The sequence below is a fragment of the Pseudomonas sp. L-22-4S-12 genome, assembly GCF_009799935.1.
Classification (GTDB): Bacteria; Pseudomonadota; Gammaproteobacteria; order Pseudomonadales; family Pseudomonadaceae; genus Aquipseudomonas.
The window spans coordinates 1338731-1396401 of sequence record NZ_WELL01000001.1 but is presented as its reverse complement, the minus strand read 5'-3'; the positions used below and the strand labels follow the sequence as shown (position 1 = coordinate 1396401).

The 57671-nt window shown below is 68.2% G+C and carries 47 protein-coding genes and 1 pseudogene (1 of these 48 cut by a window edge); 33 read left to right on the top strand and 15 right to left on the bottom strand.

Annotated elements, in window-relative coordinates; translation table 11 throughout:
- Together F3I16_RS06315 and F3I16_RS06310 are read left to right on the top strand one after the other, a co-directional pair.
- Positions 1-3339: the 3' portion of an EAL domain-containing protein gene (locus F3I16_RS06315; RefSeq protein ID WP_160492843.1), read on the top strand. It extends 555 nt beyond the left edge of the window; only the last 3339 of its 3894 coding nucleotides appear in the window; its start codon lies off the left edge, out of view; it ends in the stop codon at positions 3337-3339.
- Between the two features lie 66 nt (positions 3340-3405).
- Positions 3406-3612, top strand: coding sequence for a hypothetical protein (locus tag F3I16_RS06310; protein ID WP_160492842.1), 207 nt, complete (start codon positions 3406-3408; stop codon positions 3610-3612).
- 92 nt (positions 3613-3704) lie between these two features.
- Here the strand turns inward: F3I16_RS06310 and F3I16_RS06305 are convergent, their stop codons facing one another.
- The 4 genes from F3I16_RS06305 to F3I16_RS06290 all read right to left on the bottom strand — a co-directional run bounded on the left by F3I16_RS06305 (position 3705) and on the right by F3I16_RS06290 (position 9576).
- On the bottom strand, positions 3705-4892 hold the full coding sequence (locus F3I16_RS06305) for a Bcr/CflA family multidrug efflux MFS transporter (RefSeq protein ID WP_160492841.1): 1188 nt from the start codon (positions 4890-4892) through the stop codon (positions 3705-3707).
- A gap of 65 nt (positions 4893-4957) precedes the next feature.
- Positions 4958-8098, bottom strand: coding sequence for a multidrug efflux RND transporter permease subunit (locus F3I16_RS06300; RefSeq protein WP_160492840.1), 3141 nt, complete (start codon positions 8096-8098; stop codon positions 4958-4960).
- Positions 8099-8110: 12 nt separating this feature from the next.
- On the bottom strand, positions 8111-9259 hold the full coding sequence (locus F3I16_RS06295) for an efflux RND transporter periplasmic adaptor subunit (RefSeq protein WP_160492839.1): 1149 nt from the start codon (positions 9257-9259) through the stop codon (positions 8111-8113).
- A gap of 116 nt (positions 9260-9375) precedes the next feature.
- Entirely contained in the window at positions 9376-9576 is a 201-nt protein-coding gene (locus tag F3I16_RS06290; RefSeq protein ID WP_160492838.1) for a heavy-metal-associated domain-containing protein, read from the bottom strand.
- Between the two features lie 120 nt (positions 9577-9696).
- On the opposite strand from F3I16_RS06290, the gene F3I16_RS06285 reads away from it, so the two are divergent.
- The 3 genes from F3I16_RS06285 (at position 9697) to cueR (ending at position 12938) form a co-directional block, all read left to right on the top strand.
- Positions 9697-10074 (top strand): hypothetical protein, encoded by a 378-nt coding sequence (locus F3I16_RS06285; protein WP_160492837.1) that lies wholly within the window; start codon positions 9697-9699, stop codon positions 10072-10074.
- A 66-nt stretch (positions 10075-10140) separates the two neighbouring features.
- Entirely contained in the window at positions 10141-12537 is a 2397-nt protein-coding gene (locus F3I16_RS06280; protein WP_160492836.1) for a heavy metal translocating P-type ATPase, read from the top strand.
- Positions 12534-12938, top strand: coding sequence for a Cu(I)-responsive transcriptional regulator (gene cueR, locus F3I16_RS06275; protein WP_160492835.1), 405 nt, complete (start codon positions 12534-12536; stop codon positions 12936-12938). Before F3I16_RS06280 ends, cueR begins: the two co-directional genes overlap by 4 nt.
- Before the next feature lie 234 nt (positions 12939-13172).
- On the opposite strand, the gene bfr is transcribed toward cueR, so the two are convergent.
- From bfr to F3I16_RS06255, 4 genes are all read right to left on the bottom strand, one after another.
- A complete protein-coding gene (bfr, locus tag F3I16_RS06270) occupies positions 13173-13637 on the bottom strand; it encodes a bacterioferritin (RefSeq protein ID WP_160492834.1) in 465 nt (154 codons plus the stop codon).
- A gap of 140 nt (positions 13638-13777) precedes the next feature.
- Positions 13778-14677, bottom strand: a complete 900-nt coding sequence (locus F3I16_RS06265; protein ID WP_160492833.1) for an EamA family transporter — start codon at positions 14675-14677, stop codon at positions 13778-13780.
- A gap of 336 nt (positions 14678-15013) precedes the next feature.
- Positions 15014-15898, bottom strand: a complete 885-nt coding sequence (locus tag F3I16_RS06260) for a PA4780 family RIO1-like protein kinase (protein ID WP_160492832.1) — start codon at positions 15896-15898, stop codon at positions 15014-15016.
- A 77-nt stretch (positions 15899-15975) separates the two neighbouring features.
- Positions 15976-16863, bottom strand: a complete 888-nt coding sequence (locus F3I16_RS06255) for a LysR family transcriptional regulator (RefSeq protein ID WP_160492831.1) — start codon at positions 16861-16863, stop codon at positions 15976-15978.
- Positions 16864-16963: 100 nt separating this feature from the next.
- Between F3I16_RS06255 and F3I16_RS06250 the strand changes: the two genes are divergently transcribed.
- Entirely contained in the window at positions 16964-17605 is a 642-nt protein-coding gene (locus F3I16_RS06250) for an NAD(P)-dependent oxidoreductase (protein ID WP_160492830.1), read from the top strand.
- 39 nt (positions 17606-17644) lie between these two features.
- Here the strand turns inward: F3I16_RS06250 and F3I16_RS06245 are convergent, their stop codons facing one another.
- A complete protein-coding gene (locus F3I16_RS06245; RefSeq protein WP_160492829.1) occupies positions 17645-18829 on the bottom strand; it encodes a two-component system response regulator in 1185 nt (394 codons plus the stop codon).
- A gap of 14 nt (positions 18830-18843) precedes the next feature.
- Entirely contained in the window at positions 18844-22344 is a 3501-nt protein-coding gene (locus F3I16_RS06240; RefSeq protein WP_160492828.1) for a response regulator, read from the bottom strand.
- Positions 22345-22465: 121 nt separating this feature from the next.
- On the opposite strand from F3I16_RS06240, the gene ada reads away from it, so the two are divergent.
- The 10 genes from ada (at position 22466) to F3I16_RS06190 (ending at position 29532) form a co-directional block, all read left to right on the top strand.
- Positions 22466-23503 carry a bifunctional DNA-binding transcriptional regulator/O6-methylguanine-DNA methyltransferase Ada gene (gene ada / locus F3I16_RS06235; RefSeq protein WP_160492827.1) on the top strand — a complete coding sequence of 346 codons (1038 nt, stop codon included), beginning with the start codon at positions 22466-22468 and terminating at the stop codon, positions 23501-23503.
- 138 nt (positions 23504-23641) lie between these two features.
- Positions 23642-23947, top strand: coding sequence for a nucleotide pyrophosphohydrolase (locus tag F3I16_RS06230; protein WP_160492826.1), 306 nt, complete (start codon positions 23642-23644; stop codon positions 23945-23947).
- Positions 23944-24693: a methyltransferase domain-containing protein gene (locus F3I16_RS06225; protein WP_160492825.1), complete on the top strand. Its 750-nt coding sequence runs from the start codon at positions 23944-23946 to the stop codon at positions 24691-24693. The genes F3I16_RS06230 and F3I16_RS06225 overlap by 4 nt, the downstream gene beginning before the upstream one ends.
- Before the next feature lie 13 nt (positions 24694-24706).
- The gene (locus tag F3I16_RS06220; RefSeq protein WP_160492824.1) at positions 24707-25300 is read left to right on the top strand and encodes a DUF4136 domain-containing protein; all 594 of its coding nucleotides are present in this window, start codon (positions 24707-24709) and stop codon (positions 25298-25300) included.
- A 63-nt stretch (positions 25301-25363) separates the two neighbouring features.
- A complete protein-coding gene (locus F3I16_RS06215; protein WP_160492823.1) occupies positions 25364-25921 on the top strand; it encodes a DUF4136 domain-containing protein in 558 nt (185 codons plus the stop codon).
- Entirely contained in the window at positions 25918-26409 is a 492-nt protein-coding gene (locus F3I16_RS06210) for a GNAT family N-acetyltransferase (RefSeq protein WP_160492822.1), read from the top strand. The genes F3I16_RS06215 and F3I16_RS06210 overlap by 4 nt, the downstream gene beginning before the upstream one ends.
- Positions 26410-26541: 132 nt before the next feature.
- Positions 26542-26985 carry a DMT family transporter gene (locus F3I16_RS06205; RefSeq protein WP_160492821.1) on the top strand — a complete coding sequence of 148 codons (444 nt, stop codon included), beginning with the start codon at positions 26542-26544 and terminating at the stop codon, positions 26983-26985.
- An 83-nt stretch (positions 26986-27068) separates the two neighbouring features.
- On the top strand, positions 27069-27917 hold the full coding sequence (locus F3I16_RS06200; RefSeq protein ID WP_160492820.1) for a universal stress protein: 849 nt from the start codon (positions 27069-27071) through the stop codon (positions 27915-27917).
- A gap of 84 nt (positions 27918-28001) precedes the next feature.
- Positions 28002-29150: a GGDEF domain-containing protein gene (locus F3I16_RS06195; RefSeq protein WP_160492819.1), complete on the top strand. Its 1149-nt coding sequence runs from the start codon at positions 28002-28004 to the stop codon at positions 29148-29150.
- Between the two features lie 88 nt (positions 29151-29238).
- Positions 29239-29532, top strand: coding sequence for a hypothetical protein (locus F3I16_RS06190; RefSeq protein ID WP_160492818.1), 294 nt, complete (start codon positions 29239-29241; stop codon positions 29530-29532).
- Between the two features lie 279 nt (positions 29533-29811).
- On the opposite strand, the gene F3I16_RS06185 is transcribed toward F3I16_RS06190, so the two are convergent.
- The gene (locus tag F3I16_RS06185) at positions 29812-30276 is read right to left on the bottom strand and encodes an aminoacyl-tRNA deacylase (protein ID WP_160081949.1); all 465 of its coding nucleotides are present in this window, start codon (positions 30274-30276) and stop codon (positions 29812-29814) included.
- A 170-nt stretch (positions 30277-30446) separates the two neighbouring features.
- On the opposite strand from F3I16_RS06185, the gene F3I16_RS06180 reads away from it, so the two are divergent.
- Both F3I16_RS06180 and F3I16_RS06175 read left to right on the top strand, forming a co-directional pair.
- The gene (locus F3I16_RS06180) at positions 30447-31805 is read left to right on the top strand and encodes an MATE family efflux transporter (protein WP_160492817.1); all 1359 of its coding nucleotides are present in this window, start codon (positions 30447-30449) and stop codon (positions 31803-31805) included.
- Between the two features lie 163 nt (positions 31806-31968).
- On the top strand, positions 31969-32427 hold the full coding sequence (locus F3I16_RS06175) for a DUF2214 family protein (RefSeq protein ID WP_160492816.1): 459 nt from the start codon (positions 31969-31971) through the stop codon (positions 32425-32427).
- Positions 32428-32695: 268 nt separating this feature from the next.
- Here the strand turns inward: F3I16_RS06175 and speA are convergent, their stop codons facing one another.
- From speA to F3I16_RS06155, 4 genes are all read right to left on the bottom strand, one after another.
- A complete protein-coding gene (gene speA / locus F3I16_RS06170) occupies positions 32696-34609 on the bottom strand; it encodes an arginine decarboxylase (protein ID WP_160492815.1) in 1914 nt (637 codons plus the stop codon).
- Positions 34610-34730: 121 nt separating this feature from the next.
- Positions 34731-35102: a translation initiation factor Sui1 gene (locus F3I16_RS06165; RefSeq protein WP_160492814.1), complete on the bottom strand. Its 372-nt coding sequence runs from the start codon at positions 35100-35102 to the stop codon at positions 34731-34733.
- Positions 35103-35355: 253 nt separating this feature from the next.
- On the bottom strand, positions 35356-35892 hold the full coding sequence (locus tag F3I16_RS06160) for an NUDIX hydrolase (protein ID WP_160492813.1): 537 nt from the start codon (positions 35890-35892) through the stop codon (positions 35356-35358).
- Positions 35893-35965: 73 nt separating this feature from the next.
- Entirely contained in the window at positions 35966-37033 is a 1068-nt protein-coding gene (locus tag F3I16_RS06155; protein WP_160489119.1) for a DUF2333 family protein, read from the bottom strand.
- Positions 37034-37289: 256 nt separating this feature from the next.
- On the opposite strand from F3I16_RS06155, the gene F3I16_RS06150 reads away from it, so the two are divergent.
- The 15 genes and pseudogenes from F3I16_RS06150 to urtA all read left to right on the top strand — a co-directional run bounded on the left by F3I16_RS06150 (position 37290) and on the right by urtA (position 57550).
- Entirely contained in the window at positions 37290-38906 is a 1617-nt protein-coding gene (locus F3I16_RS06150; RefSeq protein WP_160492812.1) for a PleD family two-component system response regulator, read from the top strand.
- 1543 nt (positions 38907-40449) lie between these two features.
- A pseudogene (locus tag F3I16_RS21330) lies at positions 40450-40968 on the top strand (methyl-accepting chemotaxis protein); the annotation flags it as partial.
- A 126-nt stretch (positions 40969-41094) separates the two neighbouring features.
- Positions 41095-42879 carry a protein-disulfide reductase DsbD gene (gene dsbD, locus F3I16_RS06140; protein ID WP_160492810.1) on the top strand — a complete coding sequence of 595 codons (1785 nt, stop codon included), beginning with the start codon at positions 41095-41097 and terminating at the stop codon, positions 42877-42879.
- 119 nt (positions 42880-42998) lie between these two features.
- Positions 42999-43442, top strand: a complete 444-nt coding sequence (gene aroQ, locus F3I16_RS06135; RefSeq protein ID WP_160492809.1) for a type II 3-dehydroquinate dehydratase — start codon at positions 42999-43001, stop codon at positions 43440-43442.
- 27 nt (positions 43443-43469) lie between these two features.
- Positions 43470-43931 carry an acetyl-CoA carboxylase biotin carboxyl carrier protein gene (gene accB, locus F3I16_RS06130; protein ID WP_160492808.1) on the top strand — a complete coding sequence of 154 codons (462 nt, stop codon included), beginning with the start codon at positions 43470-43472 and terminating at the stop codon, positions 43929-43931.
- Positions 43932-43948: 17 nt separating this feature from the next.
- Complete coding sequence (accC, locus tag F3I16_RS06125; protein ID WP_160492807.1) at positions 43949-45304, top strand: acetyl-CoA carboxylase biotin carboxylase subunit; 1356 nt, start codon at positions 43949-43951, stop codon at positions 45302-45304.
- Positions 45305-45449: 145 nt separating this feature from the next.
- Complete coding sequence (prmA, locus tag F3I16_RS06120; protein WP_160492806.1) at positions 45450-46328, top strand: 50S ribosomal protein L11 methyltransferase; 879 nt, start codon at positions 45450-45452, stop codon at positions 46326-46328.
- Between the two features lie 54 nt (positions 46329-46382).
- The gene (locus tag F3I16_RS06115; RefSeq protein ID WP_160492805.1) at positions 46383-47663 is read left to right on the top strand and encodes a DUF3426 domain-containing protein; all 1281 of its coding nucleotides are present in this window, start codon (positions 46383-46385) and stop codon (positions 47661-47663) included.
- A gap of 214 nt (positions 47664-47877) precedes the next feature.
- On the top strand, positions 47878-48876 hold the full coding sequence (gene dusB, locus F3I16_RS06110) for a tRNA dihydrouridine synthase DusB (protein ID WP_160492804.1): 999 nt from the start codon (positions 47878-47880) through the stop codon (positions 48874-48876).
- Positions 48873-49208, top strand: a complete 336-nt coding sequence (gene fis / locus F3I16_RS06105) for a DNA-binding transcriptional regulator Fis (RefSeq protein ID WP_160081974.1) — start codon at positions 48873-48875, stop codon at positions 49206-49208. Before dusB ends, fis begins: the two co-directional genes overlap by 4 nt.
- A 78-nt stretch (positions 49209-49286) precedes the next feature.
- Positions 49287-50894: a bifunctional phosphoribosylaminoimidazolecarboxamide formyltransferase/IMP cyclohydrolase gene (purH, locus tag F3I16_RS06100; protein WP_160492803.1), complete on the top strand. Its 1608-nt coding sequence runs from the start codon at positions 49287-49289 to the stop codon at positions 50892-50894.
- Positions 50895-51071: 177 nt separating this feature from the next.
- Positions 51072-52364 (top strand): phosphoribosylamine--glycine ligase, encoded by a 1293-nt coding sequence (gene purD / locus F3I16_RS06095; protein ID WP_160492802.1) that lies wholly within the window; start codon positions 51072-51074, stop codon positions 52362-52364.
- A gap of 105 nt (positions 52365-52469) precedes the next feature.
- Positions 52470-55268 (top strand): hybrid sensor histidine kinase/response regulator, encoded by a 2799-nt coding sequence (locus F3I16_RS06090; RefSeq protein ID WP_160492801.1) that lies wholly within the window; start codon positions 52470-52472, stop codon positions 55266-55268.
- A 70-nt stretch (positions 55269-55338) separates the two neighbouring features.
- Complete coding sequence (locus F3I16_RS06085) at positions 55339-55935, top strand: MarC family protein (RefSeq protein WP_160492800.1); 597 nt, start codon at positions 55339-55341, stop codon at positions 55933-55935.
- A 346-nt stretch (positions 55936-56281) separates the two neighbouring features.
- Positions 56282-57550, top strand: a complete 1269-nt coding sequence (urtA, locus tag F3I16_RS06080) for an urea ABC transporter substrate-binding protein (RefSeq protein WP_160492799.1) — start codon at positions 56282-56284, stop codon at positions 57548-57550.
- Positions 57551-57671: the final 121 nt, after the last annotated feature.

Sequence of the window (57671 nt, the reverse complement as noted above, 5' to 3'; positions counted from 1 at the left end):
CAGAACATCAGCTCGCAGAAGCGCGACGAGCAGGCCCTGCGCGAAAGCGAACAGCGCTTTCGCCAGCTGTTCGAGCAGACTCCGCGCATCGCCGTGCAGGGCTACGACCGCCAGCGCCGGGTGATCTTCTGGAACCAGGCCAGCACCCAGCTGTATGGCTACGAGGTGGCCGACGCCATGGGCCGCTGCCTGGAAGAGCTGATCGTGCCGCCGCCGATGCGCGCCCAGGTGGTCAACGACATCAACGCCTGGATGATCGGCGGGCCGGCCATTGCGGCCAGCGAACTGACCCTGCAGCACCGCGACGGCAGCCCGGTGCACGTGTACTCCAGCCATCTGCTGCTGCGCAACGCGCGCAACCAGCTGGAGCTGTACTGCGTCGATATCGACCTGGGGCTGCAGAAGAAGGCCCACGACCAGCTGGAAGCCAGCGAGGCACGCTACCGCGAACTGGTGGAGCAGCTGCACGAGGCGATCTTCCTCACCGACAGCCGCGGCCGCCTGACCTTCCTCAACCCGTCCTGGCAGAGCATCACCGGACACAGCATTGGCGAGAGCCTGGGCCGCCCGCTGCTCGACTTCATCGCCGCCGAACAGCGCGAAGCGCTCGGCCAGCGGATAGCCGCCATCCTCGCGCGCCAGGACAGCGGCTGGCTGGGGGAAACCCGCCTGCTCGAAGCCGACGGCCGCACGCGCTGGATCTCCCTGCGCCTGGCCGCCGGCGAGCAGCACGGCCTGGGCCTGCACGGCAGCCTCAGCGACATCCAGGAGCGGCGCCAGACCCAGGCCCTGCAGGAGGCGCGCAATGCCGTGCTGGACCGCATGCTGGCGCAGCGGCCGCTGCGCGAAACCCTCAACGACATGGTGTTGCGGCTGGAGTCGATCAACCCGGAAATGCAGGTCTCGATCATGCAGCTGGACAAGGGCCGCCTGCGCGTCCTGGCCGCGCCCAGCCTGCCGGGCAGCTACGCCAGCGCCCTCGACAACCTGCCCGCGCAAAGCGGCCTGGGCAGTTGCAGCCACGCCGCCGCCAGCGGCGAGCTGAGCATAGTCGAGGACATCGCCAACCACCCGAACTGGGCCAGCTTCCGCGACCAGGCAGCCCTGGCCGGCGTGCGCGCGTGCTGGTCGCTGCCGTTCAAGAACGATATCGGCGAGGTGCTCGGCGTGTTCGGCATCTACTACCGACGCGTGGCCCGCCCGGCCCTCGAGGATATCGCCCTGGTCACCGAGTTCACCCGCCTCGCCGGCCTGGCCGTGCGCCAGCACCAGCGCGATGCCGAGCGCCTGCAGAGCGAGCTGCGCTTTCGCGCCACCTTCGAGCAGGCCGCAGTCGGCATCGCCCACCTGGCGCCCGACGGCCACTGGCTGCGAGTCAACCAGCGCCTGTGCCAGATGCTCGGCTACAGCCGCGACGACCTGCTCGAGCTGACCTTCCAGGACATCACCCACCCGGACGACCTGGGCAGCGACCTGCAGCAGGTCGAGCGCCTACTCACCGGCGACATCGCCCGCTACAGCCTGGAGAAACGCTACATGCGCCGCGACGGCAGCCTGCTGTGGGCCAATCTGAGCGCCACCCTGGTACGCCATACCAATGGCGCGCCGCACTACTTTATCTCGGTGGTCGAGGACATCGGCCTGCGCAAGCAGCAGGAGCTGGCCCTGCAACAGGCGGCGACGGTCTTCGAAAGCACCCAGGAGGCGGTGGTCATAGTCGATGCCAACCGGCGCATCCTCACCAGCAACCCGGCCTTCACCGGCATCACCGGGCTCAGCCCACAGCAGGCCATCGGCCGCCGCCTGCCGCTGCTGCCCGGCAACAGCGTCGAGCGCACGCGCTACCGCACCCTGTGGCGCAAGGTGCAGGACAGCGGCCACTGGCAGGGCGAGCTGAGCAGCCGCCGCGAGGACGGCTCGCCCTTCCCCTTCTGGCTGACCGTCAGCCGGGTGCGCGGCAGCGACCCGCAACAGCCGCAGTACGTGCTGACCTTCACCGACCTCAGCCAGTACCGCGACAGCCAGGAGCGCCTGGCCCACCTGGTGCACTTCGACACCCTTACCGACCTGCCCAACCGCCTGTTCGCCAACGAGCGCCTCAACCATGCCCTCGAACACGCCCAGCGGCACGACGAACGGGTGGCCGTGCTGTTCTTCGACCTCGACCATTTCAAGACCATCAACGAAGGCCTCGGCCACAAGATCGGCGATGAGCTGCTGATCGCCGTGGCGCGCCGCCTGCAGCAGCGCCTGCGCAACGAAGACACCCTGGCGCGCCTGAGCAGCGACGAGTTCCTCGTCGTTCTGGAAAACCTGCAGCGCCCGGAGGAGGCCGCCAGCATCGCCCGCACCCTGCTCGCCCTGCTCGAACGGCCGCTGCAGATGAGCAACGGCCGCGAGGTCTACCTGGGCGCCAGCATCGGCATCAGCCTGTACCCGGACGACGGCCTGGCCAGCGACGAGCTGCTGCGCAATGCCGAAGCCGCCCTGCACCAGGCCAAGCAGGAAGGCCGCAACACCTACCGCTTCTACACCCAGGGCCTGACCCACCAGGCACACAGCCGCCTGGCCCTGGAAGCACAGCTGCGCCAGGCGCTCAAGCACAACGAATTCAGCCTGCACTACCAGCCGCTGCTGGATGCAGCCAGCGGCCGCACCATCGGCGTGGAGGCCCTGCTGCGCTGGAACAGCGAGCAGGGTCTGGTCTCGCCGGCGCGTTTCATCCCCCTGGCCGAGGACACCGGGCTGATCGTGCCGATCGGCACCTGGGTGCTGCGCGAGGCCTGCCGGCAGATGCAGTTCTGGCGCCAGCAGGGCCTGGACCTGCAAACCCTGGCGGTCAACCTGTCGCCGCGCCAGTTCCGCCAGGCCGACCTGCTCCAGCAGGTGCGCGAGGCCCTGCACGACAGTGGCCTGCCGCCCGCCTGCCTGGAACTGGAGATCACCGAGGGGGCGCTGATGGACAACGTCGAGCAGGCGCGGGAAACCCTGATCGCCCTCAAGTCCCTCGGCCTCAAGCTGGCGGTCGACGACTTCGGCACCGGCTACTCGTCGCTGGCCTACCTGCGGCGCTTCCCGCTGGACAAGCTGAAGGTCGACCAGAGCTTCATGCAGGGAGTGCCCGAGGATCAGGCCAACCTGGAGATAGTCGCCACCATCGTCGGCCTGGCGCGCAACCTCAAGCTGCGCGTGCTGGCCGAGGGCGTGGAGACCCCGGCGCAGCTGCAGGCCTTGCGCCAGCTGGGCTGCGAACAGTGCCAGGGCTACCTGTTCAGCCGCCCGCTGAGTGCCATTCAGCTGGTCAACTGGCTGCGCGGCGACCATCAGTCGGCCGGTTGACCCAGGTCATAAAACAGCCGCGGCAAGGGACTAGACTGCACTTTCTCTATTTTGTGGAGGCGTGCAATGAATGTCTTAATTCGCCAGGTCATGACCCCGAGCGGTAATCGCTGGCAGGTTTGCATGGATCAACACGGCGTCACCTTCCGCAGCGAGGCCGAGGCGCGCCACTTCATCGTCACCCTGCAGGCCCGCCTGCAAGCGCCCCACCCCCTGCCCTGGCGCAACAACCATCCGACCCAGACGAGCAAGGTCGTACAGACCGTAGGCTGAGCCCCGGCATCACCACAACCCACGGTTTTTTTACCGCATACCGCCTGCGCAGCGAGGCCCTTCGGGGTTCACGCTGCGTTGCCGAGCGCCGCTCAGAACTCCAGGGACAGGCGCCGCGCATGGCGCGCCGTCAACACCGCCAGCAGCACGGTCAAGCCTCCACACAAGGCGATGACTATCGCCATCGGCCGCGCCGTGCCGTCATGCAGCACGCCGACCAGGCCCACCGCTGCCGCGGCCACGGTGAATTGCAGCGAGCCGATCAGCGCCGAGGCGCTGCCGGCATGGCTGCCCTGCCCGGCCATGGCGCAGGCCGTGGCATTGGGCAGGATGCACGACAGGCTGGCGATGCAGATGAACAACGGAATCAGCAGCGGCCACAGCGCCTGTGGCTGGGCCAGCGCCACACCCAGCAGCGCGATGCCCGCCAGCAGGTAGACCCACACCGTACGCTGCAGCCAGTGGCCGGGGCCGTGATGGCGCAGCAGCCAGCCATTGAACTGGGCGGTGACGATGAAGCCGGCGGCATTCAGGCCGAACAGCCAGCCGTAGTCCTGCGGCGACAGGCCGTAGAGGTCGATGAAGACGAAGGGCGAGCCGGCGATATAGGCGAACATCCCGGCCATGGCCACGCCGCCGGTCAGGCCGTGGCCGATCAGCTGCCAGTCGCCCAGCAGGCGCACGTAGCGCATCAACGCCCCGCTCAGCGGCGCGTGCGGGGCCTCGGCCTTGAGGGTTTCCGGCAGCCAGAGCAGCACGGCCAGCAGGCACAGCGCACCGAACAGCATCAGGCCGTAGAAGATCGACTGCCAGCCGAACCACTCCAGCAGCACGCCGCCGCCCAGGGGCGCGAGGATCGGCGCCACCCCCATGACCAGCATCAGCTTGGAGAAGATCCGCGCCGAGGCCAGCGGATCGCACAGGTCGCGCACCACTGCCCGGGAAATCGCCATCCCGGCGCAGCCGCCGAGTGCCTGGACAAAGCGCGCGATGATCAGCCCCTCCAGGCTCTGCGTCAGGGCGCAGCCCAGCGAGGCCAGGGTGAACAGCAAAACGCCCGCCAGCAGCGGACGCCGCCGGCCATAACGATCCGCCAGGGGCCCGTAGATCAGCTGGCCGATGGCAATGCCGGCGAAGTAGGACGCCAGCGACAGCTGGATATGCTCGACATCGGTGGCGAAGGCCCGGGCCAGGGCCGGGAAGCTCGGCAGGTAGAAGTCGATGGCCATCGGCCCGAAGGCGCTCAGTGCACCGAGGATCAGCAGAATCGGCAAATTCACGTCATGCGCTCTCATCAGACAGCAACGCCACCCGAAGGTGGCGTTGCTGGCAAGTCCTGATCGACTCAGTGCGGGCTGTCGCCGGTCGCCGGTTTCTTGCCCAGTTTATCCAGCTTGGCGCTGAAGCTTTCGACCCACAGGTAGAACATCGGGATCAGGAAGATCGCCAGCAGGGTCGCGGCGAGCATGCCGCCGATCACCCCGGTGCCGATCGAGTGGCGGCTGGCCGAGCCGGCGCCACTGCTGATGGCCAGCGGCACGCAACCGAGGATGAAGGCCAGCGAGGTCATCACGATCGGCCGGAAGCGCAGCTTGGCCGCCTCCAGCGCCGACTCGAAGATGCCCTTGCCCTGCTCGCGCAGCATCACGGCGAACTCGATGATCAGGATGGCGTTCTTCGCCGCCAGGCCGATCAGGGTGATCAGGCCGACCTGGAAGTACAGGTCGTTCTGAATCCCGCGCAGCCACACGGCCAGGATCGCGCCGAACACCGCGAACGGCACCGCGGTGACCACCGCCAGCGGCAGGCTCCAGCGTTCGTACTGGGCGGCCAGGATCAGGAACACCATGATCAGGCCGAAGACGAAGGCGATAGAGCCCGTGCCCTGGCTGGCCAGTTCCTGGTAGGCCGAGCCGATCCAGCCCACGGTGTAGTCGCTGCCCAGCACCTCGGCAGCCACCTCCTGGATCGCCGCAATCGCCTGCCCGGAGCTGTAGCCTGGCGCCGGTCCACCGAGAATCTTCGCCGCCGGGTAGACGTTGAAGCGGGTGAAGGTTTCCGGACCGAGGATGCGCTCGACCTTGATCAGCGAGGACAGCGGAATCAGGTCGCCGCTGTTGGAGCGCACATAGACCTGCGACAGGTCCTGCGGCTTGCGGCGGAACTCGGCCTCGGACTGCAGGCTGACCTTCCAGGTGCGGCCGAACAGGTTGAAGTCGTTGACGTAGTAGCTGCCGAACGTCGACTGCATGGCCGTGTACACATCGTTGACCGCCACGCCCAGGGCGCGGGTCTTGGTACGGTCGAGGTCGACGAAGTACTGCGGCACGTTGGCGGCGAAGGTGGTCTGCATGCCGGCCAGCTCGGGACGCTTGGCCGCGGCGGCGAGGAACTCCTGAACCTTGGCCGCCATCTGCTGGGCCGTGGCACCGGCGCGGTTCTGGATGAAGGCCTCGAAACCACCGGTGGTACTCATGCCGGTAATGGGCGGCGGGTTGAAGGAGGCCATCATGCCGTCCTTCTCCTGCATGCCCATGGCCATGAAGGTCCGGGTCAGGTTGCGCGCATCCAGCTCCGGCGTGGTGCGTTCCTTCCAGTCCTTGAGCGGCACGAAGGTCACCGCGGCGTTGGTGCGGTTACTGTTGGAGAGGATGTCCATGCCGGCGAAGGTGACCACGTCGCGGGTCGCCGGGTGCGCCATCAGCTTCTTGTCGAAATCGCTGGTCAGCGCATCGGTACGCGACAGCGAGGCCGCCGGTGGCAGGAAGTAGGCATTGAGCACATAGCCCTGGTCTTCGTCCGGCACCAGCGAGGTCGGCACGCGGGAGAACAGGCCGATGGTCAGGGCGATCATGCCGCCGAACAGCAGCAGGCCGATCAGCGAGCGCTTGAGGAAGAAGCTCACCCCGGCGCCATAGGCCTCGGTCATCCTGTCGAAGGCACGGTTGAACACGCGGAACGGCGCAATCGGCTCCTTGTGCTCGTCCTTCAGCAGCAGCGCGCAAAGCGCCGGCGACAGGGTTAGGGCGACGATCCCGGAGATCACCACCGACACCGCGATGGTGATCGCGAACTGCTTGTACATCTCGCCGCTGAGGCCGCCGAGGAAGCCGACCGGGACGAACACGGCACACAACACCAGGACGATGGCGATGATCGGTCCGGTCACCTCCTCCATGGCCTTGATCGCCGCCTCGCGCGCCGAAAGTTTTTCGGTGCGCATCACCCGTTCGACGTTCTCGATCACCACGATGGCGTCGTCCACCACGATGCCGATGGCCAGCACCAGGCCGAACAGGGTCAGCAGGTTGATCGAGAAGCCCAGCAGGTACATGCCGGCAAAGGTGCCGACCAGCGACACCGGAATGGCCAGCACCGGGATCAGGGTGGCGCGCCAGTTCTGCAGGAAGATGAACACCACCAGCACCACCAGGGCCAGGGCCTCGAAGAAGGTGTGGATCACCTCCTCGATGGAGACCTCGACGAACACCGTGGTGTCGTAGGGAATCTTGTATTCGATGCCATCGGGGAAACGCTCGGCCAGCCGCGCCATGGTGTCGCGCACGGCCTGGGCGGTATCCAGGGCGTTGGCACCCGGCTGCGGGTAGATGCCGAAGGACGCGTTGCGCTGGCCGTTGAGCGAAGTCACCAGCGAGTAGTCCTGCGCCCCCAGCTCGACCCGGGCGACATCGCCGAGGGTCAGGCTGGCGCCGCTTTCGTCGCTGCGCAGGATGATCTGCTCGAATTCCTTGGCATCGACCAGGCGTCCCTGGGTGGTCACCGTGTAGGTGAACGCCTGGGCCTCGTTGAGCGGTTCCTGGCCGAAGCTGCCGGCGGCGAACTGCGAGTTCTGCTCGCGGATGGCGTTGACCACGTCGGTCGGCGTCAGGCCGTACTGCGCCAGCTTGTCCGGGCGCAGCCAGACGCGCATGGAATAGTCCTTGGCACCGAACTGGGTGACGTCACCCACGCCGGGCAGGCGCTTGATCTCGTCGATGACGTTGATCAGCGCGTAGTTGCTGATCTCCAGCGGCGTCTTCGAGCCGTCCGGGGAGAACATCGTCACCATCTGCAGGATATCCGACGACTTCTTCATCACCGTCACGCCCTGCCGGCGCACTTCCTCCGGCAGCTTGGCCAGCGCCGCCTGCACCCGGTTGTTGACGTCGATGGTGGCCTGGTCCGGGTCGCGACCGACCTGGAAGTACACCGAGAGGTTCATGCTGCCGCTGCCGGCCGAAGTCGACAGCTGGTAGATCATGCCCTCGACGCCGTTGATCTGCTGCTCCAGCGGCGCCGCCACGGTTTCGGCGATGACCTGGGCGCTGGCGCCCGGGTAGTTGGTGGTGACCTGCACCTGTGGCGGCAGGATCTCTGGGTACTGTGCCACCGGCAGGCTTTGCATGGCGGCCAGGCCGGCCAGGGTGATGACGATGGACACCACCGCGGCGAAGATCGGCCGATCAATGAAGAAACGTGAGATCACGGCAAGGCTCCCTTACGGCTGCTGAGTCGGCAGCGCATCCACGACCTGCACCGGCTGTTTGGGCCGTACGCGAATCAGACCGTCGACGATGACCCGCTCGCCTTCCTTGAGGCCCGAGCGAATCACCCAGCGACCCTGGTTGATCATCTCGGTATCCACCGGGCGCAACTGGGCCAGGCCCTGCTCGTCCACCACATACACGAAGTTGCCGGCCGGACTCTGGGCCAGGGCTTTTTCCGGCACGGTGATGGAGTTGGGCCGGATCATCCCAGAGATGCGGATACGTACGAACTGCCCCGGCAGCAGGGCCTGTTCGGCGTTGGGCACGATGGCGCGGGCACTGACGGTACCGGTGCCCTTGTCCACCAGGCTGTCGGTGAAGTCGACCTTGCCCTTCTGCGCATACAAGGTGCCATCGCCGAAGATGATCTCGGCGGTCAGCTGATTGCCTTCCGGCAGGCGCACCTCACCACTCTGCACCGCCTCGCGCAGACGTGCTGCCTCGCGGTCGGCATAGGCATAGTTGACGTAGATCGGATCGAGCTGGGTGATCTGGGTCAGCAGGCTGGAGTTGGGATCGTTGGCGACGATCAGACTGCCTTCGGATACCGCTTCCTTGCTGGTGATGCCGGAGATCGGCGCTTCCACCGTGGTGTAGTCGAGGTCGATCTGCTTGGACTGCACCTCGGCCTTGGCCGCCTCGATATTGGCCTTGCTCTGCTCGAAGTTGGAGATGGCGTTATCCAGCTCGCTTTCGCTGGCAAAGCCCTTCGCCTGCAGTTCGCGAATACGCCGCAGGTCGCGTTCGGTCTGCCGGTAGCGTGCCTGCTCCTGGGCCAGGGCGCCCTTGGCACGAGCCAGGGCGGCCTGATAGGTGCGCGGATCGATGCTGAACAGCACCTGCCCCTGCTTGACCTGGGAACCTTCCTGATAGTTGCGATGCTGCAGAATGCCACTGACCTGGGCACGCACCTGCACCTCGCGATAACCGGCGGTACGCCCCGGATACTCCAGATAGAAGGCCAGGTCTTCCAGCTTGGCTTGTTCGACCAGTACCTGCGCCGGTGGTGGCGTGGCAGCGGCCTGATTGGCTTGGATAGAAGAGCAGGTGAAGGCGGCCAGAACGGCCAAGACGAAGGGCAAACCACGATCCAGCGGCATACAAGAGGTCTCCTGCCAGCAGTCGGTACCGCTCTGAGAACTCGGCGCCGAATATTTTCAATTCATTAGCTGCTGGCACTTTAGCTGCAAACACCTCGACACCGCCACCGCGCCGCTCAGATTGGGCAATCCACCGCATACCCCTCCGCTGCGATCAGCGCGGCAATTTCCTGCACACTCAATACGCTGTCGACCCGTACCTGCGCCGTGGCCAGATCGACCTCCACCACGGCAGCGGCATCCTCCGCGCGCAGCGCCTGGGTGATGGCCCGCACGCAATGCGCGCAGCTCATGCCTTGAACCTGGAATACCTGCATGTCGTACCTCCTTTATCAAATGAAGCCCTAGCCTGCAGCTTGCCACCGTGGCAAGGTCAAGCACTGGCAGTCCAGGCCGATACCGACTGACTGAACCCCCTAGATTTCGCGGAGCCTTCCATGCGCCTGCCTCCCGCCCTCGTGCTGTGTTGCGCCAGCCTGTTCAGTTCCTGGCTTGGCGCCGCGGAGCCGACGCCGAGCCCCGCCTACTACGGCGTGCTGATCGTGGCCCGCGACCGCCTGGAAATCGCCACTCCCTGCGATGTCGGCGTCTACCTGCAGGACCGCCTGGCCGCCCGTTTGTATCAGGGCCAGTCGGCGTCCTTCAACCTGCCGCCCGGCGAAGTCGGTATCCGCCTGGGTTACATGGGCGGGCTGGGCTGCGAACCGAGCTTCGAGCAGATCCGCAGCACCCGCGTGCAGATCCAGGCCGGCGTCGTCCAGCAATACCGCATCACCCTGGATGCCGGCAGCCTGACCCTGCTGCCGGCGCAGTAATCCACCGCTTGACCTTGCCATGGGGTTAAGGTTGATCCTTGCGGCACTCGCCTTCAGGAGATCGCCATGACCAGCACCGCCCCCCTGACCCGCTTCGACCTGCCGATCGCCGGCATGACCTGCGCCAGCTGCGCCGGGCGCATCGAGCGGGCCCTCGGCAAACTGCCGGCCGTGCGCCAGGCCAGCGTCAACCTGGCCAGCGAGCGCGCCCAGGTCGAGGCGCCGGCGGGCAGCCTGCCCGGCCTGATCGAAGCGGTGCAGCAGGCCGGCTACTCGGTGCCGCTGCAGAGCATCGAGCTGAGCCTGGGCGGCATGACCTGCGCCAGCTGCGCCGCCCGCATCGAGCGGGCCCTGGGCAAGGTCGCCGGAGTGCGCGCGGTCAGCGTCAACCTGGCCAGCGAACGGGCGCGGGTCGAACTGCTGCAGGGCACCGCCGTGGCCAGCCTGATCGCCGCCGTGGAGGCCGCCGGTTACTCGGCGCACCCACTCGACAGCCAGCCGCCGGCCGACCCGCAGGCCGCCCTGCGCCGCGAACGCCTGGCCGTGCTGCTGGCCCTGCTGCTGGCCGCCCCGCTGGTGGTGCCGATGCTGGCCGAGTGGGCCGGCCTGCACTGGATGCTGCCGGCCTGGGTGCAGTTCGCCCTGGCCACGCCGGTGCAGTTCATCCTCGGCGCGCGCTTCTATGTCGCCGCCTGGAAGGCCGTGCGCGCCGGCAGCGGCAACATGGATCTGCTGGTGGCCCTGGGCACCAGCGCCGGCTACGGCCTGAGCCTGTACCTGTGGGCCACGGCGCAGCACCACGTGCCGCACCTGTATTTCGAGGCTTCGGCGGTGGTCATCGCCCTGGTCCTGCTCGGCAAGTACCTGGAAAGCCGCGCCAAGCGCCAGACCAGCGCGGCCATCCGCGCCCTCGAAGCCCTGCGCCCGGAACGCGCGGTACGCCTGCGCGACGGGCGCGAGGAAGAAGTGGCGATCAGCGAACTGCGCCTGGCCGACCTGGTGGTGGTCAGGCCCGGCGAGCGCCTCCCGGTCGATGGCGAGGTCACCGACGGCCACAGCCAGGCCGACGAGGCGCTGATCAGCGGCGAGAGCCTGCCGGTGAGCAAGGCGCCCGGCGACCGGGTCACCGGCGGCGCGATCAACGGCGAGGGCCGCCTCGTGGTACGCACCACCGCCCTGGGCGGGGAAACCGTGCTGGCGCGCATCATCCGCCTGGTCGAGGACGCCCAGGCGGCCAAGGCGCCGATCCAGAAACTGGTGGACCGGGTCAGCGCGGTGTTCGTCCCGGCCGTGCTGCTGATCGCCGCGCTGACCCTGGCCGGCTGGCTGCTGGCCGGTGCCGACCTGGAGCAGGCGCTGATCAACGCCGTGGCGGTGCTGGTGATCGCCTGCCCCTGCGCCCTCGGCCTGGCCACCCCGGCGGCGATCATGGCCGGCACCGGCGTGGCGGCGCGCCACGGCATCCTGATCAAGGACGCCGAGGCCCTGGAACTGGCGCACAAGGTCAGCGTGGTGGCCTTCGACAAGACCGGCACCCTCACCTCCGGGCAGCCGCATATCGTCCACCTGGCCGCCGTGGCGGGTGACGAGGACGAACTGCTGCGCCTGGCCGGCGCCCTGCAGCAGGGCAGCGAACACCCTCTGGCGCACGCCGTGCTGCAGGCCGCCAGCGCCCGCCGGCTGCAATTGCCGAGCGTGAGCGCCAGCCAGGCCCTGAGCGGCCGCGGCACCCAGGGCCGGGTGGAGGATCGCCTGCTGGCCCTGGGCAACCAGCGCCTACGCGACGAACTGCAGCTGACGGCCGTCGGGTTGCAGGAACAGGCCAGCGCCTGGGAGGCCGAAGGCCGCACCCTGTCCTGGCTGCTGGAATGCGCGCCGCTGCCGCGCGTGCTCGGCCTGCTGGCCTTCGGCGACAGCCTCAAGCCGGGGGCCGGCGAGGCGATCGCCGCCCTGCGCGGCCGCGGCATCGAGAGCCACCTGATCAGCGGCGACAATGCCGGCAGCGCCACTGCCGTGGGCCGCGCCCTGGGCATCGACCAGGTGCATGCCCAGGTACTGCCGGCGGACAAGGCCGCGCATATCGCCGCGCTCAGGCAGGACGGCGCGGTGGTGGCGATGGTCGGCGACGGCATCAACGACGCCCCGGCCCTGGCCGCCGCCGATGTCGGCATTGCCATGGGCGGCGGCACCGACGTGGCCATGCACGCGGCCGGCATCACCCTGATGCGCGGCGACCCGCGCCTGGTGCCGGCGGCGCTGGAAATCAGCCGGCGCACCTGGCGCAAGATCCAGCAGAACCTGTTCTGGGCCTTCATCTACAACCTGGTGGGCATTCCGCTGGCGGCCGCCGGCTTGCTCAACCCGATGGTCGCCGGTGCGGCCATGGCCCTGTCCAGCGTCAGCGTGGTGAGCAACGCCCTGCTGCTGAAGCGCTGGCGGCCGAGCCAGGAGCAGCAGCCATGAACATCGGCCAGGCCGCCCGGCAATCCGGGCTCAGCGCCAAGATGATCCGCTACTACGAGTCGATCGGCCTGCTCCGGCCGGCCGGGCGCAGCGACAGCGGCTACCGCCTGTACGGCGAGCAGGACCTGCATGTGCTGGCCTTCATCAAGCGCTCGCGCGACCTGGGCTTCTCCCTGGAGGAAGTCGGCAAGCTGCTCACCCTGTGGCAGGACCGCGGGCGCGCCAGCGCCGACGTGAAGGCCCTGGCGTTGAGCCATATCGACACGCTGAACCGCAAGATCGCCGAGCTGAGCGCCCTGCGCGACACCCTCGGCGAGCTGGCGCAGCACTGCCAGGGCGACCACCGTCCCGATTGCCCGATTCTCAGGGACCTGGAATCGGGCTGCTGCCAGAAGGGATAAGCAGACGAGTCAGAACCTGTTCAAAGTCTCGCGAGCTAGAGCCAGGCAAGGCGAGGTCGGGCGAAGAAGCGCAGTTTACGAGCTGTAAATGAACATGACTCGTTTCACTCGCCCTTCGGGTCGCGCTGAAGCGCGTTAGCCGCAAGCGGCTTTCTGAGCCCGATTGACCAGCCTGCGGCTGTTACTGCGTTGCAACGCAGCATGGCCGACGCGCAGCAGACTTTTAACAGGTTCTCAGGCCTGGGATTGCAGATAGTTCTGCAGGCCGACCCGGTCGATCAGGCCGAGCTGCTGCTCCAGCCAGTAGGCGTGGTCTTCCTCGGTGTCCTTGAGCTGCAGGGCGAGGATGTCGCGGCTGACATAATCCTGGTGCAGCTCGCACAGGGTGATGCCCTTGCTCAGCGCCTCGCGCACCTCGTATTCCAGCCGGAGGTCGGCGCGCAGCATGTCCGGCACGCTGGCGCCGGGCTGGATGGCCTTGGGCGTCATGTCCGGGGTCGCTTCGAGGAACAGGATGCGTTTGAGCAGGGCATCGGCGTGCTCGGTCTCCTCCTCCATCTCGTGGTTGAGCCGTTCGTAGAGCTTGTCGAAGCCCCAGTCCTGGTACATCCGCGAATGCAGGAAATACTGGTCGCGGGCCGCGAGCTCACCGCGCAGCAGGTCTTTCAGGTATTCGATGACTTCAGCCTGGCCTTGCATGGGAGGTGTCCTTGAAAACATGACGAATCAGAAGGACAAGCTTCGACCCCCTTGGCCCAATGGTCAAGAACCCGCCGGCAGCGAGAGAGGCTCCGCGCCTGCCCGGCGGGACGCGCCAATGGCTGGGCTGGCGCGACGATTCAGGACTTGGCCGGGTCGCCGGGCACCCGCGCCCCGCGCCCGAACAACCCGGCCGGCAGCACGGTGATGGCCAGCCCGCCGAACACCAGGGCACAGGCCAGCCAGCCCAGGGCGGTCAGGGCCTCGCCCAGCAGCAGCCAGCCGGCCAGCAATCCGGACACCGGCACCGCCAGGGCGAACGGGGTGACCTGGCTGGCCGGGTAGCGACGCAGCAGGAAACTCCAGATGGCGAAGCCCACCGTGGTGGCGAGGAAGGCGATGTACAGCAGCGCGCCGATTCCCGCCCAGCTGGCCTGGCTCAGCGCCGTGGCGATCGCCTGCGGGCCTTCGAACAGATAAGACAGCCCCAGCAGCGGCAACGGCGGCACCAGGCTGACCCAGCAGATCAGGCGCAGCATGTCGGTCGCCCCGGAACGCTTGGTGGCGATATTGGCGCAGGCCCAGGCCAGCGCCGCGGCGACCACCAGGGCGAAGGCCAGCAGGCTGTCGCCCAGCGGCCGCTGCGCGCCGATCAGCAGCAGACCGCCGGCCGCCAGCAGCAGGCCGCACAGGGCGCGGCGGCCGGGGCGCTCGCCGAGCAGCACGGCGGCGATCAGCACGGTGAAGAACACCTGGCTCTGCAGCACCAGCGACGACAGCCCGGCCGGCATGCCCAGGTGCATGCCGACGAACAGCAGGCCGAACTTGATCACCCCCAGCAGCAGGCCGATCTGCACGATGCGCCACAGCGGCGCCGGCAGCGGGCCGCGCAGGAACAGCAGTGGCAGCGCCGCCAGGGCGAAACGCAGGGCGCAGAACAGCAGCGGCGGGAAGTCCGCCAGGCCGACCTTGATCACCACGAAGTTGAGACCCCAGATCAGGGTGACCAGCAGGGCCAGGCAGATATGCGAGGGGGTCATGGCGGGGCTCCGAAGAAACTCCCAGCACACTAGCAGCTGATCGCCCCGCTTTCCCGGTACAGTTGCCGAGCAACAGCGCGCCATGCCATGCCGCAACAACCGTAGGACGGCACCGTTGCCGAGAGGACCCACGCTTCCCGTAGGTTGGGTTGAGGAGCAACGCGACGAAGCCCAACGCTCTTGCCCCGGCCTGTTGGGCTTCGCTGCGCTCAACGCCAACCTACCCAGTCATACGCGCCGCAAAGCGGGGCAAACCACGTTTGCCGCCCACGCAACACCGAGCAGGAACATAGACAAAAACGCCCGCTATGCAGCAGGCGTTCCCATGAACAGCAATCAGCCGGCCCAGGGCGGCGGCGGCTCGCCCTGCGGCGCATCCTCGGCGTTGCGCAGGGCTTCCAGGCGTGCCTGTTCGGCCAGGGCGGCCTTGATCTCGCGCATCACCGCCTCGACGTCGGCCTCCTCCTCCGGCTCGTCGAACTCGCCGGTCAGCGGGCTTTCCGGGGTCAGCTTGCCGGCCTCGAACAGCGCCCACATCTCCTTGGCGTACTTGGTGTAGCGCAACTCGGGGGCGAACTGGCCGAAATATTCGGCCATGTTGCGCACATCGCGTTCGAGCATGGCGAAGGCATGGTTGTTCGCCGCGGCATCCACCGCCTGCGGCAGGTCGATGATCACCGGGCCGTCCGGACCGAGCAGCACGTTGAATTCGGAGAGGTCGCCATGGACCAGGCCGGCGCACAGCATCTTGACGATCTCACGAATCATGAAGCCGTGGAATTCGCGGGCATCTTCGGGCAACAGGTCGACATCGTTCAGACGCGGCGCGGCATCGCCGTAACCGTCGTCGACCATTTCCATGAGCAGCACGCCGTCCTGGTAGTCGTAGGGCTTGGGCACCCGCACGCCGGCGGCAGCCAGGCGGAACAGGGCGGCCACTTCGGCGTTCTGCCAGGCCTCTTCCTGCTCCTTGCGGCCATGCTTGCTGCCCTTGGCCATGGCCCGGGCGTCGCGGCTGTTGCGGGTCTTGCGGCCTTCCTGGTATTCGGCGGCCTGGCGGAAGCCGCGCTTGTTGGCTTCCTTGTAGACCTTGGCGCAGCGCAGCTCGCTGCCGCAGCGCACGACATAGACGGCGGCTTCCTTGCCGCTCATCAGCGGACGGATCACCTCGTCGATCAAACCATCTTCAAGCACGGGTTCCAGGCGTTTCGGGGTCTTCATTGCGCGGGCTTAGGGTCCTGTCGAAAAGGCGGCGTGAAAGCCTGTCGTTATACGGCAATCCGGCGTTCTCGCCCAGATTAGCGGGCCAACAGGCTACGGCGCAGGGCCTCGATGGCATAGCGTACCTTGGCCGGCTGGGCGTCGCGGCGCGGGGTGACCAGATGAATGCCCAGCGGCGCCGCCTGCCAGGCCGGCAGCAGCGCCAGCAGCTCGCCCCGGGCCAGCAGCTCGCGGATCTCCGGCTCCGGCTGCAGGGACACGCCCATGCCGGCCAGGGTGAACTGGCGCACCGAGAGGATGTTGTTGCACGCCACCCGGCTCTCGATACGCAGGCGCTGCACCGCGCCGCCCGGGCCGTGCAGGGTCACCTGCTGCCAGCGCTCGGTATTCAGGCTGAGCCAGTCCAGGCCGGACAATTGCTCCGGCCCCTCGATCGGACCGCAGCGCGCCAGGTAGGCCGGAGCGGCGCACAGCAGCATGCGCCAGTCGGCCACGTGGCGGGCCACCAGGCTGGAGTCCTCCTGCTGGCCGACGCGGATGGCCAGGTCGATGCGCTGCTCGATCAGGTCGATCAGCTCGTCGTGGAAGAACAGCCGCAGGCTCAGCTTGGGATGGGCGCGCAGCAGCGGCGCCAGCGCCTCGCTGAGCAGCTGGCCGGGCAGGCCCACCGGCGCGGCGATGCGCAGCTCGCCCACCGGTGCATCGCGCAACTCGGCCAGGCGCTGCTCGGCCTGCTGGGCCAGGGCCAGCACCTGGGCGCAGCTCTCGTAGAAGCTGGCGCCGGCCTCGCTCAGGGTCAGCTTGCGCGTGGTGCGGTGCAGCAGGCTGACCTGGGTGAGTTCCTCCAGCTTGCGGATCTGCTGGCTGACGGCCGAAGGCGTCATGCCCAGGGCCTCGGCGGCGCCGACCATGGAGCCCTTGTCGACCACCGTGGCGAACAGCGCCATGCGCTTGAGCTGCTCCATTATTAAGCCCTGCTTAATTGTCTAAGCCGATTAAGGCGCTTTTTCTCGGCTTTATCCAGCGGTGATTATGCATCCACACCCACTCACCGAGGATACCCCCATGAAACTCGCCCTGATCGGCGCCACCGGCTATGTCGGCGCGGCCCTGCTCGAAGAAGCCCTCAGCCGCGGCCACCAGGTCACCGCCCTGGTCCGCAACCCGCAGAAGCTGCCGCAGCACCCGCTGCTCACCGCCGTGCAGGCCGACGTGCATGACGTGGCCACGCTGAGCAACCAGCTGCGCGGCCACGATGCCGTGCTCAGCGCCTTCAACCCCGGCTGGGGCAGCGCCGATATCCGCCAGCAGTTCATCGCCGGCAGCCAGGCCATCGTCGCCGCGACCAAGGCCGCCGGTGTCGCGCGCCTGCTGGTGGTCGGCGGTGCCGGCAGCCTGTATGTGGCGCCGGACCTGCAGCTGATCGACACGCCGAATTTTCCCGCCGAATACAAGGAAGGCGCCGAGGGCGCGCGCCAGCTGCTCAACCAGTTGCGCGAAGAACAGCAGCTGCAGTGGACCTTCCTCTCCCCCGCCGCCCTGCTGCAACCGGGGCCGCGCACCGGGCATTTCCGCCTCGGCGGCGAGCAGCTGCTGATGAACGGCGACGCCCCCGCGCAGATCTCGGTGGCCGACCTGGCAGTGGCCCTGCTCGATGAAACCGAGCAGCCGCAGTACATCCGCCAGCGCTTCACCGTGGCGTATTGAGACGAGCAGGGGCGCGGGCAGCCAGGCGCCCCCGCCCGCTCAGTCGGCCGGCAGGGTCATCTCGATGTTTTCCCCCAGCGACTCCTCCAGGCGCTGCAGCTCGCAGTGGATCGACGCCGCATCGTCGGCCAGGCGCGTGGCGATGCCGGCGAAGGCGTCGGCCGCCTCGATGAAGGCCAGCACCACCGAGGGATCGAAGCGCGTGCCGCTGGCCGCGCTGATCTGCCTGAGCGCCTCGGCGTGGCTCACCGGCTGCCGGTAGGGATGGCGGCTGGTCAGTTCCTCGTAGCAGCCGACCACGGCCATCAGCCGCGCGGCCAGGGGAATCTGCTCGCCGCGCAGGCCCTGCGGGTAGCCGCTGCCATCCCAGTGCTCGTGCTGGCTGTAGACGATGTCGCGGGCATCGCGCAGGAAGTCGGTGCCGCTGTCCAGCTTCGACTCCGCCGCCAGCAGGGCATCGCGCCCGGCCTCGGCGTGGCGGTGCAGCAGTTGCAGGTCGGCGCCCTGCAGCGACACCGGACTGAGCAGGATGCGATCCGGCAGGATCAGCTTGCCGATGCCATGCAGCAGCGCCGCCTTGCCCAGCCGGGCGACGCGCTCGCCGCCGAGCTCGGCGGCCAGGATCGGCTGCTGGCGGGCCAGCGCCGCGGCCAGGGTGCCCATGTAGGGCTCGATCCGCGCCAGGTGCCTGCCGCACGGGTTGTCGCGCATCGCCGCCAGGCTGGCCATGGCCTCGATGGTCACGTCCTGCAGGCGCTGCATGTCGCGGGTGCGGCGGCGCACCTCCAGTTCCAGGTACTCGCTCTTGTCGCGCAGGAAGTCGTTGCTGGCCTTGAGCTGCAGCTGCGCCTGCACGCGGGCGAGGACGATGGGCGGGCTGATCGGCTTGGTGATGTAGTCCACCGCGCCGAGGTCGAAGCCCTGCTGCTCGTCGGCCGACTCGCTCCTGGCGGTGAGGAACACCACCGGGATGTCCGCCGTGGCCGGGTCGGCCTTGAGCCGCCGGCAGACTTCATAGCCGTCCATCTCCGGCATCATGATGTCGAGCAGGATCAGATCCGGCGGCGGGCTGCCGGCGGCGATGCGCAGGGCCTTGGCGCCGCTGCTGGCGACCTTGACCCGGTAGCGGCCGAGCAGCAGCTCGCTCATCAGTTGCAGATTCTCCGGCGTATCGTCCACCACCAGCACCAGAGGCTGGTCCGGCCGATCGAGCATGTCGTCCATTTGCCGCTCCCCCATCAAAGCATCAATTGCCGCTGCCGGGCGCCATCGCGCAACAGGGCCAGGGCCCGTTCGAAATCGAAACCGCGCACCGCCGTGGCCAGGGCCCCATAGTCTTCATTAAAGGCGCTGCGCAGCAGTTCGGCATGCTCGTCGAAGACTTTCCCGGCGCGCGGGTCGTCCTCGTCGAACAGCCGCTGCAACTGGCGGCACAGTTGCAGCAGTTGCCCCGGCTCGACCGCCACCGCGGCCGCCGGCGCTGCCGGCTGCTGGGCCAGGATGGCCGCGACCAGCTCCGCCAGGCTGCCTTCCAGCTCGCTCAGCAGCCCTTCCAGTTCGGCCTGCCGGCCCTCCCCGAGCGCGCATTCCAGCGCCGCGGCCTGGGCCGCCAGGGTGGTGGCGCCGAGGTTGCCGGCCAGGCCCTTGAGGCTGTGCGCCAGGCGCTCGGCATCGGCGCTGGCGCCGGTGGCCAGGGCGGCGCGCAGCTGGGCGGGGAAATCGCCCTGGCTGGCGGCGAACCGGCCGAGCAGGCGCAGGTACGCCGCCGGCTGGCCCAGCACCCGGCGCAGGCCGCTGGCCACATCCACCCCGGGCAGTTGCAGGTCGATGGCCGGCGCCGCCGGCTCAGGCGGCGACTGCGCCGCCGCGGCCCCCTCGGGCAGCCAGCGGCGCAGGGTCGCCCACAGCTGGTCGGGGTCGATCGGCTTGCCCAGGTGGTCGTTCATCCCGGCCGCCAGGCAGCGCTCGCGGTCGGCGGGCATGGCGTTGGCGGTCATCGCCACGATCGGCAACGCGGCGAAGCGCGCCTCGCCGCGGATCGCCGCGGTGCAGGCCAGGCCGTCCAGCACCGGCATCTGCATGTCCATCAGCACCAGGGCGTAGTGGCCGTCGGCGGCGCCGCGCAGCAGGTCGAGGGCGATGCCGCCGTGTTCGGCCTGGTCGATCGCCAGGCCGCTCTCCTGCAGCAGGCCGCAGGCCACTTCGCGGTTCAGCTCGTTGTCCTCCACCAGCAGCACGCGCTGGCCGGCGAAGTTCGGCACCCGCGCGCCGGCCGGCAGCCGCCCGCCGCCGGCGGTGGGCGCCTCGCCGCCGAGGCTGCGGATCACCGCATCGAACAGCAGCGAGGGATTCAGCGGCTTGAGCAGTACATCCTCGATGCCGGCCCGCTGCGCGCCCAGCAGCACTTCCTCGCGCCCGTGGGCGGTGACCATGAGCAGGTGCGGCGCCGGCTGCAGGCCCAGTTCGAGCAGGCGGCGGGCGGTTTCCAGGCCGTCCATGGCGGGCATCTGCCAGTCCAGCAGCACCAGCTCGAACGGCTGGCCCTGCTGCGCCGCCAGCGCCACCTGGCGCAACGCGGCGCGGCCGCCGTCCACCGCCTCGACGCGAAAGTTCATGCTCTCCAGCAGTTCGCGCAACACCTGGCGGGCGCTGGCGTTGTCGTCCACCACCAGCACCCGCCGGCCGCGCAGGTCGGCCTGGGCCAGCAGGCGCTGGCCCTGCTGGCGGGCGATGCCCAGCGGCAGCCGGCACCAGAACAGGCTGCCGCGCCCCGCCTGGCTCTGCACCCCGACGCGGCCGCCCATGGCCTCGGCCAGGCTCTTGCAGATGGCCAGCCCCAGTCCGGTGCCGCCGTACTTGCGGGTGGTCGAGCTGTCGGCCTGCTGGAAGGACTCGAACAGCCGGCCCATCTGCTCCTCCGTCAGGCCGATGCCGGTGTCGCGCACCGCCAGGTACAGGTCGAGGTGCTCGCTGCCCAGGCGCTCGGCGCGCAGGATCACCTCGATCTCGCCGCGTTCGGTGAACTTCACCGCGTTGTTGGCGAAGTTGATCAGGATCTGCCCCAGGCGCAGCGGGTCGCCGACCAGCTGCTGCGGCAGCTCCGGATCGAGGTTGAACACCAGCTCCAGGCCCTTGCCCGCCACCTTGTCGCCGAGCAGGTTGGCCAGGTTCTCCAGCACCTGCTGCAGGTCGAAGTCGATGCACTCGATGTTCAGCTTGCCGGCCTCGATCTTGGAGAAGTCGAGGATGTCGTTGATGATCCCCAGCAGGTGCTGGCCGGCCTGCTGGATCTTGCCCAGGTAGTCGCGCTGGCGCGGGTTGAGATCGGTCTTCAGGGCCAGGTGCGACATGCCGATGATGGCGTTCATCGGCGTGCGGATCTCGTGGCTCATGTTGGCCAGGAAGTCCGATTTCAGCCGCGCCGCCTCCTCGGCCAGCTCCTTGGCCTTGGCCAGTTCGGCCTCGGTCTGCTTGCGCACGGTGATGTCGCGGCTGACCCCGACCAGCCCCAGCAGCAGGCCGCGCTCATCGGCGAACGGCGTGCGCAGGGTGTTGAACACCGCGCGCCGGCCATCCGGGTAGAGCGCCCAGCCTTCGCTCTCGTAGGGGCCGGTCCAGTTCAGCGCGGTGAGGTCGTGCTCGGTACGCATCGCCGCCCACTCGGGTTCGAGCAGCGCCTCGTCGCGCTGGCCGACGACCGCCTCGCGGCTGTGGCCGAACAGCTCGGCGCAGGCCTGGTTGATGCCCAGGTAGCGACCCTCGGCGTCCTTGAACCAGATCGGGTCGGGAATCGCGTTGATCAGCGCCAGCAGGGTGCTGCGCTGGCGCTGCGCCTCGGCCTCGGCGCGCTGGCGCTCGGCGATCTGCACGGCCAGGCGGCGGTTCCACAGCAGGACGAAGCCGACCAGCGCCAGCAGGCCGAGCAGGTAGGGCCAGCCGACCTGCAGCAGGCGCCGCCAGTTGAATGCCGTGAGCGGCGGCAGCCAGCGCTCCTTGATCGCCTCGCGCTCGGCCTGGCTGACCTGTGCCAGGGCCTGGTCCAGCAGGCCGACCAGTTGCGGCCAGTCGGGGCGCACGGCGAAGCGCAACTCGCTGGTGGACAGCCCGGTCTCGCCGCGCAGCTCCAGGTTGGTCAGGTTCAGCTCGCGGATCAGGTAGCTGGCGACGATCATGTCGCCGACATAGGCATCAGCGCGCCCGGACGACACCGCGCGCAGGGCCGCCTCGCTGTCCGCCACCTCCAGCAGGCGCACGTCCGCCACCTGGTCGCGCAGCGCCTGCTGCAGCACGTAGCCACGCTCGATGGCCACCCGCCGCCCGGCCAGGTCGCCGATACGCTGCACCGCCACCTCGGCGCGGGTGAAGATCAGGCTGCTGCTGGTCAGGTAGGGCTCGCTGAAGGCCAGGTAGGCCGAACGCTCGGGGGTCTTGGCCACCGACGGCAGCAGGTCGACCCGGCCGGCGCGCAGGGCCTTGAGCGCAGCGTCCCAGTCGTCCAGCAGCACCGGCTCGAAACGCAGGCCCAGGCGCTGGCCAAGCAGCGCCAGGTAGTCGCCGCTGAGGCCGGTATGCCGGCCCTGCTTGTCCAGTACATCGAAGGGCGCCCAGCCCGCGCGCTCGATGCCGACGCGGATGCGCGGGTGCTCGCGGACCCAGGCCTGCTGCTCTGCGCTCAGCGGCGGCGCGGCCGGTGCGCTCAAGGGCAGCAGACATAACAACAGCAACCACAGACGCAGCATGGGGCCCCTCCTTGCGCATAACGGACTCGCTCAGCTTAGCCAGTGCTTTGAAAGTCAGATGTGCATTGGCAGCACCGGCCGGCGAGCCGACAATCAGCCCATGCCCATTGAGGACAGCGCCATGCCCGATCCCGACCGCTGCTGGCAAGCCGTCTGCGAGCGCGATGCCGCGCAGGACGGCCGTTTCGTCTTCGCCGTGCGCAGCACCGGCATCTACTGCCGGCCGAGCTGCCCGGCGCGCCGGCCGAAACGCGAGAACGTCAGCTTCCACGCCGATGCCGGCGCGGCCGAGGCCGCCGGCTTTCGCCCGTGCCGGCGTTGTTCGCCCCGTGGGCAGAGCCCGGCCGAGCAACTCGACGCCCTGGTGATCGCCACCTGCCAGTTGCTGGAGCGCAGCGAACAGCCCCTGACTCTGGATCAGCTGGCGGCACGCATCGGCCTGTCCGCCTCGCACCTGGCCCGCGCGTTCAAGGCGCGCACCGGCCTGACTCCGCGGGCCTGGGCCGCGGCGCGGCGACGCGAACGCCTGGACGCCGGCCTGGCCCAGGCCGACTCGGTGCTGCAGGCGGCGCTGGACGCCGGCTACTCCGGCACCCGCGCGCTGTACCAGCAGGCCGGCGCGCTGAGCCCGGCGCGACGCCGCCGGCAGGGCGCCGGGGAAACCCTGCGCTACGCCATCGCCCCCTGCCCGCTGGGCCTGCTGCTGCTCGCCGCCAGCGCGAAAGGCGCCTGCGCCCTGCTGTTCGGCGACGACGAGGCCGGCCTGCTGGGCGAGCTGGGCCAACGCTTCGCCGCCGCCGAGCTGCGCCGCGACCAGGCCGGCCTGCAGCCCTGGCTGACCGCCGTGGTCGCGCAGATCGAGGAACCGGCGCGCGCCGCCCGGCTGCCGCTGGATCTGCGCGGCACGGCCTTCCAGCAGCAGGTGTGGCAAGCCCTGTGCGCCATTCCCGCCGGGCAGACGCGGCGCTACGGCGAACTGGCCGAGCAGCTAGGCAGCCACCCCCGCGCCGTGGCCCGCGCCTGCGCCAGCAACCCGCTGGGCCTGCTGGTGCCTTGCCACCGGGTGGTCGGTGCCGGCGGCAGCCTAACCGGATACCGCTGGGGCGTGCCGCGCAAGGCCGCGCTGCTGCAGAAGGAAGGCGCTCCCGTCGAACCCTAGGGTGCGCCGCGCGCACCACAAGCCACGTGCGGGACTCTGGTGCGCGCGGCGCACCCTACGGCGAGCCTGTTCGCCAACGCGGGCTTGCGATGCGCACGCTTCGGGCCGAAGCTATGCGCCCTGAACGGAGCCTGCCCGATGAACCTCGTCGAACTCACCCAACGCCTGCACGCGATCCGCGACCGCAATCACTGGGGGCCCTTCCACAGCCCGAAGAACCTGGCCATGGCCGCCAGCGTGGAAATGGCCGAGCTGGTGGAGATCTTCCAGTGGCTCGGCGAAGAGCAGTCGCGCCAGCTGGCCCCCGCGCAGCTGGAGCACGCCGGCCAGGAAGTCGGCGATATCGTCCTCTACCTGTTGCTGCTGTGCAGCGAGCTGGGCATCGACATGGAACAGGCCGTGCAGGCCAAACTGGCCGACAACGAAAGGCGCTTCAGCCAATGACCGATCGTCACTTCGATGAACTGGCCACCCGCTTCGCCGAGAAGATCTACGGCGGCGCCAAGGGCGCGATCCGCCTCGCCGTGCTCCAGGCCGATCTCAAGGAGGCCCTGCCCGAGCGCCCGCTGCGCGTGCTGGATATCGGCGCCGGCCTCGGCCACATGTCGCTGTGGCTGGCCCAGCGCGGCCATGCGGTGACCCTGGCCGAACCGGCCCAGCCGATGCTCGACGGCGCGCGCCAGCGCTTCGCCGAGGCCGGCGTCGCCGCCACCTTCATCCAGGCGCCCTGGCAGGAGCTGCTCGGCCAGCTCAACCAGCCCTTTGATCTGGTGCTGTGCCATGCGGTGCTGGAGTGGCTGGCCGAGCCACACGCCATCCTGCCGGTGCTGCACCAGCTCACCGCGCCCGGCGGCTGGCTGTCGCTGGCCTTCTACAACAAGGACGCGCTGATCTACCGCAACCTGCTCAAGGGGCATTTTCGCAAGCTGCGCAAGGCCCGCTTCGCCGGTGAGGGGCAGAGCCTGACCCCGCAGCGCCCGCTCGACCCGCGCGAGCTGGCGGCGCAACTCGCCGAGCACTGGACGGTCGAAATCCAGAGCGGAGTGCGGGTGTTCCACGACTACATGCCGAGCGACTTCCAGGCCAAGGCGGAACTCGCCGACCTGCTGGAAATGGAGCTGGCCTACAGCCGCCACCCGACCTTCGCCGGCCTGGGCCGCTACCTGCACTGGGTCTGCCGGCCACGCTAACCGGAGTCTTGCCATGCCCGCCCTGCGCTACCTGCTCCTGCTGCCCCTGCTCGCCGCCTGCCAGGGCCCCAACCCCTATGTCGCCGCCAGTCGCCCGCTGCCGCCCGCCCCCGCGGCGGCGGCCACGCATTTCGACCGCAGCGCCTACCCGGCCGCCCCGCGCGACTTCGCCCGCTACCGCAGCTGGAGCTGGCGCGACGGCCAGCTGCCGGCCGGCAGCGCCTGGGCCGACGGCGCGCTGATCGCCGAAGCCCTGGGCAACGGCCTCGACCAGCGCGGCCTGCGCCCCAGCGACGGCGGCGCCGACCTGCAGGCCAGCATCGAGGTCAGCCTGGAGCGGCGCCAGTACCAGCAGCGCGACGACTACGGCAGCTATTACGGCCACGGCCCCTACGGCGACCGCTATGGCCTGTACGGCAGCGCGCCTCTGCTGCGCACCTACGAGGTGGAAGTGGCCGTGGTGCGCATCGACCTGTACGACGGCCAGAGCGGCCAGCCGCTGTGGAGCGGCAGCGCCGAGGCAACCAGCGCCGGCAGCCAGGCCGAGCGGGCCGAGGCCCTGCGCCGCGCGGTGCAGCAGGCCCTGGCCGACTACCCGCCGGACTGAAACAGAACTTGCCGAAAACGCTGCCTTGCGCTTCGATAGCAGCTCTAGCCCGGAGGTTTCGCCATGCTGCCCCGCCTGTTGATCATCCCCGCCCTGCTGTTGCTGGCCGCCTGCCAGAACGTGCAGGTGGAACGCGACTACGATGCCAGCCGCGACTTCGCCGCCTACCGCAGCTGGAGCTGGCAGGAGCCGGCGCTGCAATACCGCCCGCAAGACCCGCGCCTGCAGAGCGACCTCACCGAACAGCGCATCCGCCAGGCGATCGGCGAGCAGCTCGACCAGCGCGGCCTGCGCGCGGCGTCCGGCGGGGCCCAGGCCGATCTCAAGGTGCAGGCCTGGCTGATCGTCGACCAGCGCCGGGAACAGATCAGCACCAACTATGCCGGCGGTTACTGGGGCGGCTGGGGTTACTGGGGCGCGCCGCTGCACACCGAAACGCGCACCCTGGACTACCAGGTGGCGACCCTGCAGGTCGACCTGCTCGATGGCCGCGACGGCAAGCTGGTCTGGCGCGGCAGTGCCGAGCAGGTCATGCGCCACGCGCCACAGCAGCCGAGCGAGCGCGAGGCGGCGATTCGCGCCACCGTGGGCAAGATCCTCAGCCAGTACCCGCCGCAATGAACGACCAACTGCTCAGCCATCGCCCGGCCCAGGCCGACGATCTCGATGCGGTGGTCGGCTTCGTCCACGACGCCGACGAGCTGTTCTTCGCCTTCCCCCGCGCCCACTGGCCGCTGACCCGCCAGCAGCTGGCCGAGTCCTGCGCCAGTCGCCAGGGCAGCACGGTGGTGCTGCTCGACCGGCGCCTGGCCGGCTTCGCCAACTTCTACCAGTGCCAGCCCGGCGAGTTCTGCGCCCTGGGCAACCTGATGATCGCGCCCTGGGCCCGTGGCCAGGGGGTGGCGCAGTACCTGGTCGGGGTGATGGAACGCCTCGCCGCGCGCGACTTCCAGGCCCGTGAACTGCACGTCTCCTGCTTCAACCAGAACGCCGCCGGCCTGCTGCTGTATGCGCGCCTGGGCTACCAGCTGAGCGGCCTGGTCGAGCGCCAGCGCGGCAACGGCGAGCGGGTGGCGCTGGTGCAGTTTCGCAAAGCACTCGAAGCCTGACCGCGCGCAGCATCCAGGCCGCGCGGGGTTCATGCTGCGCAGTGCACGAGAGCCGGTCGACCGCCGCCACAAGCTGACCGAATCGACAGCTAAGCGCATAATGCGCGGCCCTTTTCCTGCCCGGAGCGCGCCATGCCCAACTGGTGGCTACTCGTCCTGCCCCTGATCGCCGGGGCCTGCCTGCCGCTGCAGGCCGGGATCAACGGCCAGCTGGCCAAGCACCTGTCCAGCTTCATGGCCGCCGCCCTGGTGTCGTTCCTGGTCGGCAGCCTGGCGCTGCTGGTCATCGTCCTGGCCCAGCGCGAGGTCAACGGCCTCGCCGCGTTCCGCGGGCTGAGCTGGTGGCACTGGAGCGGCGGCCTGCTCGGCGCCTTCTTCATCGCCACCGCCGCCTTTGCCGGGCCGCGCATCGGCGCCCTGCTGTTCATGGTGCTGGTGCTGGCCGGCCAGCTGGGCATGGCCCTGCTGCTCGACCACAACGGCTGGGCCGGCTTTCGCGAGGCGCCGCTGACCCTGGGCAAGGCCGCTGGCCTGGCCCTGATCGTCGCCGGCGTCTGGCTGATCCGCCGCGGCTGACAGCCCCGCACCGGGCGGGCACGACCTACACTTGCCCTATGCTCGGCTGGATCGGCGCCAGCCGGCGGCAAGAGGAAACCACGATGTCCCAGGTCATGGCCTGTATCGATGCCTCCCTCAGCGCGGCGGCGGTGTCCGACTACGCCGCCTGGGCCAGCCTGCGCCTGCAGGCGCCGCTGACCCTGCTGCATGTGCTGGATCACCAGCAGTACCCGCAGCACAACGACCTCACCGGGATCATCGGTCTGGGCAACCGCGAGCAGCTGCTCAGGGAGCTGGCCGAGCTCGACCAGCAGCGCAACCGGCTGGCTCTGGAACAGGGCCGCCTGGTGCTGCAGGCGGCCAAGGAACGGGTTGCCCGCCAGGGCGTCGGCGCGCCCACTCTGCGCCAGCGCCACGGCGACCTGGCGCAGACCCTGCACGAGCTGGAAGGCGAGATCGACCTGCTGGTGATCGGCCACCAGGGCGAGGCCGGCGACAGCGGCGGCCGGCTGCTCGGCAGCCACCTGGAAAGCGTGATCCGCACCCTGCACCGGCCGATCCTGGTCTGCCCGGGGTACTTCCAGGCGCCGCGCAGCCTGCTGCTGGCCTTCGACGGCAGCCCCAGCTGTCGCCAGGGCGTCGAGCTGCTGGCCGCCAACCCGCTGTGCCGGGGCCTGCCGCTCCACGTGCTGATGGTCGGCAGCGATAGCGACGAGGCCCGCAGCCAGCTGCAGTGGGCCGAACAGCAGCTGCAGGGCGACCACCCGGTGCACCTGGCGCTGCGCGCCGGCGAGGTGGCGGCGACCCTGCACGCCTACCAGCTCGAACAGGCCATCGACCTGCTGGTGATGGGCGCCTACGGCCACTCGCGGCTCCACCAGTTCCTGGTCGGCAGCACCACCACTCAGCTGCTGCGCGCCAGCAGCGGCCCAATGCTGATCCTGCGCTGAACGGCGGCAGTACTGGCAATCTGCTGGCCACGCGCAGCGGCCGAGGGCTATGCTAGCGACCGGCCGCATTTGTGATCACCGCACATGACCGATTCCGATCTGCCGCGTCAGCCCCTGACCTTCGCCCTCTGGCGCGAAGTGCAGGACACCCGCATCCGCACCCGCCTGGGCGGCATCTACTACCTGCTGGCCTGGCTGCTGACCTGGCTGTTCAGTGCCCAGCCCGGCGCCATGCGCCTCAGCGGCCTGGGCGTCGCCGCCTTCTTTGCCCTGACGATGACCCTGCGCTGGCTGCACCGGCCACCGCAGCAAAGCAGCAGCGCCTGCCTGCAGCAGTGGCTCGACCGCCACTGGTACCTGATTCATCTGACCGCCCTGGGCTGGGGCCTGGCCCATGCCTGGGCGCTGTCCGCCCCGCAGTTCGAAGCCTCGCGGCTGATCGCCACCCTCAGCACCATCGCCTTCAGCACCGCCATGGCCTTCAACTTCTCCATGCGCAAGGCGCGCTGCATGGCCGCCATCCTCCTGCTGTACCTGCCGGGGCTGGCCGTGCTGCTGACCCAGCGCCACGAGCAGCAGGCCCTGCTGATCACTCTGGCCTTCTACCTCAGCTACCTGCTGCTGGCCCTCAACCGCAGCCACCGCGAGTACCGCGCCACCCTCGAACTGGAGCAGCAGCTGCTCGACCAGCGCGAACGCTACGACCAACTCAGCCGCACCGACAGCCTGACCCAGCTGGGCAATCGCCTGCAGCTGAACAGCCTGTTCCCGGCCCTGGTGGCCAGCGTGCAACGCCAGGGCGGGCACCTTTCATTAGTGCTGCTGGATATCGACTTCTTCAAGCGGATCAACGACGAATACGGCCACGGCATCGGCGACGAATGCCTGTCTGCCTTCGCCGAGCGCATGCGCGTGGTGTTCCGCCGCCACAGCGATGCCCTGCTGCGCCTGGGCGGCGAGGAGTTCGGCGTGCTGATGATGGACACCCCGCTGGAGCAGGCCCGCGCCCTGGCCGAAGCCTTCCGCCAGGACCTGGCCGAGCACGGCCTGACCATCCGCGAGCGCACCCTGCCGCTGACCGCCAGCCTCGGCGTCGGCAGCTACGACGCCCAGCGCGACGGCAGCGCCGAGGCCTTCTTCAAGCGCGTCGACGATGCGCTGTACCGCGCCAAGAGCGCCGGGCGCGATCGCCTGGTGCTGGCCGCGCAAACCGCCGCCCCGCCGATCGGCTGAACCGCCCCTTCGCCGCCCGCACCGCCTGTGGCATGCTGCGCAGCCATTGGTGATTCACTGCGGGAGCGGCATCCGCCGGGCTTGGCACATGCTGGTCGAAGACCTGTTCGAATGGCTGGGCCACGCGCTCGGCACCCTGATCCGTTTCATCGTCGAGGCCCTCAGCGGCTTCTTCGGCCTGTTCGCCGACGCCGGGCGCAGCTTCCTGCAGGGCCTGGCCAAGGCCCTGGGCACCGATATCGGCCTGCTCAGCCTGGTGGCCATGGTCTGCGGCCTGCTCCTGCTCTACGCGGCGGTGCGCGCCGGGATGCGCAAGGCCTTCGCCCGCATGGTCATCTACGGCCTGCTCGGCCTCTGGCTGCTGAGCCTGATCGTCAGCTAGCAGGCCGCTGAAAAACTACCTGCGTTGCCGATACTGCGTTAAAAACGACCTCAAAATGCTCATTTACAACACGTAAACTGCGCTTTTTCGGCCGTTTGATTCGCTCGTGCTCACCCTTCGGGCCAGCCTGCGGCTGTTACTCCCGCTGGTCGTTGTGCCTTGTCTCGGCTGCCTCGCCAACATTTTTCAACGGCCTGCTAGCCCTCGCTCCGCCAGCACACAGCCGCACCCTCGGCACCACGACCGCGCGCCGCAAGCGCCTGACGGCGGCCCGCCCCGTTACTGACAGAGCGAGCAGAGCTGGGCGTTCGGCGCCAGCTTGAAGAACTCCTCGACCGGCAGCTGCACCAGGCTCTCGTGGTCGCCGGCCTCCAGGTAGATGTCCGCCTGCCGGGTCAGCTCCGGGTCCACCAGCATGCTCATGCCGTAGGCCTCGCCCAGGGCCGGCACGGCGCCGCGCTCGCAGTCGCGGAACAGGCCGCCGAGGGATTGTTCGCTGGTCAGCTGCCAGCGCCACGGCCCCTTGTGCACCTTGCCCAGGTCCAGCAGCCGGTTGGCCGGGACCACGGCCATCAGGTAATGCCCGCGGCGATCATCGAGGATCACCGGCTTGGCCATCTGCGCCGCGGGTATGCCGGCCTTGCGTGCCGACTCCAGGCTGGTGGCCGAGTGCGGGTGCTCGACCAGATCGTAATGACAGTCGGCCCGCCGCAAGCTGCGGGCCAGGGTTTCGGCCACATGCATGATCCACCTCCTCGGCCGCCCGTGCAGGCGGCACCGATAAGCCAAGTCTAGTCGCCGCCCCCCGGCCGCGAACCCGGGCGGCAGAAACACTTGCTGCTATCAGGGCCTGCCGATAGTCGCGAATAGGCTATGCGTGCCTCGCTATAATCGCCCTTTTGCCCGGTACCGCGATGTCCGCCCTGCTCGACGCCTGGCGCCACGCCCCGACCCATCGACGGGTCTGGGCCCTGGCCGCGCCGATGATCCTCTCCAACCTGTCGGTGCCGCTGGTGGCCCTGGTCGACAGCGCCGTGGTCGGCCACCTGCCGCATGCCCACCAGCTCGCCGCGGTGGCGGTCGGCGCCAGCCTGTACACCCTGCTGGTGTGGACCTGCGGCTTCCTGCGCATGGGCACCACCGGTTTCGCCGCCCAGGCCTGCGGCCGCGGCGAGGGTGGTGCCCTGCGCCAGGTGCTGCTGCAGGGCCTGCTGCTGGCCGGCGCCCTGGCCCTGCTGCTCGGCCTGCTGGCCGTGCCGCTGAGCGAGCGGGCGCTGGGCCTGATGCGGCCCTCGGCGCAGCTGCAGCAGCTGACCGGCGAATTCTTCCGCACCCGCCTGCTCGGCCTGCCGGCGGCGCTGGCCAGTTACGCCCTGATCGGCTGGCTGCTGGGCACGCAGAATGCCCGCGCGCCGCTGGCCATGCTGCTCACCACCAACCTGCTCAATGTGCTGCTGGCACTGTTGTTCGTCCTCGGCCTGGAGTGGGGCGTGCTGGGCGCCGCCCGCGCCGCGGTGATCGCCGAATGGAGCGGCTGCCTGCTCGGCCTGGCGCTGACCCGCCAGGCCCTGCGCCACCATCCGGGCCGTGCGCAGTGGGCCGCGCTGCGCCGCTGGGCGAGCTGGCGACCGCTGCTGGCGGTCAACCGCGACATCCTGATCCGCTCCCTGGCCCTGCAGCTGGTGTTCTTCCTGATCACCGTGCAGGGCACCCGCCTGGGCGATGCCACGGTGGCGGCCAACGCCCTGCTGCTCAACGGCCTGCTGCTCACCGCGCACGCCCTGGATGGCCTGGCCCACGCCGTGGAGGCGCTATGCGGACACGCCATCGGCGCTCGCGACCGCGCCGCGCTGCGCCGCTCGCTGGTGGTCGCCGGCGGCTGGTCGCTGCTGGCCAGCCTGGCCTTCGCCCTGTTCTTCCTCGGCGCCGGCCCGGCGTTCATCGCCCTGCAGAGCGATATCGCCAGCGTGCGGGCACTGGCGACCGACTACCTGCCCTACCTCGCCGCGCTGCCACTGCTGGCGGTGTGGAGCTACCTGCTCGACGGCCTGTTCATCGGCGCCACGCGGGCGCGGGAAATGCGCAACGCCATGCTCCTCAGCGTGGCCCTGAGCCTGCCGCTGGCCGCACTGCTGCAACCGCTGGGCAATCACGGCCTGTGGCTGGCCTTCCTCTGCTTCATGCTGCTCAGGAGCCTGAGTCTCGGCACCCTGGCCTGGCGCCTGCAGCGGGACGACGCCTGGTTCGCCCCGCCTCGCCAGCGCAGTGCCTGATGCGCTCGCCGGCCTCGGCACGCTCCCCCGGTGCGGCTGGGCATGGCGGCCAAGCGGGGCAACCCGGAACGAAGCACTGGAAGGCGCCGCGCCGCTCCTCTACCTTGCCAGACAAGCGCGCCGCGTTCCTGTACGCCATGCCGCCAACCCCCGAGGATTCCCCATGGCCGATGCCATTGCCGCCAGCCTGCACTACCTGTCGATCTTCATCCTGTTCGCCCTGCTCACCAGCGAGCACATCCTGTTCAAGCCGGAGCTGGATGCCGTCACCGCGCGGCGCCTGCAGCGCATCGACATCGCCTACGGCATCAGCGCCGGCCTGGTGCTGCTGACCGGCGCGGTACGCGTGCTGTGGTACGGCAAGGGCCTGGATTACTACTTGCACAACGGCCTGTTCCACGCCAAGGTCGGCCTGTTCCTTCTGGTCGGCCTGCTCTCGGTGCTGCCGACCCTGACCTTCTTCAACTGGCGCAACGACCTGCTGGCCGGCCGGGCACCGCAGATCAGCCCGGCCAGCGCCCGCCGCACGATCCTGGTCATCCGCCTGGAGCTGTTGCTGCTGCTGGCCATGCCGGTACTGGCCAGCCTGATGGCGCGCGGGGTCGGCATGTTCGCCGGGTGAGCCGCGCACCTTGGGCAAACCCCAACAAAAAAGCTATGTACCTGTTACGCGTTGCTACGCCGAGCTGTTGTTTGGCTCAAGCGCTCGCGGTGGCTGCTCTGGCTGTTGGTGGGAGCGAATTCATTCGCGATCAGGGCCTACGCCGAGCTGCCGGTTTATCGCGGATAAATCCGCTCCCACTAAAGCTCGATGGCCTGTGCAACACGGAACTGGTGCATAGCCAACAAAAAGCCCGGCCTAGGCCGGGCTTCCGCTTGCCGTGGCGCGCTTACGACGACAGGTAGGACGAGCGGGTCAGGCCCAGGCGCAGGGCGTCCAGGTACTGGGTGCGCTCGCGGGCGCTGAGCTTGGCGCTGGCCACCTTGTCGCGGTAGTAGGTCATCAGCTCCTCGGGCGACAGGTGCACGTAGCGCAGCATGTCCTCGATGGTGTCGTGGGTCTCGATGCCGGCGTGGTACACGCTGCCGTCCGGGTGCTGGTAGATGTTCACCGAGTCGGTGTCGCCGAACAGGTTGTGCATGTCGCCGAGGATTTCCTGATAGGCGCCGACCAGGAACACGCCCAGCAGGTAGTCCTCGCCCTCGCGCACCTCGTGCACCGGCAGGCTGGTCTCGATCGACTGCTCGTCGACGTACTGCTTGATCTTGCCGTCCGAGTCGCAGGTCAGGTCCTGCAGCACGGCGCGGCGCAGCGGCTCCTCGTCCAGGCGATGCAGCGGCAGGATCGGCAGGATCTGGCCGATGGCCCAGGTGTCCGGCAGGCTCTGGAACACCGAGAAGTTGCAGATGTACTTGTCGGCCAGCTTGTCGTTGAGCTCGTCGAGCACCTGGCGGTGCGAGCGCTGGCGCGCCTTCAGCGAGGTGTGCAGGCGCCGGCACACGGCGAAGTAGCACTGCTCGGCCAGGGCCTTCTGGGTCAGGCTGAGCTTGCCGTCGGCGTACTGCGCGGCCACGTCGCTCATGTAGTGGGTGGCGCGCCAGTAGGTCTCGGTGACCATCTCGATGTCGGTCGGGCCGAGCAGGTCGACCAGCCACTGCACGGACTCCGGCAGGCTGGCCTTGTCCTCGATCAGCGGTACCTCGTCGTTGTGCCGCTCGACATCGGTGACCTGCATCACCAGCACCGCATGGTGAGCGCTCAGCGCCCGGCCGCTCTCGGAGAAGATGTGCGGGTGCGGCAGGCCCTGGGCGTCGCAGAACTCCTTGAGCATGCCGACCACCACGCCGGCGTAGTCGTCCATGTCGTAGTTGATCGAGCTGGCGTTGCGCGAATGGGTGCCGTCGTAGTCCACGCCGAGGCCGCCGCCGACGTCGATGTGGTCGACCGGCAGGCCCAGGCCGCGCAGCTCGCCGTAGTAGCGGATGGCTTCCTTGAAGCCGTGCTGGTAGTCGGCCAGGTTGGCGATCTGTGAGCCCATGTGGAAGTGCAGCAGGCGGATGCCCTGGTCCAGCTTGGCCGCGCGGAAGCGCTCGATCACCGACAGCAGCTGCGCCGCGGACAGGCCGAACTTGGACTTCTCGCCGCCGGTGTCGGCCCACTTCGAGGACGCCAGCGAGGACAGGCGCACGCGCAGGCCGATCTGCGGGGCGACCTTGAGCTCGGCCGCCTCGTCGATGACGAACTGCACCTCGGATTCCTTCTCGATGACGATGAACACGTTGTGGCCGAGCTTCTGCCCCATCAGCGCCAGGCGGATGAACTCGCGGTCCTTGTAGCCGTTGCAGACGATGGTGCCGCCCTTCGGCGCCAGCGCCAGCACGGCCATCAGCTCGGGCTTGGAGCCGGCTTCCAGGCCGATGGAGACGTCCTGGGTGGCGATGATGTTTTCCACCACCGCTTCCTGCTGGTTGACCTTGATCGGGTACAGCGCGGTGTAGCGGTTGCTGTATTCCAGGCGCGCGATATTGGCGTCGAAGGCGCCGGTCAGCTGGCGCACGCGGTGCTGCAGGATGTCCGGGAAGCGCACCAGCAGCGGCAGCGACAGGCCGCTCTGGCGCAGGCCGTCGAGCTGGGCGTAGAGGTCGATCGGCGCGCTGTCCGGGCCGTTGGGACGGACCTCGACCCGACCGGCGTCGTTGATCGCGAAAAAGCCGGCGCCCCAGTGGCGAATGCCATACACGCTGCGGCTGTCCGCAACGGTCCACTGGCTGCCGTCGTCTTTGCGTGTGCGTCTTGCGGCCATCGAGGTCTCCCTATAGCGAGTCAAAGCTGCAGCCCCATGGGAGCGCAGGTGTAAGGCATGGATATGACGATTACAGGTGCATGGACTGCACCCGTATGAGAGAAGTTTAGAAAGGCCCGGCTCAGCCGCCGGACTTCTTGGCCTTGAAACCGCGCTTGGCGAGTTCTTCGAGGAGCAGCTCGACCATGTCGCCCTGGATCTCGATGACCCCGTCCTTCAGCCCGCCGCCGCAGCCGCAGCGTTTCTTCAGGGCGCTGGCCAGCTCCTTGAGCTCGGTTTCGGCCAGCGGCACGCCGCTGACGGTGGTGACGGTCTTGCCGCCACGGCCCTTGGTTTCCCGGCGCACGCGGGCGATGCCATCCCCTTCGGGAATCCGGCTCTGCTTGCAGATGCAGGCATCCAGCGGCTGGCCACAGTCAGGGCAATGCCGACCGCCATCGGTGGAGTAGACGAGACCGCTCAAGGCGGCAAACGACGAAGCTTTCTTGACCACCGGCTTTTCCTCTTGGGTTGGTCAGGATAGCGACTGGCTGAACAAGGTCAGCCGCGAAGCCCCACTCAGGCAGGGGCAGCGCAGCCGGGCTGGGGGCCCGGCTTCAAAGGTCGCGCAGTGTAGCGGCAAAGATCGCCCTTGCTAAGTGCGAAATTGCGCCATTGATCGATGGATTGGCGACGCCGTGCGGCATCCCGCACAAGGCTGTCTTGAAATACTGCACAAAGCCAGGCGCGGCGGGTGTTGCAGCGACTCAGGCGAGGCTGGCCAGGTAGCTGTGCAGCGCCTGCAGCGAGTCCGGGCAGAACGGCTTGGTCTCGACCTCGCGCAGCACCTGCTCAAGCGGCAGGAAACGCGCCTCCAGCACTTCCTCCGGCTGCAGCCGCAGCGGCGCATCGGAGAGCGCCGAGAACACCGCGCACCACAGGCGGTTGTCCGGCTGGTCGAAGAAGAAGCGCTGATGCTCGCGCAGCTCGGCGCCGGCAATGCCCAGCTCCTCGTGCAGTTCACGGGCGGCCGATTCGGCGTAGCTCTCGCCCGCGCCGACCATGCCGCCGGCCGCCACGTCCCAGTAGCCGGGATAGAGGGCCTTGCTCAGGGTGCGCCGGTGCACGCACAGCTCGCCGGCGGAGTTGAACAGCAGGATGAAGGTGCCGCGGCCGATCAGCCCGCGCTCGCGCAGTTCGGCGCGCGGCAGGCTGCCGAGCAACTGGTCGCGCTCGTCGACCCAGGCGATGCGCTCGGCATCGGAGGCGGCCCGGTGCGCCGCCTCGCGGGCGGAGATCGCCACCGCCTCAGCCCCTGCTCGGGTGACGGAAGCGGCCGGGCACGGCGCGATCCCCGTTGGCGTAGGCGAGCATGGCTCAGCCCTGGGTCAGCAGGGTGCGCAAATCGATGATCGCCGCGTTGGCCCGCGAGATGTAGTTGGCCATCACCAGCGAGTGGTTGGCCAGCACGCCGTAGCCGCTGCCGTTGAGCACCATCGGGCTCCACAGCGGTTCCTGCGCCGCCTCCAGCTCGCGGATGATCTGCCGCACGCTGACGGTGGCGTTCTTCTTCGCCAGCACGTCGGCGAAGTCCACCTCGATGGCGCGCAGCAGGTGCGACAGGGCCCAGGCTTGGCCACGGGCCTCGTAGAACACGTTGTCGATCTGCATCCAGGGGGTCTTCACCTCCTCCTCGCTGACCGGCACCGCCTCGCCTTCGGCCGGCGCCTTGTCCGACAGGTCGGTGTTCAGACGCACCCGGCCGACGCTGGCGGACAGGCGCTGGGACAGCGAACCGAGGCGGGTGGCGACGTCGCCCAGCCAGTTGTTGAGGTTGTCGGCGCGGGTATAGAACTGCGCCTTGGGCTGGGCTGGGTCGGCCAGGGCCGCCAGGTAGCGGTCCAGCGACTTGATGCCCTCGACGTACTCGGACTCCGACGCCGGCAGTGCCCAGCTCTTGTTGTCGAAGTTGAAGCGCGGCTCGGCCTTGGCCAGGTTGGGGTCCTCGGTGGACTGCGACTGGGAGCGGGCGAAGTCCTTGCGCAGGGCGCGCGACAGGTCGCGCACCTGCACCAGCACGCCGTATTCCCAGGCCGGCATGTTGTCCAGCCACAGGCCGGGCGGGGCGATGTCGTTGGACAGGTAGCCGCCGGGCTTGTTGAGCAGCGTGCTGGACACCTGCTTGAGGGTCTCCACCGTGGTGTAGCCGCTGACCAGCTTGCGCTGCGCCTGCTCGGCCGCCGCCTGGGCCTGTTGCTGCACCGGGAACAGCGCCGGTTCCTGGCTCCAGTACCAGCCGACCAGCAGCGCGCCCAGCAGGTAGAGCGCCAGCAGGCTGCCCAGGGTGCGGCTCAGCCACAGGCCGCCGAAATAGCTGCGCACATCGTCCACCGAGTCATCGACGCTGCCGCGCAGGTCTTCTGTGCGTTTCTTCCAATCCAGCATGGTCATAATCCTTAAATCGTCTTTCTCAATTTACCGGGCGCGGCCCAGACCTGGGAGGTGCCGGCCCTGCACTATAAGTGAAGCCTAGGAGCAAACGCAGTGCCGCGGGAAGCCTGATGGAACTAAAAGCGGGCAAATCCGCCAAATGATGAAAGGTTGACGCCATATGATCGACGGCAGTGGCACAACCATCACCCAGTGGTAGCATGATGCCATCACCCAGCCCGGAACGCGGGCCACGACAGACTCCGGACCCATGACCGAGCAAGAAGACCCCAGCCGCGACCGCCTCAAGCAGCACTTCGCCAAACGGGTGATTCACCAGGCCCGCCAGGTTCTGGAAGTCTGGCAGCGCCTGCAGCAGGGCGAATGGAATGCCGCCGACATGGCCGAGCTGAGCGAGGCCAATCTCGGCCTGCTGCGCTATGCCGAACGCTTCGAGCAGGACGTGCACGTGCAGCTGGCCGCCAGCATCGGCAACTGCCTGACGGCCGTGGAGGCCAACCGCGGCCGACTCAACAGCCCGCTGATCAGCGAGCTCAACCTGCTCATGCAGCGCCTGTCGCGCACCGGCCTGCGCCATGCCGACCAGTACGAGCAGACCTTCCTGCCGCCGCTGCGCAAGCCGGTGTACCTGGCCCTGCAGGACTTCGAGCGCGCCGAGCGCCTGGCCCAGCAACTGGAGTTCTTCGGCCTCAGCGCCCAGCCCCTGCCCAGCGCCAACGCCTTCCGCTCGGCCATGGCCGAGCGCCATCCGGCGGCGATCCTGATGGAAATCGACTTCGCCGCCCCGGGCCTCGGCCTGCAACTGGCCAACGAGGCCCAGCAGGGCCTGGAACAGAAGCTGCCGCTGCTGTTCTTCAGCCACGGCGAAACCGACACCCCGACCCGCCTGGCCGCGGTGCGCGCCGGCGGCCAGGAATTCTTCACCGGCACCTTGGACGCCTCCAGCCTGATCGAACGCATCGAGGTGCTCACCCACGTCAGCCAGTACGATCCGTACAAGGTGCTGATCATCGACGACTCGCGGGCCCAGGCCACCCATACCGAACGCGTGCTGAACAGCGCCGGCATCGTCACCCGCACCCTCACCGAGCCGATCCAGGCGATGGCCGAGCTGGCCGAGTTCCAGCCGGACCTGATCATCCTCGACATGTACATGCCTGAGTGCAACGGCCCGGAGCTGGCCAAGGTGATCCGCCACAACGACCGCTACGTCAGCGTGCCGATCATCTACCTGTCCGCCGAGGACGACCTGGACAAGCAGCTCGACGCCATGAGCGAAGGCGGCGACGACTTCCTGACCAAGCCGATCAAGCCGCGCCACCTGATCGCCACCGTGCGCAACCGCGCCAGCCGCGCACGCAACCTCAAGTCGCGCATGGTGCGCGACAGCCTCACCGGGCTGTACAACCACACCCATACCCTGCAGCTGCTGGAAGACGCGCGCTTCCGCGCCCGCCGCGACGGCCAGCCGCTGAGCTTCGCGATGCTCGACATCGACCACTTCAAGAAGGTCAACGACACCTTCGGCCACCCCATGGGCGACCGGGTGATCAAGAGCCTGGCGCTGTTCCTCAAGCAGCGCCTGCGCAAGACCGACCATATCGGCCGCTACGGCGGCGAGGAATTCGCCGTGGTCCTGCCCGACACCGACGCCGCCACCGCGGCCAAGGTGCTCGACGAGATCCGCCGGCGCTTCGCCGAAATCCACTACCCGGCGCAGCCCCATGACCTGTCCTGCACCTTCAGCTGCGGCATCGCCGAACTGCGCGACGGCCTGGACGGCAACCAGCTGTCCAAGCAGGCCGACGAGGCGCTGTACGTGGCCAAGCACGGCGGCCGCAACCGGGTGGAGATCCACCTCGGCTGACCGCGGCAGAGCGTGACGAACGTCACGCTGTCATAAAGTCGCAATCAAACCGCAATAACCTCGACGGCACCGACTCAGTCTTCCGGTTGCCGTCATGCGCCTCAAACTGCTCACCAACCTGTCCACTGCCCTCCTGGTCATCGCCTGCCTGGCCCTCGGCGCCACCCTGTGGTGGTCGGAACGGGCGCTGGAGCGGCCCTACCTGCTGATGCAGCGCTACCTGAACCTGTCCCAGCAGTTCCAGCACCAGGTCGCCGACAACATCCAGGATTACCTCGGCAGCGGCGACGCCCTGCGCCACAGCGCCGCCAGCCAGGCCATCGCCAGCCTGGAGCAAAGCCTCGGCGAGCTGCCCACGCAACTGGCCGACGAACTGCGCCCCAGCCTGTCCGAACTCAGCCAGTTCGCTGCCGGCGACCTGCTCGCCGCCGGCAAGCTGGCCGGCGACCCGCAGGGCCTGCTGCTGCAGGCCGAACGCGAAATGAGCGGCAGCCTCGAACAGCTGGACAAGTACAGCCGCGACAGCCAGAGCAGTGAAGCTGCCCGCTACCAGGCCCCGCTGTTCCAGGCCGCCCAGCACCTGACCCGCCTGGCCCATGCCCGCGCCAAGCTGGCCAGCAGCGGACGCAGCGAACTGCTCGCCGATGTCGAACGTGAACTGACCGCCCTCGGCCTGCAGGCCGCCACCCTCGACAGCCTGCCGCTGCTCGGCGTGACCGCCGATACAGCGGCCAGCAGCAACAGCTTCGGCGCCCTGCTCGGCCTGGCCGACAGCGGCGAGCCCGAGCAGGCCGAAGACCGCGGCATCGCCCTCAAGCGCGACCTGGCCAGCCTGCTCAAGCGCTACCCGGGCGAACTGGCGCGCACCCGCGAGCTGATCGACAAGCGCGCCGAGCTGGCACGCAGCAGCGGCGCCAAGATCGAGCAGCTGCAAACCGCCCTGGCCGCCCTGGAGCCGGCGGTGCGCGCCGAACACGGGCGCATCCAGGGCGAAGTGCGGCTGATCCAGGCCCTGATGATCGGCCTGATCCTGCTGATCGCCCTGACCATCGACCGCATCCAGCGGCGCCTGAGCAATGTCCTCAGCCGCCTGGCCCCGGCGCTGGGCACCTGGGCCGCCGGCGACTTCGCCGCCGATATCGCGCTGAATTCGCAGACCCGCGAAATGCGCGACATCGAGGACTCGCTGAACCGCCTGCGCCGCTATCTGGTCGAGCTGGTCGGCACCATCCACCACAACGCCGCCCAAGTCGCCGGCAGCAGCCGCACCCTGGCCGACCTCAGCCAGGGCCTGCACGGCGGCGCCGAGCGCCAGCTGGCCGACACCGCGCAGATCCGCGATGCCCTCGGCGAGCTGGAAGGCACCATCGCCCAGGTCGCCGACGACGCCAGCCAGGCCGCCGACGCCAGCCGCGCCGCCAGCCGCGCGGTGGAACAGGGCCAGCGGGTGATCGAACAGAGCCTCACCGGCCTGCACGCGCTGGTCGGCAAGGTGCAGGGCAACGCCCAGTCCGTCGAACAGCTGGCCAGCGAAACGGCCACCATCGGCCAGGTGCTCACGGTGATCCGCGGAGTGGCCGAGCAGACCAACCTGTTGGCGCTGAATGCCGCCATCGAGGCGGCGCGGGCCGGCGAGATGGGCCGCGGCTTCGCCGTGGTCGCCGAGGAAGTGCGCTCCCTGGCCCAGCGCACCAGCGGCGCCACCGAAGAGATCCAGCAGCTGATCGCCCGCCTGCAGCAGGCCGCGCAGCAGTCGGTGGCGGCCATGCGCGCCCAGGTCGAACATGCCGAAGCCACCGCCGGCCAGGCCGCCGAGGCCGACGGCGCGCTCGATGAAGTGGTCGAGGCGATCCGCACCATCGCCAGCATGGCCGAGCGCATCGCCGAGGCCACCGCCCAGCAGGGCGGCGCCGCCAGCGAAATCCGCGGCCACAGCCAGCGCATCCACAGCCTCGGCAGCGACAACCTGGCGCACATCGGCGAAGCCCGCCAGCAGGGCGAGCAACTGCTGCATCTGGGTGGCCAGCTGAATACCGCGGTACAGGCCTTTCGCGTCGGCTAGGGCCGCGCCGCGGGATGGCCGTCCATCACCCGGCAACATTCACTGACCCTGTGCGCCATCCAGTCGCCTAGGGTCGCTGCGCCGAGTTGGGTATGATGCCTGGCAAGTCCGTCGTGCGAGCCCGCCATGCGCCGTCTGTTGCCTCTCGTCCTGTTCCTGTTGTTCAGCCTGCCGGCCAGTGCCGGCCTGTTCGACAAGCTGCCCGACGCGCCCCTGGGCGCCCCGCTGAACAACAGTGCCGACTTCCTGCCGGTGCGCGAAGCCTTCCACCTGAGCCTGGTGGAAAGCTCGCCGACTGCGCTGAAGCTGCGCTTCGTCAATACCGAGGGCTACTACCTCTATCGCCACGCCTTCAAGTTCCGCATCGAACCGAGCGACCTGGCCAAGGGCGAGGCCGTGATCCCGGCCGGCCAGCCCAAGCACGATGAATACTTCGGCGATGTCGAGGTGTACTACGGCATCACCAACATAGAGCTGCCGCTGGACAACCCCATCGGCCTGCCGTTTACCGTCCACGTCACCTACCAGGGGTGCGCCGACAAGGGCCTGTGCTATCCGCCGGAGAACGAGCGCATCGAGGTGGACGGCAAGGGCGCGGCGCAACCCGCTGCAGCCGCCGCACCCGCTGCCACTCCCGCCGCCACCGGCTGGAGCTGGCAGGAACTGGGCCTGTTCTTCCTCGCCGGCCTCGGCCTGGCCTTCACCCCCTGCGTGCTGCCGATGCTGCCGATCCTCACCGGCGTGGTCCTGCGCGGCCAGCCCGGCGGTGTGCGCGGCCTGGTGCTGTCGCTGGCCTACGTGCTGCCGATGGCCGCCAGCTTCGCCGTGCTCGGTGCGCTGATGGGCCTGTTCGGCGCCGAACTCAACCTGCAGGCCCGCCTGCAGTCGCCCTGGGTACTGGCGCCCTTCGCGCTGTTCTTCGCCCTGTTCGCCGCCGCCAGCCTGGGCTTCCTCGAACTGCACCTGCCGCAGGCCATCGGCGGCCCGCTGCAGCGCCTGAGCCAGCGCATCCACGGCGGCACGGTGCTCAGCGCCGCGCTGCTCGGCGCCCTCAGCAGCCTGCTGGTCTCGCCCTGCGTGTCGGCACCGCTGGCCGGCGCCCTGCTGTATATCAGCGCCAGCGGCGATGGCCTCGGCGGCGGCCTCAAGCTGCTGGCCCTGGGCCTGGGCATGGGCGCCCCGCTGGTGCTGTTCGCCGTCGGCGGCGGTGCCCTGCTGCCGCGCTCCGGGTCCTGGATGGTCAGCGTACGCAACGCCTTCGGTGCCCTGCTGCTGGCGGTGTCGATCTGGCTGCTCGAACGCGTGCTGCCCGGCCCGGTCAGCCTGGCCCTGTGGGGCCTGCTGGCCGCCGGCGTGGCCCTGTGGCTGGGCGTGCTGGAGCTGACGCCAAAGACCCACCACCAGAAGGTCGCGCAGGTGCTCGGCCTGCCGCTGCTGGTGTACGCCATCGTCGCCTGGGTCGGCGCCCTGCAGGGGCAGAGCGATCCGCTGCGCCCGCTCGGCCTGCCCAGCGCCGCCGCGTCCGTCAGCGCGCCCGCCAGCAGCTGGCAGAGCATCAGCAGCCCGGCCGAACTGGAGGCCGCCCTGGCCGCGGCGAAAAGCGCCGGCCAGCCGCTGCTGCTGGACTGGTACGCGGACTGGTGCATCAGCTGCAAGGTGATCGAGCGCGAAGTGCTGACAGCGCCGGCGGTGACCAGCCAGCTCGGCGCCTACCGGCTGATCCGCTTCGATATCACCGAGAGCACCCCCGAGCAGCGCGCCCTGCTCGACCGCTACCAGCTGTTCGGCCCGCCGGCGATCCTGTTCTTCTCCGCCACGGGTGACGAATGGACGGATTTGCGTGTCGTAGGAGAGATCAGCGCCGCCGACTTTGCCGAGCGGTTGACCCGCGCGAGCAGCCGCCAGCAGTAACGGCGTCACATCTTTGCCGTAAAGTTCGGCCATCGTGGCGGCTACTGCCGGCAACTGGACAGCCTGCAGCGCTTTCGGCATAGTCCCGGCCATTCCCCGGACAGAACAAGGACAACTGCATGGCCACCCTCCTGGTGCTGCACGGCCCCAATCTCAATCTGCTGGGCAGCCGCGAGCCCGGCGTCTATGGCGCCACCACCCTGGCGCAGATCAATCAGGATCTCGAGCAGCGCGCCCGCGCCGCCGGGCATCACCTGCTGTACCTGCAGAGCAATGCCGAGTACGAACTGATCGAGCGCATTCACGCCGCAAAAGGCGAAGGTGTCGACTTTATCCTGATCAATCCTGCCGCTTTTACTCACACCAGCGTCGCATTACGTGACGCATTGCTGGCGGTGAGCATCCCATTCATCGAAGTGCACCTGTCCAACGTGCACAAACGTGAAGCCTTCCGCCATCACTCCTACTTTTCCGACGTAGCCGTGGGAGTGATCTGCGGCCTTGGCGCCAGCGGTTATCGGCTGGCCCTGGAGGCTGCCCTGGAACAACTAGAACGCCCCTGACGACCTCACCTTGGGAGTTGCAAAGCTATGGATATCCGTAAAGTCAAAAAACTGATCGAACTGCTGGAAGAATCCGGTATCGACGAACTGGAGATCCGCGAGGGCGAAGAGTCCGTGCGTATCAGCCGCCACAGCAAGCAGCCGGCCTATGCCCCGCAGCCGATGTACGCCCAGGCTCCGGCCCCGGTTGCCGCACCGGTCGCCGCCGCTCCTGCCGCCGCCGAAGCAGCCGCCCCGGCCGCCGCCAAGCTGAACGGCACCGTGGCCCGTTCGCCGATGGTCGGCACCTTCTACCGCGCCGCCTCGCCGACTTCCGGCAACTTCGTTGAAGTCGGCCAGCACGTGAAGAAGGGCGACATCCTGTGCATCGTCGAAGCGATGAAGATGATGAACCACATCGAGGCCGAAGCCAGCGGCGTGATCGAATCCATCCTGGTGGAAAACGGCCAGCCGGTGGAATACGACCAGCCCCTGTTCACCATCGTTTGATGCGCGGGGAACCTGCGATGCAGAAGCTGGAAAAAGTCCTGATCGCCAACCGTGGCGAAATCGCTCTGCGCATCCTGCGCGCCTGCAAGGAACTGGGCATCAAGACCGTGGCCGTGCACTCCACCGCCGACCGCGAACTGATGCACCTGGGCCTGGCCGACGAGTCCGTGTGCATCGGCCCGGCGCCGGGCGCACTGTCCTACCTGAACATCCCGGCGATCATCAGCGCCGCCGAAGTCACCGGCGCCACGGCGATCCACCCGGGCTACGGCTTCCTCGCCGAGAACGCCGACTTCGCCGAACAGGTGGAAAACTCCGGCTTCGCCTTCATCGGCCCGAAAGCCGACACCATCCGCCTGATGGGCGACAAGGTCTCAGCCAAGAACGCCATGATCAAGTCCGGCGTCCCGGTAGTACCCGGCTCCGACGGCCCGCTGCCGGAAGACGAGGAAACCGCCCTGGCGATTGCCCGCGAAGTCGGCTACCCGGTGATCATCAAGGCCGCCGGCGGCGGCGGTGGTCGCGGCATGCGCGTGGTGCACAACGAGGAAGACCTGATCAAGTCGGCCAAGCTGACCCGCACCGAAGCCGGTGCCGCGTTCGGCAACCCGATGGTCTACCTGGAGAAGTTCCTCGGCAATCCGCGTCACGTGGAAGTCCAGGTGCTCTCCGACGGCCAGGGCAACGCCATCCACCTGGGCGACCGCGACTGTTCGCTGCAGCGCCGCCACCAGAAGGTCCTGGAAGAAGCGCCAGCCCCGGGCATCGACGAGAAGGCCCGCGCCGAAGTGCTCAAGCGCTGCGTCGATGCCTGCGTCGAGATCGGCTACCGCGGTGCCGGCACCTTCGAGTTCCTCTATGAAGACGGCCGTTTCTACTTCATCGAGATGAACACCCGCGTGCAGGTCGAACACCCGGTAACCGAAATGGTCACCGGCATCGACATCGTCAAGGAGATGCTCAGCATCGCCGCCGGCAACAAGCTGTCGATCAAGCAGAGCGACGTGGTCATCCGCGGTCACGCCCTGGAGTGCCGGATCAACGCCGAGGACCCGGACAACTTCATGCCCTGCCCCGGCAAGGTCAAGCACTACCACGCCCCGGGCGGCAACGGCGTGCGCGTCGACTCGCACCTGTACAGCGGCTACGCGGTACCGCCGAACTACGACTCGCTGATCGGCAAGCTGATCACCTACGGCAAGGATCGCGACGAAGCCATGGCGCGCATGCGCAATGCCCTGGACGAAATCGTGGTCGACGGGATCAAGACCAACATCCCGCTGCACCGCGACCTGACCCGCGACAAGGGCTTTGCCAAGGGCGGCGTGAACATCCACTACCTGGAAAAGAAACTGGGTATGGACAAGCACTAAGCTCCATTGCTGCACGCGACAAGGGCTGCCCACGGGCGGCCCTTGTCGTTTCCGCCCGGCGCCTGCGCTGGCAGGCGCCCCTCCCGTTCAAGTAAGCTGCGCGGCCAATCGCGCCAACCCGCCGCATCGCTCTCGAGGTTTTCCCATGCCCTGGTTACAAGTCCGTCTCGCCATCACCCCGGATCAGGCGCAAACCTATGAAGACGCCCTGCTCGGCGTCGGCGCCGTCTCCGTGACCTTCATGGACGCCGAAGACCAGCCGATCTTCGAGCCGGACCTGGGCACCACCCCGCTGTGGTCGCACACCCACCTGCTGGCCCTATTCGAGGCCGACACCGACCCGGCCAACCTAATCGCCCACCTGGAACTGCTGACCGGCGCGCCGCTGCCCGAGCACCAGATCGAGCAGATCGAGGACCAGGACTGGGAGCGCAGCTGGATGGACAACTTCCAGCCGATGCGCTTCGGCCGGCGCCTGTGGATCGTGCCGAGCTGGCACACCGCACCGGAACCGGAGGCGGTCAACCTGCTGCTCGACCCCGGCCTAGCCTTCGGCACCGGCACCCACCCGACCACCGCCCTGTGCCTGGAATGGCTGGACGGCCAGGACCTGCAGGGCTGCAACGTGCTGGATTTCGGCTGCGGCTCGGGCATCCTGGCCATCGCCGCCCTGCTCCTCGGCGCCCCCCGGGCGGTCGGCACCGACATCGACCCGCAGGCCCTGGAGGCCTCGCGCGACAATGCCTCACGCAACGGCATCGAGCCGGCACGCTTTCCCGTCTACCTGCCGGCCGACCTGCCGCAGCAGCAGGCCGACGTGGTGGTCGCCAACATCCTCGCCGGGCCGCTGGTCGCCCTGGCACCGCAGATCACCAGCCTGGTCAAGAGCGGCGGGCGCCTGGCACTGTCCGGCATCCTCGCCGAACAGGCCGAGGAAGTCCGCGCCGCCTATGCGGGCGCCTTCGCTCTCGACCCGACCGCAGTCAAGGACGGCTGGGTCCGCATCAGCGGGGTCAAGCGCTAGTAGCGCCTGCATGAGCTTGAGTAAACTAGCGCCACGTTTTGCACGGACCGCCGCATGACCGACAGTTTCGTCACCCAGTGCCCCCACTGCCGTACCAGTTTCCGCATCAGCCGCGCCCAGTTGGGGGCGGCCCATGGGGCGGTGCGCTGTGGCGCCTGCATGCATGTGTTCAATGCCGCCCAGCAGCTGCTGGTCGATCAGACACGCGCCAAACCAGCGACCGAGCCCACGCCGCCAGCAACGGCCCGCCCTGCCGCAGCGACCCCTGCCGCAGCTCCCGCCGCACAGCCCAAGACCGTTCCGGCTCCGGCTCCCAGCCCGGACAAGCCCGCCGCGCCGCCCAAGCAGTCCGTCGACACCCTGTGGATCCATGACGATCTCGACCTCGACAACCTCGACCTGGACGAGGAGCTGGCCAAGCTGGAAGAGCAGGAAATGCAGCTCTCCCAGGCCTTCGTCGCGCTCAAGCCGGCCAGTGAGGACGGCGCCGACCTGCTCAAGGCCCGCGAAGAGCCGCGCGACCCGCTGAATGAAGACTGGGCCGAATCCCTGCTGCACGATGACAAGCCCGCCGCCCTCAGCATCACGCCGCCACGCACCGGCGCCCCGGCCGCCGAAGCGCCCGAGCCGGCCGCCCCGAGCGCGCCGCTCGAACGCAAGGAACCCAGCCTGCACGCCGAGCGTGACGAAGACGAATTCGCCGAACCCGCCGCCGAGCAGCCGAGCGATAGCGACTACGCCCCCGCTGGCGGACGCAGCAAGCCCGAGCGCAACGAGCCGGCGCTGCGCGACGACAGCCTGCTGAGCCTGGAAGAAGAGCCGCTACAGCTGGACTGGCAGGAAGCCCGGAAGCCCTGGGGCCGCTGGATCGGCTGGGGCCTGCTGAACCTGCTGGCCGCCGGCGCCCTGACCAGCCAGTACGTGGCCTACCACTTCGAGGAACTGGCCCGCCAGGACCAGTACCGCCCCTGGTTCGAACAGCTGTGCCCGGAAATCGGCTGCGTACTGCCGTCCAAGGTCGATATCGAGCAGATCAAGAGCAGCAACCTGGTGGTGCGCAGCCACCCGGAGTTCCGCGACTCGCTGGTGGTCGACGCGATCATCTACAACCGCGCGCCCTTCGCCCAGCCGTTCCCGCTGCTGGAACTGCGCTTCGCCGACCTTAATGGCCAACTGCTGGCCAGCCGCCGCTTCAAGCCGGGCGAATACCTCGGCGGCGAACTGGCCGGCCAGGCGGAAATGCCGCCGCAGACACCGATCCACGTGTCCCTGGAAATCCTCGATCCGGGCACCAAAGCGGTCAACTACAGCCTCAGCTTCCACTCCCCGGAATAAGCCTGCAAGTGCCGGATTTCCGGCACTTGCACGGGTAGCCATACCCTATGGCGATAAGCCGACAGCTGCTCATAATTTGTTCAAAACAGCCTTTATCCGGTCACCGAGAGCGGGTATCATGCCCTCCCTTTTTCGCACTCCCATGAAGCCGTTTTTTGAGATCAGGCGGGCCTCGCCATTCCCGGAACAGCCTCAAAACAACAGGGATGATCCCATGTCGGTGGTACGCATCGGCCCATACACACTGCCCAATCAGCTGATCCTCGCCCCCATGGCGGGCGTCACCGATCAGCCGTTCCGGCAGCTGTGCCGGCGCCTCGGCGCCGGGCTGGTGGTGTCGGAGATGGTCACCAGCGACGTGCGCCTGTGGAACAGCCGCAAGTCCAGCCTGCGCATGATCCACAACGGCGATCCCGAGCCGCGCTCGGTACAGATCGCCGGTGGCGACCCCGAGATGCTCGCCGAAGCCGCCCGCCGCAATGTCGAGCTGGGCGCACAGATCATCGACATCAACATGGGCTGCCCGGCCAAGAAGGTGTGCAACAAGGCCGCCGGCTCGGCCCTGCTGAAAGACGAGGAGCTGGTCGCCGCCATCCTCGACGCGGTGGTCAAGGCGGTCGCCGTGCCGGTCACCCTGAAGATCCGCACCGGCTGGGATCGAGCGAACAAGAACGGCACAACCGTGGCAAAAATCGCCGAACAGGCCGGCATCAGCGCATTGGCCGTGCACGGCCGGACCCGCGCCGACCTGTACACCGGCCAGGCCGAATACGACACCATCGCCGCGATCAAGCAGGCGGTCTCCATTCCGGTGTTCGCCAATGGCGACATCGACTCGCCACACAAGGCCCGCAGCGTACTCGCCGCCACCGGCGCCGATGGCCTGCTGATCGGCCGCGCCGCCCAGGGGCGGCCGTGGATCTTTCGCGAAATCGCCCACTACCTGGCCACCGGCAAGGAGCTGGCAGCGCCGCCCCTGCACGAGATCGAACGGATCCTGCTGGAGCACCTGGCCGCCCTGCACGCCTTCTACGGCGAGGTGATGGGCGTACGCATCGCCCGCAAGCACGTCGGCTGGTACCTGGCCACCCTGCCCGGAGCCCGTGAATTTCGCACCGATTTCAATCGTCTGGACAGTACGGACGCGCAGTACACCCACGTTCGGCAGTTTTTTGCCGCACGCCATAACAAGGACAATGAGGTGGCCGCATGACGAGGATGACCGAGCCTTTTTTTGATCAATCAGTTTTTGATGGGGCAGTACCCGTGAGCGACAACGCCAACCTGAAGCAGCACCTGAGCACACCCAGCGAGCAGGGCCATACCCTGCGCGGCAGTGTGGAAAAGGCGCTGCACAACTACTTTGCTCACCTGGAAGGCGCCGACGTCACCGATGTCTACAACCTGGTTCTGACCGAGGTCGAGGCACCGCTGCTGGAAACCGTGATGAACTACGTCAAGGGCAACCAGACCAAGGCCTCCGAGTTGCTCGGCCTGAATCGCGGCACCCTGCGCAAGAAGCTCAAGCAGTACGACCTGCTCTGACCCAATCCCGCATAAAGGGCGATCTCGGCTGAGGTCGCCCTTTATGTTTTTGATCTTTACCGCCTGATGGACAGTGACATGACCGACCAGACCACCCGCCTCCCCGTTCGCCGCGCCCTGATCAGCGTTTCCGACAAGACCGGCATCCTCGAGTTCGCCCGCGAACTCGTCGCCCTGGGCGTCGAGATCCTCTCCACCGGCGGCACCTACAAGCTGCTCAAGGACAACGGCGTGGCCGCGGTGGAAGTCGCCGACTACACCGGCTTCCCGGAGATGATGGACGGTCGCGTCAAGACCCTGCACCCGAAGATCCACGGCGGCATCCTCGGCCGTCGCGCCCTCGACGGCGCGGTGATGGAGCAGCACGGCATCAAGCCGATCGACCTGGTGGCGGTCAACCTCTACCCCTTCGCCGCCACCGTGGCCAAGCCGGGCTGTGACCTGGCCGACGCCATCGAGAACATCGACATCGGCGGCCCGACCATGGTCCGCAGCGCCGCCAAGAACCACAAAGACGTGGCCATCGTGGTCAACGCCGGCGACTACGTCGGCATCGTCGAAAGCCTGAAAGCCGGCGGCCTGAGCTACGCCCAGCGCTTCGACCTGGCGCTCAAGGCCTTCGAGCACACTGCCGCCTACGACGGCATGATCGCCAACTACCTGGGCACCATCGACCAGAGCCGCGACACCCTGTCCACCGAAGACCGCGGCGCCTTCCCGCGCACCTTCAACAGCCAGTTCATCAAGGCCCAGGAAATGCGCTACGGCGAGAACCCGCACCAGAGCGCGGCGTTCTATGTCGAAGCCCAGCGCGGCGAAGCCAGCGTCTCCACCGCCGTGCAGCTGCAGGGCAAGGAACTGTCGTTCAACAACGTGGCCGACACCGACGCCGCGCTGGAATGCGTGAAGAGCTTCGTCAAGCCGGCCTGCGTCATCGTCAAGCACGCCAACCCGTGCGGCGTGGCCGTAGCCACCGACGAGGAAGGCGGCATCCGCAAGGCCTACGACCTGGCCTACGCCACCGACACCGAATCGGCCTTCGGCGGCATCATCGCCTTCAACCGCGAGCTGGACGGCGCTACCGCCCAGGCCATCGTCGAGCGTCAGTTCGTCGAAGTGATCATCGCCCCGAAAGTCTCCCAGGCCGCCCGCGACGTAGTGGCTGCCAAGGCCAACGTGCGCCTGCTGGAATGCGGCGAGTGGCCGGCCGAACGTGCCGCCGGCTGGGACTTCAAGCGGGTCAACGGCGGCCTGCTGGTGCAGAGCCGCGATATCGGCATGATCAAGGCCGAAGACCTCAAGGTAGTGACCAAGCGCGCGCCGACCGAGCAGGAAATCCACGACCTGGTGTTCGCCTGGAAAGTGGCCAAGTTCGTCAAGTCCAACGCCATCGTCTACGCCAAGGGCCGCCAGACCATCGGTGTCGGCGCCGGCCAGATGAGCCGCGTCAACTCCGCGCGCATCGCCGCGATCAAGGCCGAGCACGCCGGCCTGCAGGTCGCCGGCTCGGTGATGGCCTCCGACGCCTTCTTCCCGTTCCGCGACGGCCTGGACAATGCGGCAGCCAACGGCATCACCGCGGTGATCCAGCCGGGCGGCTCGATGCGCGATGCGGAAGTCATCGCCGCCGCCGACGAAGCGGGCATCGCCATGGTGTTTACCGGCATGCGCCACTTCCGCCACTGACCGTGGCACGGCCGCGCTGAAGCGCCCGCCTGCTAGGCGCTCCATCACGGCCCGATAGAACGCCAAAGCAGACTTGTAGGTTGGGTTGAGCGCAGCGAAGCCCAACAGATTCGCAGGGTGGCCAGCCGAAGCTGGTCACCGAACGGGCCACCGGCCCGCCTCCATGAGGAGAGAGACATGAATGTACTGATCATCGGCAGCGGCGGCCGCGAGCACGCCCTGGCCTGGAAAGTGGCGCAGGACAAGCGCGTGGAGAAGGTCTTCGTCGCCCCGGGCAACGCCGGCACCGCCACCGAAGCCAAGTGCGAGAACGTGGCCATCGACGTGCTGGCCATCGAGCAGCTGGCCGACTTCGCCGAGAAGAACGTGCAGCTGACCATAGTCGGGCCGGAAGCCCCGCTGGTGAAGGGCGTAGTCGACCTGTTCCGCACCCGCAAGCTGGACATCTTCGGCCCCACCGCCGCCGCCGCCCAGCTGGAAGGTTCCAAGGCCTTCACCAAAGACTTCCTCGCCCGCCACGCGATCCCCACCGCCGACTACCAGAACTTCACCGAAGTCGAGCCGGCCCTGGCCTACCTGCGCGAGAAAGGCGCACCGATCGTGGTCAAGGCCGACGGCCTGGCCGCCGGCAAGGGCGTGATCGTCGCCATGACTCTGGAAGAGGCCGAAGACGCCGTACGCGACATGCTGTCGGGCAACGCCTTCGGCGACGCCGGCGCGCGCGTGGTGATCGAGGAGTTCCTCGACGGCGAAGAAGCCAGCTTCATCGTCATGGTCGACGGCGAGAACGTGCTGCCGATGGCCACCAGCCAGGACCACAAGCGCGTCGGCGACGGCGACACCGGCCCGAACACCGGCGGCATGGGTGCCTACTCGCCGGCCCCGGTGGTCACCCCGGACGTGCACCAGCGCGTGATGGACGAAGTGATCTACCCGACCGTGCGCGGCATGGCCGCCGAAGGCAACGTCTACACCGGCTTCCTCTACGCCGGGCTGATGATAGACCCGGCCGGCAAGCCCAAGGTCATCGAGTTCAACTGCCGCTTCGGCGACCCGGAAACCCAGCCGATCATGGCCCGCCTGGAATCGTCCCTGGTGCTGCTGGTCGAGGCCGCATTGGCCAAGGCGCTGGACAAGGTCGAGGCGACCTGGGACCCGCGTCCGACCGTGGGCGTGGTGCTGGCGGCCGGCGGCTACCCGGCCGACTACGCCAAGGGTGATGTGATTGAAGGCCTGGGCGACGCCGCGCAACTGGACGGCAAGGTGTTCCATGCCGGTACCGCGCTGAACGCGGCCGGTGAGGTCGTCACCGCCGGCGGTCGCGTGCTGTGCGCCACCGCCATCGGCCGCACGGTGTCCGAAGCCCAGCAGCAGGCCTACCGCCTGGCCGAGAAAATCCGCTGGAATGGCTGCTTCTACCGCCACGACATCGGCTACCGCGCCATCGCTCGCGAGCAAGGCAAGGCCTGAGGGTAAAGTTGCGGTAAAAGCCCATAAAAGGCAGCCCTGGTGGCTGCCTTTTGCCTATAAGCCACGGCTATAATCCGGTGATTCACCATTGAAGGGACCTCGCCCGTGCGACGGCTCAGGATCGCCACCGGACTCATCGTCAGCCTGTTGCTGACCCTGTTCTGCCTGCCCCCGGCACTGGCGGAAGGTGAAGCCGCCACGCGCCCGGCCACGCAGGAAAGCTGGTCCATCCTGCTCGATAAGACGGCCGAACTCAGCTTCGAGCAGATCAAGGACCAGTCCGCCCGTTTCCAGCCGCTGGATCGGCGCGCCATCACCTTCCCGGCCTCGCGCCACGCCATCTGGCTGCATATCAAGACCCCGGCCTACCAGGCGCCGCACTGGCTGTGGCTGTTCGCCCCGCGCGTGCAGCACCTGGACTACTACCTGCTGCGCGATGGCCAGCTGGAGCAGCAGCTGCAGACCGGCGAAGCCCTGTCGCAGAACAGCCGCCCGCTGCCGTCGCGCGCCTACCTGTTCAGCCAGCCCAACGATGGCCAGACGCGCGAAGCCTATATCCGCATGACCTCCAACCACGCCCTGATGATGTGGTTCAAGGCGATCAACGAGGCCGAACTGGTCACCCAGGAAAAACCCGCCTACCTGTTCGGTGCCCTGCTCGGCGGCCTGCTCCTGCTGGCCCTGTTCAACCTGCTGCGCATGGCCTATTCGCCGACGACCAGCAACCTGTGGCTGGCCGGCATGCACCTGGCCCTGGCCCTGTGCGCCACCTGCAACATCGGCCTGCTGGCGGTGTGGCTGCCGGAGCAGAGCTACAACCAGTCGCTGATCGCCGACCTCTCGGCCCTGGCCGCCGGGCTCTGCGTCCTGGGCTTCACCCTGCGCTTCTTCCACGCCACCCCGGCCGAACACAGCCGGCTGCGCCATGTGTTGCACGCCGAGTTCCTGGTGATCGGCCTGGCCGCGGCGATGATCGCCTTCACCGGCCTGTTCTGGCACAGCTGGCTGGTCTATGGCCTGGTGATCATGACCGCCCTGACCGTGCCGGTGATCGCCTTCATCCACTGGCGCGCGGGCTACCAGCCGGCGCGCCTGATCGTCGCCGGCCTGCTGGTCTTCAACCTCGGCTTCGCCGTGCTGATCCCGGTGCTGTTCGGCTTCGACCAGCTCAACCCGGGCTGGCTGGTGCTCAGCCTGTTCAGCGTGGCCATGCTCTGCGGGCTGACGCTCAGCATCGCCCTGGCCGAGCGACAGCGGCAGATCCAGAACGACACCCTGTTCCAACGTACCAGCGAAGCGGCCAGCAGCGCCGAGCTGAAAGCCAAAGCCGAATTCCTCGCCAAGATCAGCCATGAGATCCGTACGCCGATGAATGGCGTGCTGGGCATGACCGAACTGCTGCTCGGCACCCCGCTGTCGGCCAAGCAGCGCGACTACGTGCAGACCATCCACAGCTCCGGCAACGAGCTGCTGACCCTGATCAACGAGATCCTCGACATCTCCAAGCTGGAGTCCGGGCAGATCGAGCTGGACGACGTGCAGTTCGACCTCAACGCGCTGATCGACGACTGCCTGGACATCTTCCGCGCCAAGGCCGAGCAGCAGAAGGTCGAGCTGATCAGCTTCGTCCAGCCGCAGGCGCCGCGGGTCATCAGCGGCGACCCGACCCGCCTGCGCCAGGCCCTGCTCAGCCTGCTGGACAACGCCTTCCGCCAGACCAGCGAAGGCGAGATCCTCCTGGTGGTGGCCCTGGACAGCGAAAGCCCGGCGCCGCGCCTGCGCATCGCCGTGCAGGACAGCGGCCGCGCCCTGGAGGCCGGCGAGCGCGACGCCCTGCTCAACACCGAACTGCACAGCGCCGACTTCCTCAGCACCAGCAAGCTCGGCGGCCGCCTCGGCCTGATCATCGCCCGCCAGCTGGTGCGCCTGATGGGCGGCGAGTTCGGCATCCAGAGCGGCGACAACCAGGGCAGCACCCTGTGGCTGACCCTGCCGCTGGACGCCGAGCGCCTGGAACAACCCACCGCCGACCTCGACGGCCCGCTGCAGGGCGCACGCCTGCTGGTGGTCGACGATAACGAGACCTGTCGCAAGGTGCTGGTGCAGCAATGCGCCGCCTGGGGCCTGCAGGTCAGCAGCGTGGCCTCCGGTAAGGAGGCCCTGGCCCTGCTGCGGACCAAGGCGCATATGCGCGAGTTCTTCGACGCGGTGCTGCTCGACCAGGAAATGCCCGGCATGACCGGCATGCAGCTGGCGGCCAAGATCAAGGAAGACCCCAACCTCAACCACGACATCCTGCTGATCATGCTCACCGGCATCAGCCATGCGCCGAGCAAGATCATCGCGCGCAACGCCGGGATCAAGCGCATCCTGGCCAAGCCGGTGGCCGGCTACACCCTCAAGACCACCCTGGCCGACGAACTGGCCCAGCGCCAGAGCGGCTTCAGCGTGCCCCTGCCGCATGCCGGCGAAGGCCCAGCGCTGAAGGTTCCGGAAGACTTCCGCATCCTCGTCGCCGAAGACAACAGCATCTCCACCAAGGTCATCCGCGGCATGTTGAGCAAGCTCAACCTGAAGCCGGACACCGCCAGCAACGGCGAAGAAGCCCTGCGCGCCATGCAGGCGCAGCAGTACGACCTGGTGCTGATGGACTGCGAAATGCCGGTGCTCGACGGCTTCTCCGCCACCGAGCAGCTGCGCGCCTGGGAACAGCGCGAACAGCGCAGCCGCACGCCGGTGGTGGCGCTGACCGCGCACATCCTCACCGAGCACAAGGAGCGCGCGCGCCTGGTCGGCATGGACGGGCACATGGCCAAGCCGGTGGAGATGTCGCAACTGCGCGAACTAATCGCCCACTGGGTGGCCGAGCGCGAACGCCGCCAGCATGCCGCCCTGCCCGGCTGACCCCGCCCCCATGCTGCGCCGCGGCGCGGCCGCTATGCTTGCCCCAACCGCCTTCTGACGAGTCCGCCCCATGCTGCCCGAGCTGTTCAGCCTGTACCTGAAGATGCTGGTCCTCTACAGCCCGTTCTTCGTGCTGTCCTGTTTCATCGGCCTGACCCCCGGCTACACCAACCGCGAACGCAAGAAGCTGGCCTGGAAGGTGGCGCTCGGCACCCTGATCGCCAGCGTGCTGCTGTACCTGTTCGGCCAGAGCATCTTCGACGTGTTCGGCATCACCGCCGACGCCTTCCGCATCGGCGCCGGCTCCGTGCTGTTCATCTCCGCCCTGGGCATGGCCCAGGGCAAGTCGGCGGTGCAGACCGACAACATCCACCAGGACGTCACCATCGTGCCGCTGACCATCCCGCTCACGGTCGGCCCCGGCACCATCGGCGCCCTGCTGGTGATGGGCGTCAGCCAGCCGCACTGGGACGACAAGCTGCTGGCCGTGGCCGGCATCGCCCTGGCCAGCCTCACCGTCGGCTTCGTGCTGTTCCTCTCCCACGGCTTCGAGCGGGTCCTGGGCGAGAAGGGCCTGCAGATCCTCAGCCGCCTGATGGGCCTGTTCGTCTGCGCCCTGGCGGCGCAGATCATCTTCACCGGCGTGCGCGGCTACCTGCTGCCCTGAGTCCCGGCGCCGGCTCGCTGCCGAGGTAAAGCACCAAGCCCCCTCTCACCGCCAGCGCGCCTCGGCGCCGGGCAGACAAGCGCCGCCCCGCCGGCCCCCGGACGAGTCTGCCGGCGCATTCGCCGCCCCTCCCGGCAGCCACCTGCCTCAAAGCAGTGCATGCCGCGATGCGCCCGACCGAACCTGCGCATTCGCGCACCAAGATCGCTCAGCCGCCCCCTCCCACGGCACAGCCCGCTGTGCAGAACGCCAGCTGGCACAAGGCTTTGCGCGGCTTGGCACGGATGCTGCCAAAGAACTGGCGACCCTGAGGTCCAACTACCGTTGCGCATGGAGCCCTAACAAGATGAAACGCCGTCCTCTGTTGAAATCCACCCTCGCCGCCAGTGCCCTGCTGCTCAGCGGCCTGTTCCCCTACAGCCTGCAGGCTGCCGAGACCATCAAGGTCGGCATCCTCCACTCGCTGTCCGGCACCATGGCGATTTCCGAAACCTCGCTGAAAGACATGGCGCTGATGACCATTGACGAAATCAACGCCAAGGGCGGCGTCAATGGCAAGCAACTGGAAGCCGTGGTGGTCGACCCGGCCTCCAACTGGCCGCTGTTCGCCGAGAAGGGCCGCCAGCTGCTGACCCAGGACAAGGTCGACGTGGTCTTCGGCTGCTGGACCTCGGTGTCGCGCAAATCCGTGCTGCCGGTGTTCGAGGAGCTCAACGGCCTGCTGTTCTACCCGGTGCAGTACGAAGGCGAAGAGCTGTCGCCGAACGTCTTCTACACCGGCGCCGCGCCAAACCAGCAGGCCATCCCGGCCGTGGAATACCTGATGAGCGAAGACGGCGGCGCAGCCAAGCGCTACTTCCTGCTCGGCACCGACTACGTCTACCCGCGCACCACCAACAAGATCCTGCGCAGCTTCCTGCACTCCAAGGGCGTGCAGGACAAGGATATCGAAGAGGTCTACACCCCCTTCGGTCATAGCGACTATCAAACCATCGTCGCCAACATCAAGAAATTCTCCGCCGGCGGCAAAACCGCAGTGATCTCCACCGTCAACGGCGACTCCAACGTGCCGTTCTACAAGGAACTGGCCAACCAGGGCATCGAAGCCACCGACATCCCGGTGGTGGCCTTCTCGGTCGGCGAGGAAGAACTGCGCGGCATCGACACCAAGCCGCTGGTCGGCCAACTGGCGGCTTGGAACTACTTCCAGTCGGTGGAAAACCCGGTCAACACCGAGTTCGTCAACAAGTGGAAGGCCTACGCCAAGGCCAAGAACCTGCCGGGCGCCGACAAGGCGGTGACCAACGACCCGATGGAAGCCACCTACGTCGGCATCAACATGTGGGCCCAGGCCGTCGAGAAAGCCGGCACCACCGATGTCGACAAGGTGCGTGAAGCCCTGGCCGGCCAGACCTTCGCCGCGCCGAGCGGCTACACCCTGACCATGGACAAGACCAACCACCACCTGCACAAGCCGGTGATGATCGGCGAAGTCCAGGAAGACGGGCAGTTCTCCATCGTCTGGCAAACCGAAGGCCCGCTGCGCGCCCAGCCGTGGAGCCCGTACATCCCCGGCAACGACAAGAAGCCGGACTATGCGGTGAAGTCCAACTAAGCAGCACGCCCCTGCCCTGGCCGGCGCCCGCAACGCTCAGAACAACAGCGGGCGGCGGCTCAGGCGCAGGGCCGCCGCTGCCTGCCACATAGCCCGGAGGCAATCCGGGCCGGACCGCGCC

What these genes read in the sequence shown, in the direction of transcription:
- F3I16_RS06310 (WP_160492842.1), top strand. Translation starts at nt 3,406, where the DNA reads ATGAATGTCTTAATTCGCCAGGTCATGACCCCGAGCGGTAATCGCTGG.
- F3I16_RS06295 (WP_160492839.1), bottom strand. Translation starts at nt 9,259, where the DNA reads ATGCCGCTGGATCGTGGTTTGCCCTTCGTCTTGGCCGTTCTGGCCGCC.
- F3I16_RS06290 (WP_160492838.1), bottom strand. Translation starts at nt 9,576, where the DNA reads ATGCAGGTATTCCAGGTTCAAGGCATGAGCTGCGCGCATTGCGTGCGG.
- F3I16_RS06285 (WP_160492837.1), top strand. Translation starts at nt 9,697, where the DNA reads ATGCGCCTGCCTCCCGCCCTCGTGCTGTGTTGCGCCAGCCTGTTCAGT.
- F3I16_RS06280 (WP_160492836.1), top strand. Translation starts at nt 10,141, where the DNA reads ATGACCAGCACCGCCCCCCTGACCCGCTTCGACCTGCCGATCGCCGGC.
- cueR (WP_160492835.1), top strand. Translation starts at nt 12,534, where the DNA reads ATGAACATCGGCCAGGCCGCCCGGCAATCCGGGCTCAGCGCCAAGATG.
- bfr (WP_160492834.1), bottom strand. Translation starts at nt 13,637, where the DNA reads ATGCAAGGCCAGGCTGAAGTCATCGAATACCTGAAAGACCTGCTGCGC.
- F3I16_RS06265 (WP_160492833.1), bottom strand. Translation starts at nt 14,677, where the DNA reads ATGACCCCCTCGCATATCTGCCTGGCCCTGCTGGTCACCCTGATCTGG.
- F3I16_RS06260 (WP_160492832.1), bottom strand. Translation starts at nt 15,898, where the DNA reads ATGAAGACCCCGAAACGCCTGGAACCCGTGCTTGAAGATGGTTTGATC.
- F3I16_RS06255 (WP_160492831.1), bottom strand. Translation starts at nt 16,863, where the DNA reads ATGGAGCAGCTCAAGCGCATGGCGCTGTTCGCCACGGTGGTCGACAAG.
- F3I16_RS06250 (WP_160492830.1), top strand. Translation starts at nt 16,964, where the DNA reads ATGAAACTCGCCCTGATCGGCGCCACCGGCTATGTCGGCGCGGCCCTG.
- F3I16_RS06245 (WP_160492829.1), bottom strand. Translation starts at nt 18,829, where the DNA reads ATGGACGACATGCTCGATCGGCCGGACCAGCCTCTGGTGCTGGTGGTG.
- F3I16_RS06240 (WP_160492828.1), bottom strand. Translation starts at nt 22,344, where the DNA reads ATGCTGCGTCTGTGGTTGCTGTTGTTATGTCTGCTGCCCTTGAGCGCA.
- ada (WP_160492827.1), top strand. Translation starts at nt 22,466, where the DNA reads ATGCCCGATCCCGACCGCTGCTGGCAAGCCGTCTGCGAGCGCGATGCC.
- F3I16_RS06230 (WP_160492826.1), top strand. Translation starts at nt 23,642, where the DNA reads ATGAACCTCGTCGAACTCACCCAACGCCTGCACGCGATCCGCGACCGC.
- F3I16_RS06225 (WP_160492825.1), top strand. Translation starts at nt 23,944, where the DNA reads ATGACCGATCGTCACTTCGATGAACTGGCCACCCGCTTCGCCGAGAAG.
- F3I16_RS06220 (WP_160492824.1), top strand. Translation starts at nt 24,707, where the DNA reads ATGCCCGCCCTGCGCTACCTGCTCCTGCTGCCCCTGCTCGCCGCCTGC.
- F3I16_RS06215 (WP_160492823.1), top strand. Translation starts at nt 25,364, where the DNA reads ATGCTGCCCCGCCTGTTGATCATCCCCGCCCTGCTGTTGCTGGCCGCC.
- F3I16_RS06210 (WP_160492822.1), top strand. Translation starts at nt 25,918, where the DNA reads ATGAACGACCAACTGCTCAGCCATCGCCCGGCCCAGGCCGACGATCTC.
- F3I16_RS06205 (WP_160492821.1), top strand. Translation starts at nt 26,542, where the DNA reads ATGCCCAACTGGTGGCTACTCGTCCTGCCCCTGATCGCCGGGGCCTGC.
- F3I16_RS06200 (WP_160492820.1), top strand. Translation starts at nt 27,069, where the DNA reads ATGTCCCAGGTCATGGCCTGTATCGATGCCTCCCTCAGCGCGGCGGCG.
- F3I16_RS06195 (WP_160492819.1), top strand. Translation starts at nt 28,002, where the DNA reads ATGACCGATTCCGATCTGCCGCGTCAGCCCCTGACCTTCGCCCTCTGG.
- F3I16_RS06190 (WP_160492818.1), top strand. Translation starts at nt 29,239, where the DNA reads ATGCTGGTCGAAGACCTGTTCGAATGGCTGGGCCACGCGCTCGGCACC.
- F3I16_RS06185 (WP_160081949.1), bottom strand. Translation starts at nt 30,276, where the DNA reads ATGCATGTGGCCGAAACCCTGGCCCGCAGCTTGCGGCGGGCCGACTGT.
- F3I16_RS06180 (WP_160492817.1), top strand. Translation starts at nt 30,447, where the DNA reads ATGTCCGCCCTGCTCGACGCCTGGCGCCACGCCCCGACCCATCGACGG.
- F3I16_RS06175 (WP_160492816.1), top strand. Translation starts at nt 31,969, where the DNA reads ATGGCCGATGCCATTGCCGCCAGCCTGCACTACCTGTCGATCTTCATC.
- speA (WP_160492815.1), bottom strand. Translation starts at nt 34,609, where the DNA reads ATGGCCGCAAGACGCACACGCAAAGACGACGGCAGCCAGTGGACCGTT.
- F3I16_RS06155 (WP_160489119.1), bottom strand. Translation starts at nt 37,033, where the DNA reads ATGCTGGATTGGAAGAAACGCACAGAAGACCTGCGCGGCAGCGTCGAT.
- F3I16_RS06150 (WP_160492812.1), top strand. Translation starts at nt 37,290, where the DNA reads ATGACCGAGCAAGAAGACCCCAGCCGCGACCGCCTCAAGCAGCACTTC.
- dsbD (WP_160492810.1), top strand. Translation starts at nt 41,095, where the DNA reads ATGCGCCGTCTGTTGCCTCTCGTCCTGTTCCTGTTGTTCAGCCTGCCG.
- aroQ (WP_160492809.1), top strand. Translation starts at nt 42,999, where the DNA reads ATGGCCACCCTCCTGGTGCTGCACGGCCCCAATCTCAATCTGCTGGGC.
- accB (WP_160492808.1), top strand. Translation starts at nt 43,470, where the DNA reads ATGGATATCCGTAAAGTCAAAAAACTGATCGAACTGCTGGAAGAATCC.
- accC (WP_160492807.1), top strand. Translation starts at nt 43,949, where the DNA reads ATGCAGAAGCTGGAAAAAGTCCTGATCGCCAACCGTGGCGAAATCGCT.
- prmA (WP_160492806.1), top strand. Translation starts at nt 45,450, where the DNA reads ATGCCCTGGTTACAAGTCCGTCTCGCCATCACCCCGGATCAGGCGCAA.
- F3I16_RS06115 (WP_160492805.1), top strand. Translation starts at nt 46,383, where the DNA reads ATGACCGACAGTTTCGTCACCCAGTGCCCCCACTGCCGTACCAGTTTC.
- dusB (WP_160492804.1), top strand. Translation starts at nt 47,878, where the DNA reads ATGTCGGTGGTACGCATCGGCCCATACACACTGCCCAATCAGCTGATC.
- fis (WP_160081974.1), top strand. Translation starts at nt 48,873, where the DNA reads ATGACGAGGATGACCGAGCCTTTTTTTGATCAATCAGTTTTTGATGGG.
- purH (WP_160492803.1), top strand. Translation starts at nt 49,287, where the DNA reads ATGACCGACCAGACCACCCGCCTCCCCGTTCGCCGCGCCCTGATCAGC.
- purD (WP_160492802.1), top strand. Translation starts at nt 51,072, where the DNA reads ATGAATGTACTGATCATCGGCAGCGGCGGCCGCGAGCACGCCCTGGCC.
- F3I16_RS06085 (WP_160492800.1), top strand. Translation starts at nt 55,339, where the DNA reads ATGCTGCCCGAGCTGTTCAGCCTGTACCTGAAGATGCTGGTCCTCTAC.
- urtA (WP_160492799.1), top strand. Translation starts at nt 56,282, where the DNA reads ATGAAACGCCGTCCTCTGTTGAAATCCACCCTCGCCGCCAGTGCCCTG.